The sequence below is a fragment of the Falsibacillus albus genome, assembly GCF_003668575.1.
GTDB lineage: Bacteria > Bacillota > Bacilli > Bacillales > DSM-25281 > Falsibacillus > Falsibacillus albus.
Genome location: NZ_RCVZ01000010.1, coordinates 1 through 57,671, shown reverse-complemented (window position 1 = coordinate 57,671; position 57,671 = coordinate 1). Strand labels below are relative to the sequence as shown.

At 41.5% G+C, this 57,671-nt stretch carries 58 protein-coding genes and 1 pseudogene (1 of these 59 running past the window's edge); 46 read left to right on the top strand and 13 right to left on the bottom strand.

The genetic code is table 11. The features are described from left to right. The 3 genes in view from D9X91_RS14345 to D9X91_RS14335 are tightly spaced (at most 50 nt apart) and all read left to right on the top strand, a layout consistent with a single transcriptional unit that may run on beyond the window. A protein-coding gene (locus D9X91_RS14345; RefSeq protein WP_121681334.1) for a hypothetical protein crosses the window boundary here: on the top strand, nucleotides 1–372 show its 3' portion. The gene continues 987 nt to the left of window position 1, outside the view; 372 of the gene's 1,359 nt are visible here — the last part of the coding sequence; its start codon lies off the left edge, out of view; it ends in the stop codon at nucleotides 370–372. A gap of 50 nt (nucleotides 373–422) precedes the next feature. Next, on the top strand, nucleotides 423–719 hold the full coding sequence (locus D9X91_RS14340) for a hypothetical protein (protein WP_121681333.1): 297 nt from the start codon (nucleotides 423–425) through the stop codon (nucleotides 717–719). Nucleotides 720–759: 40 nt separating this feature from the next. Next, nucleotides 760–1,314, top strand: coding sequence for a hypothetical protein (locus tag D9X91_RS14335; protein WP_121681332.1), 555 nt, complete (start codon nucleotides 760–762; stop codon nucleotides 1,312–1,314). A gap of 86 nt (nucleotides 1,315–1,400) precedes the next feature. Here D9X91_RS14335 and D9X91_RS14330 read toward each other — a convergent pair whose 3' ends face one another. Continuing rightward, nucleotides 1,401–1,547 (bottom strand): lmo0937 family membrane protein, encoded by a 147-nt coding sequence (locus tag D9X91_RS14330; protein ID WP_121681331.1) that lies wholly within the window; start codon nucleotides 1,545–1,547, stop codon nucleotides 1,401–1,403. Between the two features lie 117 nt (nucleotides 1,548–1,664). Between D9X91_RS14330 and D9X91_RS14325 the strand changes: the two genes are divergently transcribed. The 4 genes from D9X91_RS14325 (at nucleotide 1,665) to D9X91_RS23050 (ending at nucleotide 3,632) form a co-directional block, all read left to right on the top strand. After that, nucleotides 1,665–2,384, top strand: a complete 720-nt coding sequence (locus D9X91_RS14325; RefSeq protein WP_121681330.1) for a DUF2161 domain-containing phosphodiesterase — start codon at nucleotides 1,665–1,667, stop codon at nucleotides 2,382–2,384. Between the two features lie 78 nt (nucleotides 2,385–2,462). Then, the gene (locus D9X91_RS14320; RefSeq protein WP_121681329.1) at nucleotides 2,463–3,218 is read left to right on the top strand and encodes a type II toxin-antitoxin system SpoIISA family toxin; all 756 of its coding nucleotides are present in this window, start codon (nucleotides 2,463–2,465) and stop codon (nucleotides 3,216–3,218) included. Nucleotides 3,219–3,267: 49 nt separating this feature from the next. Beyond that, entirely contained in the window at nucleotides 3,268–3,405 is a 138-nt protein-coding gene (locus D9X91_RS22540) for a hypothetical protein (RefSeq protein WP_158598328.1), read from the top strand. Between the two features lie 98 nt (nucleotides 3,406–3,503). Further along, nucleotides 3,504–3,632 carry a hypothetical protein gene (locus D9X91_RS23050; RefSeq protein ID WP_267900817.1) on the top strand — a complete coding sequence of 43 codons (129 nt, stop codon included), beginning with the start codon at nucleotides 3,504–3,506 and terminating at the stop codon, nucleotides 3,630–3,632. Between the two features lie 47 nt (nucleotides 3,633–3,679). On the opposite strand, the gene D9X91_RS14315 is transcribed toward D9X91_RS23050, so the two are convergent. After that, complete coding sequence (locus D9X91_RS14315) at nucleotides 3,680–4,444, bottom strand: MerR family transcriptional regulator (RefSeq protein WP_121681328.1); 765 nt, start codon at nucleotides 4,442–4,444, stop codon at nucleotides 3,680–3,682. 164 nt (nucleotides 4,445–4,608) lie between these two features. On the opposite strand from D9X91_RS14315, the gene D9X91_RS14310 reads away from it, so the two are divergent. The 6 genes from D9X91_RS14310 to D9X91_RS14285 all read left to right on the top strand — a co-directional run bounded on the left by D9X91_RS14310 (nucleotide 4,609) and on the right by D9X91_RS14285 (nucleotide 11,104). Then, nucleotides 4,609–5,076 carry a hypothetical protein gene (locus tag D9X91_RS14310; RefSeq protein ID WP_148709080.1) on the top strand — a complete coding sequence of 156 codons (468 nt, stop codon included), beginning with the start codon at nucleotides 4,609–4,611 and terminating at the stop codon, nucleotides 5,074–5,076. A 133-nt stretch (nucleotides 5,077–5,209) separates the two neighbouring features. Beyond that, nucleotides 5,210–5,986, top strand: a complete 777-nt coding sequence (yunB, locus tag D9X91_RS14305; RefSeq protein ID WP_121681326.1) for a sporulation protein YunB — start codon at nucleotides 5,210–5,212, stop codon at nucleotides 5,984–5,986. A 125-nt stretch (nucleotides 5,987–6,111) separates the two neighbouring features. Next, complete coding sequence (locus D9X91_RS14300; RefSeq protein ID WP_158598327.1) at nucleotides 6,112–7,998, top strand: DUF2339 domain-containing protein; 1,887 nt, start codon at nucleotides 6,112–6,114, stop codon at nucleotides 7,996–7,998. Between the two features lie 235 nt (nucleotides 7,999–8,233). Beyond that, nucleotides 8,234–8,968, top strand: coding sequence for a (Fe-S)-binding protein (locus D9X91_RS14295; protein ID WP_121681324.1), 735 nt, complete (start codon nucleotides 8,234–8,236; stop codon nucleotides 8,966–8,968). After that, nucleotides 8,959–10,410, top strand: a complete 1,452-nt coding sequence (locus D9X91_RS14290; protein ID WP_121681323.1) for a LutB/LldF family L-lactate oxidation iron-sulfur protein — start codon at nucleotides 8,959–8,961, stop codon at nucleotides 10,408–10,410. Before D9X91_RS14295 ends, D9X91_RS14290 begins: the two co-directional genes overlap by 10 nt. After that, on the top strand, nucleotides 10,388–11,104 hold the full coding sequence (locus tag D9X91_RS14285; RefSeq protein WP_121681322.1) for a LutC/YkgG family protein: 717 nt from the start codon (nucleotides 10,388–10,390) through the stop codon (nucleotides 11,102–11,104). Before D9X91_RS14290 ends, D9X91_RS14285 begins: the two co-directional genes overlap by 23 nt. A 234-nt stretch (nucleotides 11,105–11,338) precedes the next feature. On the opposite strand, the gene D9X91_RS14280 is transcribed toward D9X91_RS14285, so the two are convergent. Continuing rightward, entirely contained in the window at nucleotides 11,339–12,064 is a 726-nt protein-coding gene (locus D9X91_RS14280; RefSeq protein WP_121681321.1) for a DUF4396 domain-containing protein, read from the bottom strand. A 276-nt stretch (nucleotides 12,065–12,340) separates the two neighbouring features. Between D9X91_RS14280 and D9X91_RS14275 the strand changes: the two genes are divergently transcribed. From D9X91_RS14275 to D9X91_RS14255, 5 genes are all read left to right on the top strand, one after another. After that, nucleotides 12,341–12,649 carry a metal-sensing transcriptional repressor gene (locus D9X91_RS14275; protein ID WP_121681320.1) on the top strand — a complete coding sequence of 103 codons (309 nt, stop codon included), beginning with the start codon at nucleotides 12,341–12,343 and terminating at the stop codon, nucleotides 12,647–12,649. 19 nt (nucleotides 12,650–12,668) lie between these two features. Next, nucleotides 12,669–15,062: a heavy metal translocating P-type ATPase gene (locus D9X91_RS14270; protein WP_121681319.1), complete on the top strand. Its 2,394-nt coding sequence runs from the start codon at nucleotides 12,669–12,671 to the stop codon at nucleotides 15,060–15,062. A gap of 132 nt (nucleotides 15,063–15,194) precedes the next feature. After that, nucleotides 15,195–15,401: a copper chaperone CopZ gene (copZ, locus tag D9X91_RS14265; protein ID WP_121681318.1), complete on the top strand. Its 207-nt coding sequence runs from the start codon at nucleotides 15,195–15,197 to the stop codon at nucleotides 15,399–15,401. Between the two features lie 122 nt (nucleotides 15,402–15,523). Continuing rightward, nucleotides 15,524–15,823 carry a rhodanese-like domain-containing protein gene (locus tag D9X91_RS14260; protein ID WP_121681317.1) on the top strand — a complete coding sequence of 100 codons (300 nt, stop codon included), beginning with the start codon at nucleotides 15,524–15,526 and terminating at the stop codon, nucleotides 15,821–15,823. Between the two features lie 21 nt (nucleotides 15,824–15,844). Continuing rightward, entirely contained in the window at nucleotides 15,845–16,231 is a 387-nt protein-coding gene (locus tag D9X91_RS14255; RefSeq protein WP_121681316.1) for a DUF302 domain-containing protein, read from the top strand. Nucleotides 16,232–16,288: 57 nt separating this feature from the next. Here the strand turns inward: D9X91_RS14255 and D9X91_RS14250 are convergent, their stop codons facing one another. Further along, nucleotides 16,289–17,236 carry an LCP family protein gene (locus tag D9X91_RS14250; protein ID WP_121681315.1) on the bottom strand — a complete coding sequence of 316 codons (948 nt, stop codon included), beginning with the start codon at nucleotides 17,234–17,236 and terminating at the stop codon, nucleotides 16,289–16,291. 176 nt (nucleotides 17,237–17,412) lie between these two features. On the opposite strand from D9X91_RS14250, the gene D9X91_RS14245 reads away from it, so the two are divergent. The 4 genes from D9X91_RS14245 to D9X91_RS14230 all read left to right on the top strand — a co-directional run bounded on the left by D9X91_RS14245 (nucleotide 17,413) and on the right by D9X91_RS14230 (nucleotide 22,639). Continuing rightward, the gene (locus D9X91_RS14245; RefSeq protein ID WP_121681314.1) at nucleotides 17,413–17,874 is read left to right on the top strand and encodes an NUDIX hydrolase; all 462 of its coding nucleotides are present in this window, start codon (nucleotides 17,413–17,415) and stop codon (nucleotides 17,872–17,874) included. Between the two features lie 201 nt (nucleotides 17,875–18,075). Beyond that, entirely contained in the window at nucleotides 18,076–18,921 is an 846-nt protein-coding gene (locus D9X91_RS14240; RefSeq protein ID WP_121681313.1) for a GNAT family N-acetyltransferase, read from the top strand. A gap of 38 nt (nucleotides 18,922–18,959) precedes the next feature. Further along, nucleotides 18,960–19,385 (top strand): hypothetical protein, encoded by a 426-nt coding sequence (locus D9X91_RS14235; protein WP_121681312.1) that lies wholly within the window; start codon nucleotides 18,960–18,962, stop codon nucleotides 19,383–19,385. A 98-nt stretch (nucleotides 19,386–19,483) separates the two neighbouring features. Continuing rightward, nucleotides 19,484–22,639 carry a bifunctional cytochrome P450/NADPH--P450 reductase gene (locus D9X91_RS14230; protein WP_121681311.1) on the top strand — a complete coding sequence of 1,052 codons (3,156 nt, stop codon included), beginning with the start codon at nucleotides 19,484–19,486 and terminating at the stop codon, nucleotides 22,637–22,639. 27 nt (nucleotides 22,640–22,666) lie between these two features. Here the strand turns inward: D9X91_RS14230 and D9X91_RS14225 are convergent, their stop codons facing one another. Continuing rightward, nucleotides 22,667–24,139, bottom strand: a complete 1,473-nt coding sequence (locus D9X91_RS14225; protein WP_121681310.1) for a flavin monoamine oxidase family protein — start codon at nucleotides 24,137–24,139, stop codon at nucleotides 22,667–22,669. A gap of 236 nt (nucleotides 24,140–24,375) precedes the next feature. Between D9X91_RS14225 and D9X91_RS14220 the strand changes: the two genes are divergently transcribed. After that, the gene (locus tag D9X91_RS14220) at nucleotides 24,376–25,083 is read left to right on the top strand and encodes a YukJ family protein (protein WP_121681309.1); all 708 of its coding nucleotides are present in this window, start codon (nucleotides 24,376–24,378) and stop codon (nucleotides 25,081–25,083) included. Nucleotides 25,084–25,126: 43 nt separating this feature from the next. Here D9X91_RS14220 and D9X91_RS22535 read toward each other — a convergent pair whose 3' ends face one another. Beyond that, nucleotides 25,127–25,279, bottom strand: coding sequence for a hypothetical protein (locus D9X91_RS22535; protein ID WP_158598326.1), 153 nt, complete (start codon nucleotides 25,277–25,279; stop codon nucleotides 25,127–25,129). Between the two features lie 321 nt (nucleotides 25,280–25,600). Between D9X91_RS22535 and D9X91_RS14215 the strand changes: the two genes are divergently transcribed. From D9X91_RS14215 to D9X91_RS14175, 9 genes are all read left to right on the top strand, one after another. Beyond that, nucleotides 25,601–26,377: an SDR family oxidoreductase gene (locus tag D9X91_RS14215; RefSeq protein ID WP_121681308.1), complete on the top strand. Its 777-nt coding sequence runs from the start codon at nucleotides 25,601–25,603 to the stop codon at nucleotides 26,375–26,377. A 181-nt stretch (nucleotides 26,378–26,558) separates the two neighbouring features. Further along, on the top strand, nucleotides 26,559–27,251 hold the full coding sequence (locus D9X91_RS14210) for an ABC transporter ATP-binding protein (RefSeq protein WP_121681307.1): 693 nt from the start codon (nucleotides 26,559–26,561) through the stop codon (nucleotides 27,249–27,251). Next, complete coding sequence (locus D9X91_RS14205; RefSeq protein ID WP_121681306.1) at nucleotides 27,248–30,490, top strand: ABC transporter permease; 3,243 nt, start codon at nucleotides 27,248–27,250, stop codon at nucleotides 30,488–30,490. The genes D9X91_RS14210 and D9X91_RS14205 overlap by 4 nt, the downstream gene beginning before the upstream one ends. A 111-nt stretch (nucleotides 30,491–30,601) precedes the next feature. After that, nucleotides 30,602–30,988, top strand: a complete 387-nt coding sequence (locus D9X91_RS14200; protein ID WP_407644194.1) for a VOC family protein — start codon at nucleotides 30,602–30,604, stop codon at nucleotides 30,986–30,988. Between the two features lie 76 nt (nucleotides 30,989–31,064). Beyond that, nucleotides 31,065–31,715 (top strand): phosphatase PAP2 family protein, encoded by a 651-nt coding sequence (locus tag D9X91_RS14195; protein ID WP_158598325.1) that lies wholly within the window; start codon nucleotides 31,065–31,067, stop codon nucleotides 31,713–31,715. Between the two features lie 84 nt (nucleotides 31,716–31,799). After that, the gene (locus D9X91_RS14190; protein ID WP_121681304.1) at nucleotides 31,800–32,501 is read left to right on the top strand and encodes a Type 1 glutamine amidotransferase-like domain-containing protein; all 702 of its coding nucleotides are present in this window, start codon (nucleotides 31,800–31,802) and stop codon (nucleotides 32,499–32,501) included. 309 nt (nucleotides 32,502–32,810) lie between these two features. Beyond that, nucleotides 32,811–33,500 (top strand): ABC transporter ATP-binding protein, encoded by a 690-nt coding sequence (locus tag D9X91_RS14185; RefSeq protein ID WP_121681303.1) that lies wholly within the window; start codon nucleotides 32,811–32,813, stop codon nucleotides 33,498–33,500. Next, complete coding sequence (locus D9X91_RS14180; RefSeq protein WP_121681302.1) at nucleotides 33,500–36,736, top strand: ABC transporter permease; 3,237 nt, start codon at nucleotides 33,500–33,502, stop codon at nucleotides 36,734–36,736. Before D9X91_RS14185 ends, D9X91_RS14180 begins: the two co-directional genes overlap by 1 nt. A gap of 209 nt (nucleotides 36,737–36,945) precedes the next feature. Beyond that, nucleotides 36,946–38,271, top strand: coding sequence for a C40 family peptidase (locus D9X91_RS14175; RefSeq protein WP_121681301.1), 1,326 nt, complete (start codon nucleotides 36,946–36,948; stop codon nucleotides 38,269–38,271). 100 nt (nucleotides 38,272–38,371) lie between these two features. Here the strand turns inward: D9X91_RS14175 and D9X91_RS14170 are convergent, their stop codons facing one another. Further along, nucleotides 38,372–39,214 carry an alpha/beta hydrolase gene (locus D9X91_RS14170; RefSeq protein ID WP_158598324.1) on the bottom strand — a complete coding sequence of 281 codons (843 nt, stop codon included), beginning with the start codon at nucleotides 39,212–39,214 and terminating at the stop codon, nucleotides 38,372–38,374. Nucleotides 39,215–39,471: 257 nt separating this feature from the next. On the opposite strand from D9X91_RS14170, the gene D9X91_RS14165 reads away from it, so the two are divergent. After that, nucleotides 39,472–41,703 carry a sensor domain-containing protein gene (locus D9X91_RS14165; protein WP_121681299.1) on the top strand — a complete coding sequence of 744 codons (2,232 nt, stop codon included), beginning with the start codon at nucleotides 39,472–39,474 and terminating at the stop codon, nucleotides 41,701–41,703. A gap of 69 nt (nucleotides 41,704–41,772) precedes the next feature. Here the strand turns inward: D9X91_RS14165 and D9X91_RS14160 are convergent. The 3 genes and pseudogenes from D9X91_RS14160 to D9X91_RS14150 all read right to left on the bottom strand — a co-directional run bounded on the left by D9X91_RS14160 (nucleotide 41,773) and on the right by D9X91_RS14150 (nucleotide 43,732). Further along, nucleotides 41,773–42,395, bottom strand: a pseudogene (locus D9X91_RS14160) (cupin domain-containing protein). A 144-nt stretch (nucleotides 42,396–42,539) separates the two neighbouring features. Further along, nucleotides 42,540–43,064 (bottom strand): NAD(P)H-dependent oxidoreductase, encoded by a 525-nt coding sequence (locus D9X91_RS14155; protein ID WP_121681298.1) that lies wholly within the window; start codon nucleotides 43,062–43,064, stop codon nucleotides 42,540–42,542. Next, nucleotides 43,061–43,732 (bottom strand): SDR family NAD(P)-dependent oxidoreductase, encoded by a 672-nt coding sequence (locus D9X91_RS14150; protein WP_121681297.1) that lies wholly within the window; start codon nucleotides 43,730–43,732, stop codon nucleotides 43,061–43,063. Before D9X91_RS14150 ends, D9X91_RS14155 begins: the two co-directional genes overlap by 4 nt. Before the next feature lie 305 nt (nucleotides 43,733–44,037). On the opposite strand from D9X91_RS14150, the gene D9X91_RS14145 reads away from it, so the two are divergent. The 7 genes from D9X91_RS14145 to rlmN all read left to right on the top strand — a co-directional run bounded on the left by D9X91_RS14145 (nucleotide 44,038) and on the right by rlmN (nucleotide 49,015). After that, nucleotides 44,038–44,493: an NUDIX hydrolase gene (locus D9X91_RS14145; RefSeq protein ID WP_121681296.1), complete on the top strand. Its 456-nt coding sequence runs from the start codon at nucleotides 44,038–44,040 to the stop codon at nucleotides 44,491–44,493. A 225-nt stretch (nucleotides 44,494–44,718) separates the two neighbouring features. Continuing rightward, a complete protein-coding gene (locus D9X91_RS22745; RefSeq protein ID WP_199738117.1) occupies nucleotides 44,719–44,889 on the top strand; it encodes a hypothetical protein in 171 nt (56 codons plus the stop codon). A gap of 338 nt (nucleotides 44,890–45,227) precedes the next feature. After that, a complete protein-coding gene (locus D9X91_RS14140; protein ID WP_199738116.1) occupies nucleotides 45,228–45,737 on the top strand; it encodes a 2'-5' RNA ligase family protein in 510 nt (169 codons plus the stop codon). Between the two features lie 21 nt (nucleotides 45,738–45,758). Further along, the gene (locus D9X91_RS23100) at nucleotides 45,759–46,829 is read left to right on the top strand and encodes a GNAT family N-acetyltransferase (RefSeq protein WP_325050525.1); all 1,071 of its coding nucleotides are present in this window, start codon (nucleotides 45,759–45,761) and stop codon (nucleotides 46,827–46,829) included. A gap of 40 nt (nucleotides 46,830–46,869) precedes the next feature. Then, nucleotides 46,870–47,262: a VOC family protein gene (locus tag D9X91_RS14125; protein WP_121681295.1), complete on the top strand. Its 393-nt coding sequence runs from the start codon at nucleotides 46,870–46,872 to the stop codon at nucleotides 47,260–47,262. An 11-nt stretch (nucleotides 47,263–47,273) separates the two neighbouring features. Continuing rightward, nucleotides 47,274–47,771 carry a GNAT family N-acetyltransferase gene (locus tag D9X91_RS14120; protein ID WP_121681294.1) on the top strand — a complete coding sequence of 166 codons (498 nt, stop codon included), beginning with the start codon at nucleotides 47,274–47,276 and terminating at the stop codon, nucleotides 47,769–47,771. A gap of 170 nt (nucleotides 47,772–47,941) precedes the next feature. Then, on the top strand, nucleotides 47,942–49,015 hold the full coding sequence (rlmN, locus tag D9X91_RS14115; protein ID WP_121681293.1) for a 23S rRNA (adenine(2503)-C(2))-methyltransferase RlmN: 1,074 nt from the start codon (nucleotides 47,942–47,944) through the stop codon (nucleotides 49,013–49,015). Nucleotides 49,016–49,109: 94 nt separating this feature from the next. Here rlmN and D9X91_RS14110 read toward each other — a convergent pair whose 3' ends face one another. Genes D9X91_RS14110 through D9X91_RS14100 form a run of 3 tightly spaced genes read right to left on the bottom strand, consistent with a single transcriptional unit; the run spans nucleotide 49,110 to nucleotide 52,840 of the window. Next, complete coding sequence (locus D9X91_RS14110; protein WP_121681292.1) at nucleotides 49,110–50,246, bottom strand: Ger(x)C family spore germination protein; 1,137 nt, start codon at nucleotides 50,244–50,246, stop codon at nucleotides 49,110–49,112. Next, nucleotides 50,239–51,336: a GerAB/ArcD/ProY family transporter gene (locus D9X91_RS14105; protein WP_121681291.1), complete on the bottom strand. Its 1,098-nt coding sequence runs from the start codon at nucleotides 51,334–51,336 to the stop codon at nucleotides 50,239–50,241. The genes D9X91_RS14110 and D9X91_RS14105 overlap by 8 nt, the downstream gene beginning before the upstream one ends. Next, the gene (locus tag D9X91_RS14100) at nucleotides 51,320–52,840 is read right to left on the bottom strand and encodes a spore germination protein (protein WP_148709079.1); all 1,521 of its coding nucleotides are present in this window, start codon (nucleotides 52,838–52,840) and stop codon (nucleotides 51,320–51,322) included. Before D9X91_RS14100 ends, D9X91_RS14105 begins: the two co-directional genes overlap by 17 nt. 241 nt (nucleotides 52,841–53,081) lie before the next feature. Here D9X91_RS14100 and D9X91_RS14095 point away from each other — a divergent pair, with 241 nt between their 5' ends. The 6 genes from D9X91_RS14095 (at nucleotide 53,082) to D9X91_RS14070 (ending at nucleotide 57,525) form a co-directional block, all read left to right on the top strand. Then, nucleotides 53,082–53,939 carry an AraC family transcriptional regulator gene (locus D9X91_RS14095; RefSeq protein WP_121681454.1) on the top strand — a complete coding sequence of 286 codons (858 nt, stop codon included), beginning with the start codon at nucleotides 53,082–53,084 and terminating at the stop codon, nucleotides 53,937–53,939. Nucleotides 53,940–54,245: 306 nt separating this feature from the next. Then, the gene (locus D9X91_RS14090) at nucleotides 54,246–55,100 is read left to right on the top strand and encodes a GRP family sugar transporter (RefSeq protein ID WP_121681289.1); all 855 of its coding nucleotides are present in this window, start codon (nucleotides 54,246–54,248) and stop codon (nucleotides 55,098–55,100) included. A gap of 13 nt (nucleotides 55,101–55,113) precedes the next feature. Then, nucleotides 55,114–55,899 carry an SDR family oxidoreductase gene (locus D9X91_RS14085; protein WP_121681288.1) on the top strand — a complete coding sequence of 262 codons (786 nt, stop codon included), beginning with the start codon at nucleotides 55,114–55,116 and terminating at the stop codon, nucleotides 55,897–55,899. Between the two features lie 146 nt (nucleotides 55,900–56,045). Continuing rightward, nucleotides 56,046–56,549: a GNAT family N-acetyltransferase gene (locus tag D9X91_RS14080; protein ID WP_121681287.1), complete on the top strand. Its 504-nt coding sequence runs from the start codon at nucleotides 56,046–56,048 to the stop codon at nucleotides 56,547–56,549. Between the two features lie 87 nt (nucleotides 56,550–56,636). Beyond that, nucleotides 56,637–56,966 carry a four-helix bundle copper-binding protein gene (locus D9X91_RS14075; protein WP_121681286.1) on the top strand — a complete coding sequence of 110 codons (330 nt, stop codon included), beginning with the start codon at nucleotides 56,637–56,639 and terminating at the stop codon, nucleotides 56,964–56,966. A 220-nt stretch (nucleotides 56,967–57,186) separates the two neighbouring features. Then, nucleotides 57,187–57,525 (top strand): hypothetical protein, encoded by a 339-nt coding sequence (locus tag D9X91_RS14070; protein ID WP_121681285.1) that lies wholly within the window; start codon nucleotides 57,187–57,189, stop codon nucleotides 57,523–57,525. Nucleotides 57,526–57,671 lie beyond the last annotated feature (146 nt).

The following is a 57,671-nucleotide window of genomic DNA, read 5'->3' as shown; positions in this document are numbered from 1 at the left end:
CGTTTCCCAAAAAACCTTCAAAAAGGTAAAGCCAAGCTTTGGATCTTTCATTATTCCAAAGGGACTGGCTGGGAAAAATATGCCGAATCTGAGATTCCGATTGCAGTATACAGCGAACAAGCCTATCCATTTTTTCAAAAGGATAATTTTACAATGTCTTTTTCAGACTTGGAACATGGCTGGTTGGCCAGTGGAAATGAATTTTTCCGTACCGATAATGGAGGAAAGGAATGGATGGAAATGCCTGCCTCCTTTCCAGAGGCTGATTTTCAATTTGTATCGAGTACAGAGGGGTATGGGTTTTCGGAAACAGGCTTGTTCAAAACGGTGGATGGAGGCGCCCATTGGAGGTCCGTGGGGATCGTCCAATAATGAAGCTTCACCCATCTTAAAGTTTTATAGAAAGGAAAGGTTATTGCAGCATGACAAGAGCATTTTTGGAACTGCTTCGAATCATCGCCATCATAATAATCTTTGGTGGGGGATCGTTGATATTGATCAGTAAATTATACGAATTTTTAGGGGTGTCGCTCGCTGCCCCTGAAGGCGGTTGGTTGTTAGAGTCTGCAATCCTGATCTGCATTTTTGTGCTTTATCGCAACCGGCTACAATTTTCAGGGTTTTACCGCAGGAAGGAACATAAAAAACTATCGGGAAAGTTAAGTCTAGCATTACTGCTTATAACATTACTATTATTTGTTGCGGCACCAATAGTTTAATCATGACATTTTGATTCAATCGCGAAGAGGTGGAAAAATGATGAAACAACAATCCATAAAAATTTCGATCATTTTGCTGATCGTATTTTCTGCATACTTTTTATGTTCGGCATTCGTAAAGGAAAGATCAGTTTCATTTACTGAGCCGGAAAAAGCATTGAAAAATGTCGATGAAGATATTTTGGCTTCAATTTCTGCTGAGGAAAAAGGCGATCAAGCACTATACTTTTTTATCGACAGCAAACACAATTTAGGCGCTGCCAAGCTTCATAAAGGGCTTTTAGGATGGAAGGTCATTCAGTCGAGGATTTCACCGGTGAGAACAAATCTGCCGAATGATATCCTCAGCAACATAGCGACAGAAGGAGATTTAGTGTATGGTTTGCTACCAAATGAAGAAAATCAGTCGATCAAGGTGAATGGGATAGACGCAAAATGGATCGATTTACAATCGAAGCTTGGTGTCAAGGCAGTCCAATATCATGTGGATCAGCTGGCATTATGGTATTTTCAAGGAAAGGATTCAACTCAAAAGAATGTAATATTATTTAACGAAGAAACGAAGAAAAAATTGGACGAAAGATCGGTGTATTAAATCCTTGCACATGATCTTTACTATGATAATTAGGAAAGCTGGTCCATTTACAAAGGACCAGCTTTTATCGTTTGATTAATGTATAGTCAACGATTCTTCATTCGTGCCATTAGTTTATAGATGATTAATATGGCGGCAGCCACCAGCAATAGGTGGATGATGGCCCCTGCAAGTTTCAGGGCAATGACGATAAGCCATATGAGTATGATGATTCCGATTATGGTCCAAAGCATGAACAATTCCTCCTTAAAAGGGATATTCCCTTTTTTACCTATGTATAATCGAATGATATCATGAAATTAGGTGGATTTTTAGAAGATTAGTAGAATTAAAGGATGGTAATAATAAAAATGAAGGAAAATGAAAGGATTTTTGAAGTTGATCTATATCCTCCGATTCAAAAGCACTTCGTCAAGCTTGGTTATGAAGTGTATGGTGAAGTAAGGGATTGTGATATTGCTGCGGTGAAGGACGATGAACTGATCATCGTCGAAATGAAGCTGAGACTGAATATGGATTTGTTGGTGCAAGCCACAAAGCGCCAAAAAATGACGAATCTAGTATATATAGCTATACCTAGACCGACGCATAGCCTTCGCTCCAAGAAGTGGAGGGATTTATGCCATCTCGTGAGGCGTTTGGAATTAGGACTGATTTTGGTTTCGTTCAGACGGGGCATAAAAAGAGTGGATATTCAAATCGATCCTGTTCCTTTCGATCGAAAAAGAAGCAAACAGTCGAACAAGAAAAAACGTGAGCTATTGATCAGGGAAGTCGCCGGCCGGCACGGTGATTATAACATAGGCGGCAGCACAGGCACGAAAATCTTGACCGCTTATAAAGAGAGCTGCATAAAAATTGGCTGTTATCTGGACAAATTCGGCCCGCTTTCACCGAAGGCACTCAGGGAAATGGGAACCGGTGAAAAAACTTTGTCCATCCTGAACAAAAACTACTATGGGTGGTTCGAGCGGGTACAAAGAGGAATCTACTCCATTAATGACACCGGCAAAAAAGACTTAAATAATTACAGCAAACAAATCGAGCATTACTTGAAGGAACTAGGATGAGGTGGGTGACAGGCACCATCCATATTCTGGATGGTGCCTGTCACCAAAAAAAATAATATAGAATTGGAGCTTTAGCCGATGTATGTTCAAATGTTATTGGCAGTATTGTTGATTTATATCGTTGGGATATGGTTATTTTCAGTTTTCCGACAAATGGAGTATTACTTGGTGCTGCGGATGTTGAGAAAGACGTTTTATGTAATATTTGTGGTCGGTTTGGGTATTGGGGTGATTGTGGGCGATTTGGAACCGGCTGATTGGAAGCTGATATTGCAATTAGCTGCTGTCATTGTGTTCATTGACATATCAGTTTTGCTGACACCCAGTATTATGAAGATATGGAATACAGAGTTTCAATATGGGGACTTCTTTAAGGATACGATACAAAAAAATGATGCCATCCAACGTAATATGGTAAAGAAAACGAATTATATGTCCTACATGCTTCAGCAAACCACTTTGCCATTCGAGGGTGAACCGGTGACATTGCATCAGTACTTGAATATATACGCAGAACAATTCGGTCTTTCAGTATTCGTTTATGAACTGGGTAATTCCATAGAAGAAGGGGAGCTTAGAGCTTCCATAAGAAGTACACTCTCCACAATCACGAATACGTATAATATTGAAGAACTGGATACAGATGATATAGCTGTTATGTTGTTTGAATCAGAAATCGTGTCCTTGGATGGAGAAGATTTAATGATCATTCCGGCATATCCATCATCGGCTAACATGGTTCTGGCAGTCCTACATAATCAAAATGGAATATTGCTTGAAGTCGATGCAATCCATATTGCAAATTTAGTGTATCTCTATGATTCATTCAATTAAAATCGTGGTATAATAATAGAGAGGCCACTTCTCACAGGGAGGGTTAAAGATGAAAAACAAGGAAAAGAAAATAAACGATAAAGATAAGTTGAAAATCACCAAAATCACCAAACAGTCGACAAGCAAAACATCCCGGGATATCCGAAAAATGAATAAAAGAGCACTTGAGCTTATCGCAAATAGATAGAGAGCAATCCATTCAGAGATTGCTCTTTTTTCTATTTCGTCATAAAAAACGCTTCTTCTGGATATGTTGATAAAAAAGACAGCTGGAGGAAGAGCATAATGGAAGAAAAGAAAATGACTAACAAGAACGGGAAAAACCTCACCGTATATAAAGGGAAGCACAAAATGAATGTTCAAAACCGAATAGCCATGAAATTATTTAAATCACTGAAAGGAATGTTGGGATGAGAAAAGGGTGACAGGCACCATCCAAAAAATGGATGGTGCCCCTTTTTTTACTGCTTTACACCGGTATAAATATGGATGGCATCCCGTAAAAATTCTGCTGTACCAGGTTGATTTTTGTCGTAATTTGCTTTGAAGCGTTCATCATCCACATACATTTGAGCAAGACCTGCATGCGCTTCTTTGCTGTAATGACTCCAATAATGCATCAGCCATTGTTTGTGTAGGTCAGCCGTTTTTTGAGCGAGGGGTCCAGCCGGATTTCCGGACTTGAATGCTGCTGCCAACGTATCCGCCAATTCCTCAGAGATTCGAGTGACTTCTTTATGCTGTTCCTCGGTCATGTTCATGACTTTTGCGTTTGATTGTTCGACCGCTTCGTTTCCGTATTTGCTCCGTATTTCTTCACCATATTTCTTTTCATTATCTTCAACCATTTCCTTTTTAAAGCCTTCAAATTTATCTTGATTCGTCATCTTCATTCTCCCTTCTTTTTCTGCAATGGTCTTTTCAACATTTCTAATGAGAAGATCCAATTGCCTGCGCTTGTCGAGGAGCAGTTCATGGTGTTCTTGAAGCGCTCTTGCTCCATCAAAGGATGGTGATGTCATGATTTCTTTTATTTTTTCCAAACTAACACCTAGTTCCCTGTAAAAAAGGATTTGCTGCAGCCGATCTACTTCTTTTTGACCGTATATCCGGTAGCCAGACGAATTGATTCTTGCCGGCTTAAGAAGATCAATTTCGTCATAATATCGTAAAGTCCTAGTGCTGACTCCAGCCAATCGGCCCAGCTTCTTGACTGTATATTCCACGTGCTCACCTCCTGACAATTTAACTGTACACCTTCACGCTGCGTCAAAGTCAAACCTATTTATCAGAAATTCATTTTTTTATTACACAATGATTTAAGTCAAAATTTCAATAATCTGAAAATATGGTATAATTTGGAGGAATGAAATGACGCTAGAAGGTGGAAATGATGAAGTTTTACTCAAAGAGAAGAAAATGGCCGCTATATTTCATCCTCGTTTTATCATTTATTGGCAGTACCATCACGGTAGATGGCATCGATCGTCATTGGAGAATTATTTTTCCAATTGCCGCACTTTTTATTATTGGTCTCCTCAAGATCGAAATTGAAATTGAAATGAATGATGATCAGGTTGTTTATCGTGTTACTTTTTTGAACAGGGTCCTATATCAACGAGCCATTCATGTATCTGAAATCAAAAGAATAAAATGTATGCGTGTCGGATGGGCTACCAGGCGAGCGGTTATCTATATGATGGATGATTCACGAATTAAGTTAACGCGGTTTGAGCCATCTTCCTTATATGAAAAACTTATAAATATGGCTGGTCGCAATCATATAGAAGTTTTAGAAACCAAGGATTTTCAGATATTGATGAGAGGGTATGCAAAAAATTCAAGAAGTTTATCATGAATAGGAGTATTGAAGACCCCACGAAAAGGGTGACAGGCACCATCCAGAAAATGGATGGTGCCTGTCACCCTTTTTTATTTTTGGATATTGTTTGATTGGTCCATGCATATAATTTAAAGCGAGGAGGGGTGTTGTGCTTAGGAAGAATAAGAGCAAGTTCAAACGGAAATATGGTCCCTTGCCTTTTCGCTACGTGTTTTTGATTACTTTTATCTTTTTCTGCTTCTCGACTGCAATCAGTTTAGTTGTAATAAATAAGAACATCGAACCCATCCTGATGAGCATAGCCGAAACGAAGGCGACGCAATTCGGCTCACAAGCAATCAATGATGCCATTTCAAAGAAAATCTCGGAAAATATCGATATCGATAAATTGATTGTCACTCGTGGGTCTGGTGATGATTTATCCTATAGCTTCAACCCTCAAATTTATAATAGGGTCATCTCAGAAGCGACTACAAGGGTACAAAAATACCTGGATTTAATGGAAAATGGCGAGATTGATGATTTAGAAGATTTGTACCGGGATATAAACATTGATTATGAAGAATCGAAACAGCAGCACGGAATCGTATATTATGTACCGCTTGGAATGGCCACGAAGCAAACGCTCTTCTCTAATTTAGGACCGAAAATCCCTGTTAAATTGGAAATTCTCGGCGCTGTCACATCCAATGTCGAAACCAAAATCGTTGAAACCGGAATTAACAATACGTACCTGGAAGTTTATATCAATGTAAAAATACAAATGAATGTCATTATCCCGCTGCGCTCGAAGCCGATTGAGATCTCCAATTCGGTCAAGATAGGCGATCTCTTCCACCCGGGAAAAGTCCCGCTCTACTACAACGGAGGCGGGGGAAAAGACAACTTCAACCCTGTCGTCATTCCTCCTGGATCTGGGAATTAATTCAAGGTGACAGGCACCATCCAATAAATGGATGGTGCCTGTCACCTTTTTCAACTATAATGTAAAAATAGGATATTAATGGAATTTGAGATTGGTTTATTAGTGGAGTTCAAGGGGGAGATCGTGTGGATCAGCAAAGCTTCGAGCATTTGGAAGAGCGTGTCCATCAGCTGGAAAATGAAGTTCGGCTGCTTAAGAAGCGGCTGGATGTTAGGGAAGAAGAAGGCGGGAAAGAAATCAGACTTGCTCATGAATTGAAGGGTGCGGAAACAAAGAGAAGTGGACTGCCTACAGAGCCTATTTTTAAAGAAAAAGCTTCGAATAATAATCAATCGGCCACCTCCATAACCAAAACGGAAACAGAACCGATCGACTGGGAATACGCGATCGGAAGGGTCTGGCTTCCGAGGATCTTCATATTCGTTCTGCTCTTAGGTGTTGTATGGGGATTCAAGGTCGCTGTGGAGTACAGCATCCTGACGGAAACCGCGCGGGTGATATTGGGATTCGTGTCAGCGGGCATCATCATGTTCATCGGAGAAAAGCAATTCAAGCACGATCGTTCAGCCTTGGGGAAAGTACTATTGACGGGCTCTGTGTCGATTCTCATATTAACTACGTTTGCCATGAACAGCTTGTATGGGATGATTCCGGCTGCTCCAGCATTTATCATGAATATCCTATGGATTGGATTGGGGATCTATTTATCAAAACGCCATCGTTCAGAAGTGATGGCAATCCTTTTCGCGGTTATGGGTTATTTGATCCCATTCCTGCTTGCCGGGCAGGAGGGGCCGCCTTTTGTTGGGGTTATCTATGAAATATTTTTCTATGGCGTTTTACTATATTTTGCGATTCACACTGGATATAAGCTTTTATTTTTTATAGCGACGGGGCTTTTGCATTTTGTTTTGGCACTTTTCTTTATTGTAACACCGGATCAATATCAGCAGGATATCCTGCTCGTGATTGCGATTGGAGCGTTAATGCAGCACTTTCTTATTTTCTATTCCGTGTTTTTCAAAAAGCTGGATACTCTTTTGCCGATCCCGATCTTATTTACCAGCTTTGTCCTCACTACTGCATGGGCAAAGGCAGGGTTGCTTCCTGAAACGATATTTAACGGATACTTATTGATGATGGTCCTTGTTTATTGCACGATTGCTTTCATTGCTAATAAAACTTCCAGAAATGAATTCATGTCCGTGTCGTTATCCATTGCTACGTTCGGACTAGGACTGCTTTGGTTTCAGCTATTTGAAAATGATCAAGCTGCAACAATGGCAGCACTTCTGCTTGAGGGGATTGCTGCAGTGTATCTTGGTGAAAAATTCAAGCTTGAACTTCAAAAGATTTCAGGATATATCATATACATCATCGGTGGATTGATGGTCATGGTCCAACCGATCGACAAGCTTTGGAGTGGTGAAACCTTCGTTTGGATTGGGTTCATTGCTTCAATGTATGGTTTGATTGAAATGAACAATCGTTTCCATCAAGAGAAAAAGGAAATGATGATCGGCTTAAGCATCATCGCTGTCCTGATGCATGTTGTATTCCTCGTCGAGCTTCCTGTAATCAAGCTGGGCTGGGAAACTATTCTCTGGTTCACAGGATTGATTTCCCTTTCAGGACTATATCTATGGACAAAAAGATATTATCAGGATCAGGCGATAATCCATTACTTTATCATTGCTGTAAATACATTGGTGCAGCTTGCGTTTATCACGTTGATGGTCAGCAGCCTGACAAAAGGCTACACTTTTAATATCGAAATGATGTCCATCTCATTCAGTTGGGCCATCTATGCTTCCGTTTGCCTCATTGCGGGGGTGCTATATAACAATAAAGCCTTGAGACTGCTTGGGATGGGGCTGCTTTTATTGACACTGGGAAAACTGATTTTATTTGATCTTCAGTATGTGACCATTGTTATTCGTGCGATCCTTTTTATCGGATTAGGAATGATTGGGATCGTTCTTTCCAGGTTGTACTACGTGAAAAAAGCATAAAGCTATCCATTTGGATGGCTTTTTTTATCTATCAAATGACCCGGAAGTGTTATTCATTCTGCTTCGATCCAAGGGGAAATCAATAGGATAGTAAATATTCAGTTTCAAAATGTTGTAAAATAGAAATATCCATAACATCGCTGTTTTTCAATCTTTAAACAATTCGTCCATAAAATAGCGAGAAAGCTATACTCAATGAAGATCGGAAATCATTCTAAAAAAGGAGTTCCTCACCATGAAAGTTTCTTTATTCATTACTTGTCTATGTGACTTATTTTATGTTCGTGCAGGGAAGGCAGCGGTTGAGCTGCTGGAACGATTGGGATGCGAGGTTGATTTCCCTGAGGCTCAGACATGCTGCGGCCAGCCCGCATTTAACAGTGGGTATCAAAAAGCGGCCAAACATATAGCCAAGCATATGATTCAAGTATTCTCAGAATCAGAATACGTTGTCACCCCATCCGGTTCTTGCGCTTACATGTTGAAGGAGTACGAGTCTCTGTTCGTAAATGAGCCCGAATGGCAGGAAAGGGCACAAAAATTGAAAGCAAAAACGTACGAATTGACACAATTCTTGGTGGAAGTCTTGAAATTGGAAGATACGGGGGCTGTCTTTGCTGGCAGGGCCACTTATCATACATCCTGTCATATGACCAGGCTGCTCGGTGTACAGGATGCACCTATTAAACTATTGAAAAATGTAAAAGGTTTAGAGCTTATCAATCTGCCAAATTCGCAGGATTGCTGCGGTTTCGGAGGAACGTTCTCCGTAAAGATGAGCAGCATCTCGGAGGAAATGGTTGACGAAAAGATTTCCAATATCGATGAAACAGAAGCGGAAATCCTGATTGGTGCAGATGGAGGCTGTCTGATGAATATCGGCGGCCGAATCGAACGAAAGGGAAAGCCGATAAAAGTGATGCATATAGCCGAAATCTTGAACAGCCGGGAGGGACAAGCATGTCGATAAAAATCGGGGAGGGCGCGTTTTCAAAACGCGTGGATACAGGACTTGGGAATCAATTCATGAGGGGGGCAGTGCGCTCTGCGCAGGAACGGCTCCAAGGAAATCGATTGAATGCGGCGGAAGAACTTGGCGATTGGGAATCATGGCGCAGCTTGGCAAAAGAAATTCGGCAGCATACGATGGAGTATCTCGATTTTTACTTAGGAGAATTAAGTGAAAACATTGCCCAACGGGGTGGCCATGTTTTTTTTGCCCAAACCGCAGAAGAAGCGAATCAATATATCCGGAATGTAGTGAAAAAGAGTAGTGGAAGAAAAATCGTCAAATCGAAATCGATGGTGACCGAGGAAATAGGTCTGAATCAGGCGTTGGAAGACATTGGATGCGAAGTGATTGAAAGTGATCTCGGCGAATATATCTTACAAATAGACGAACAGGATCCACCTTCTCATATCGTGGCGCCGGCATTGCACAAAAATAAGGAACAGATTCGAGATGTATTTAAAGACCGTCTCGGGTATGCGAAATCAGAGGATCCGGATGAGCTGACGCTTTTTGCCCGGGAGCAGCTGCGCAAGGAATTTTTGGCGGCGGACGTCGGGATTACCGGCTGTAATTTCGCAGTAGCTGAATCAGGCTCGATCGCGTTGGTAACGAATGAAGGGAATGCCAGGATGGTGACAGCCTTGCCTAAGGCACAAATAACAGTCATGGGAATGGAACGCATCGTCCCAACTTGGGAAGAACTTGATGTAATGGTGAGTCTTCTCACAAGAAGTGCTGTTGGACAAAAACTGACGAGCTATGTCACAGCATTGACTGGTCCAAAAGACGAAGGGGATGTTGATGGACCGGAAGAATTCCATTTGGTCATAGTCGACAATGGACGTTCCAACATATTAGGCACTGAATTCCAGGAAGCTCTTCATTGCATCAGATGTGCCGCCTGCATCAATGTTTGTCCAGTTTATCGCCACATCGGCGGCCATGCATACGGATCGATTTATCCAGGACCGATTGGCGCAGTTTTGACACCGCTTCTTGCCGGATATGATGACTATAAAGAATTGCCTTTTGCATCATCTCTTTGTGCAGCCTGCACAGATGCCTGCCCGGTGAAAATTCCGCTTCATGAGTTATTGATCAGGCACAGGCAAAAAATCATAGAGGTGGATAAAAGAAATGATTTAGCGGAGTGGCTAGCCATGAAGGGGTTCGAATTGGGCATGGGATCATCAAATCTTTATAAAATGGGAACGAAACTTGCCCCATCCGTTGTAAAGCCTTTCACGAAAGATGGTAAGATTTCTTCTGGTCCAGGTCTGTTAAAGGCATGGACGGATAATCGTGAATTTCCAGCACCGGAGAAAGAACGTTTCAGGGATTGGTTCAAAAATCGCAGCATGGAAGGGGGAATCAACGATGAAAGGGCTCATTCAAAATAAAGAGATTTTTTTAAAAAACGTTTCCCAGGCTCTTGGAAGAACACGCCTTGAAAGGGCTGTGCAGAAGCCAAGCTGGAACCTTCAGCCTCAATGGGATGTGCTGAATGGGCTGAATGCGGATGAACTTATGATGGTGTTAAAAGATCAATGCGAACTAATACATACTGACTTCCTATGCGTTTCATTATCAGAATTACCCGAAGCATTGGAACAAACTATAGATAAATATGATGGAAAGACCATTGTGACAAGTGACGATGACCGTTTTGAAAAAATGGGTCTTAATGAAAAATTTAATCAACTCCGCAAAGAAGAAGTAGAGATTCATGAATGGGATGCAACTCTCGGACAAGAAAACATTGACATTGCTGAAAGGGCCGATATTGGAATCACTATCAGCGATATGGCACTGGCTGAATCGGGAACAGTTGTATTATTCAGCAGCGCAGGAAAGGCGAGGACGGTCAGCCTGCTCCCGGCAAGCTACATCGCCATCATTCCCAAAAGCACCATTGTCCCAAGATTGACACAGTCTGCAAAGGATATTCATCAAAAAGTTGAAGCAGGAGAGCACGTTCCATCCTGCATAAATTTCATCTCAGGTCCAAGCAACAGCGCTGACATCGAAATGAACCTCGTCGTAGGCGTCCACGGGCCTATCCGGACGACGTATATTGTTGTTGATAATCTATAGAAATCAGATCGGAGCTTTAATTCACTCTTTGATAATGAGCAAAATTTTCAAAAACATACCTTTAAACATATAAAAATCAGGAGAAAGAGAAATGATTGATGCAAATGGAAGTGATCGAATTGTACACCGGTGTTCCAACAATGGGTATCTGCGGTTTGTTGAATTTTTACTTTGTTTTATACTCACTTTCCGAAAAAAATGCGCTCCCTTTATAAGGAAGAGCGCATTTTTCTTTTACATTCCATGCTTTACGCCTTTTTTGACCAACAGCCAATTCGCTGGATAGCTGGTGATAGCACCAAGAATCATTGCGATTTGCATCATGAACCAATAGACCATTGTGTTAGGTTCAGGCGGTTTCGTAAATAGCACATAATGGACAATGGCCATCCAGCCGAACATCCCAATCTCAAATGCAACTAAAGACAGTGTATCGGCTTTAATAGCATTCCAGAACCCTTTTCCCCAGCTCATCTCATTCCCCATTTTTCGACTCATCGGAACGATGGAAAAAACTTGGAAAAAGACGCCGAATATATAGGCGCATACGAATTCAACGGTATAATGGGCAAAAAGTGTTGACCCTGCGATGGTCAGCCCTGATAAGAAAACAATGGGCACCCCGACTGCATCCCCGAACGTACAACCGCTTGAACAATGGCTTGTCGAAACGAAAACACTTTGCCAAAATGGCTTGTCGCCATGCATACTTTCATGATCATGGCCTTCCCTAGAATCATCTTCGTGGTTTTCATGGTGATGCGAGTGGTCATTCTTGGATCTTCCCATTACCCAATAAGCCCATATTCCGAATGGTCCTAAGTAAAGTCCATTTATTGGCCAAACAATGTTCATGATCTTCATTGGCTGCGGGTGTTTAATAATGTCCAATAAGATAGTGATCGCCGATAATATTCCTAAAAAAACTGAAATATAAGCAATCGTAGTCAGTAATGTCATCGAATCCCTCCCGGAAAATATTATCTATTATTCGATACCCCGGTATAATTTGTTCAAACATAGATGAAATTATCAATGATTTTCTAATATTTTATTCTTGTAAACATGGGCAGAAAATATACGTGTAGCCTGCAGGGTATTAAGATATAAAGATTAACTTTGAGACGGTCGCTTATTAGATTGATATTTGGTTGGAAAGGGTATGATATAAGCGAAGCATCAAATTTGACACTTATACTATACGGGGGTATAGTAAAGAGGAAGAGGTGATGGTTGATGGATCATGAAATGAAACAACCTGATAAAAAGACACATCGTTCAAATGAAGATAAAGAAAAATTGATCAATCGATTGAAACGGATTGAAGGGCAAGTTAGGGGCATCCAGAAAATGGTGAACGAAGACCGCTACTGCGTTGATATTCTAGTCCAACTATCCGCCATTAATGCTGCCATGAAGAAGGTCGGTTTGAATTTGTTGGAAAAACACACGCATCACTGCGTCCGCGGTGCGATTGAAGCAGGCAATGGGGATGAATCGATTGAAGAACTAATGAAGGTATTCGAGCAGTTTTCAAAATCATGACGAGTTGGGTGATGATCATATGACAGACAAAAAAATAAAACTCGGCATAACAGGCATGACGTGTGCATCTTGCTCGGCCCGCATCGAAAAAGTTTTGAACAAGATCGATGGGGTGGAAGCGAACGTAAACCTTGCGATGGAATCCGCATCTATTTCGTATGATTCAAACAACGTAATCCCGGAAAAAATTGTTCAAAAGATAGAAAAATTAGGCTACGGTGTTCAGAATGAAAAACTTGAACTTGATATCTATGGCATGACGTGCGCTTCTTGTTCAACCAGAATTGAAAAAGTACTCAATAAAATGGAAGGTGTCAGTAATGCAGCAGTCAACCTGGCTGACGAGTCGGCCGTCATTGAGTACCAGCCGGGCATACTTGCAACGGAAGACATATTAAATAAAATAAAAAAACTCGGCTATGAAGGGAAATTGAAGGAGCAGCGAGAATCCAAGGCATCCTATAAGGAGCAGGAAATCCAGCGGAAAAAAGTGAAGCTTCTTGCATCCATCATACTTGCATTGCCGCTGCTATATACAATGCTTGGCCATATGCCATGGGATTTGGGGCTGAAAGTGCCCGACTTAATGATGAATCCATGGTTCCAATTCGCTTTGGCTACCCCTGTCCAGTTCATTATTGGCTGGCAGTTCTACACTGGTGCATACAAATCATTAAGAAACAAAAGCGCCAACATGGATGTTCTTGTAGCGCTTGGAACATCGGCTGCCTACTTTTACAGCACTGTTGAGGCAATACGCCACACGTTGAATGTGGACTATATGCCACACGTATATTTTGAAACCAGTGCGGTTCTGATCACATTGATATTAGTCGGGAAACTTTTTGAAGCGCTGGCTAAGGGAAGGACGACAGAAGCGATTTCTTCTTTATTGAATCTTCAGGCAAAGGAAGCTACCGTCATTCGAAATGGCGCAGAGGCTAAGGTGCCCATTGATCAAGTAGTCGTTGACGACATCCTGATAGTTAAGCCTGGGGAAAAGATTCCCGTGGATGGTGAGGTCACTTCGGGAAGTTCATCTGTGGATGAGTCGATGATCACAGGTGAATCGATTCCGGTCGATAAAAGCGAAGGTGATCAACTCATAGGCTCTACAATCAATAAAAATGGACGGCTCCAAATGAAAGCAACAAAAGTCGGGAATGATACAGCGTTGGCAGGCATCATCAAAGTAGTTGAAGAGGCACAGGGCTCTAAAGCTCCAATACAGCGCATGGCAGATATCATTTCAGGATACTTCGTCCCGATTGTAGTCGGTATTTCAGTTCTTACATTTTTGATTTGGTTCTATTTTGTCACACCAAATGATCTTCCTCAAGCCCTTGAGGTGGCAATAGCCGTGTTGGTCATTGCTTGCCCTTGTGCATTGGGATTGGCAACACCCACATCCATCATGGTTGGAACCGGAAAAGGCGCTGAAATTGGAATCCTGTTTAAAGGCGGGGAACATTTGGAAGGAACCCAAAAAATTGATGCAATTGTATTGGATAAAACGGGTACGATAACGAATGGAAAGCCTGTAGTGACAGATTTCGAAACATTGGACGAGAGAGTATTGCCGTATTTACTTGCGGCAGAGAAATCCTCCGAGCATCCGCTCGCTGAAGCAATTGTCCAATATTCCGAATCTCTTGGGGCTCAAAAAATGAAAACCGATCATTTTGAGGCGATTCCAGGCCATGGTATCATTGCTTCAATAGAAGGAAACCGTTTTTTAGCAGGAACGAGGAAACTGATGCAAGACCATCAAATATCGTTCGATTCATTTGACGAAAAGCTTTCTAACTATGAACAGGAAGGCAAGACAGCCATGATTCTGGCCATCGAAAGCAAAGCTCTAGGTGTCATAGCAGTTGCAGATACCGTTAAAGATACTGCAAAAGAAGCTGTGCATCGGTTAAGGAAGATGGGGATTTCTGTTTACATGCTGACAGGGGATAATGAACGTACAGCTCATGCCATCGCTGAGAACGTGGGGATTAAACATGTGATGGCAGAAGTACTTCCCGAAGAAAAAGCAGACGAGGTAAGAAAACTGCAAAACCAAGGTAAAAAGGTGGCAATGGTAGGAGACGGAATCAATGATGCTCCAGCATTGGCAACAGCTGATATTGGAATAGCCATCGGCACAGGCACCGATGTTGCGATTGAGGCTGCTGATGTGACCATTATGGGTGGCGACCTTTTGCTCCTGTCTAAAGCGATTGAATTGAGTGGAAAAACGATGAAAAATATTCGTCAAAATCTATTCTGGGCTCTGGCTTATAATGCTGCAGGGATTCCCATTGCCGCACTGGGCCTTCTCGCTCCTTGGGTCGCTGGTGCAGCCATGGCCTTTAGTTCGGTCTCAGTCGTTACAAACTCGCTTCGTTTGAAAAGAATAAAACTTTAAAACGGTATGAACAGAATAAGCGAGACTTCTGAGGGCACACCATTCATCTGTCGGTTAGCAGTAAACTGAATTTGAAACAACCTTCGATTAAGATCAAAGGAAATTTAAATCAAATAAGAAAGGTGATGCAACATGGAACAAGCTACTTTAAATGTAAAAGGTATGACATGTGGACATTGTGAGAAAGCTGTCAAATCAGCGTTAGGTGAATTAGAAGGAGTAAGAGATGTAGAGGTTTCTTTGAAGGATGGCAAAGTGGAAGTAAAATACGATGCAGAAAAAGTCGGCCTGGGAAACATGAAGGAAGCAGTGGAAGACCAAGGATATGATGTGAAATAAATTTTAAAAGAGTTCTCATTTGAGGGCTCTTTTTTAATTTGGAGATATATTACGTTTATTGCATACTGTACTGGGTATATGTATTACTGCGGAACACAAAACAAATTCGTTGGAGGGATAAAATGCAAGCCTTTGTTAAACCTAGTGAAGTAGAGAAGTTAAAAAAAGAAAAAGGTGTACACGTCATTGATGTCCGTTCACCTGATGAAGTAAAAGAAGGGAAGATCCCCGGAGCTGAAAATATTCCATTGGATCAACTCGAGGGAAAAGTAGAGACACTCAATAAAAAAGAAAAGTATATCACGGTTTGCAGAAGTGGGATGAGGAGTGAAAAAGCTGCGGCACTACTTAGGGAATACGGCTTGGATGCCAAGTCTATGCAAGGCGGGATGGAAGAATGGGACGGAGAAGTTGTCAATTAATCAAAATAAGGAGAGATCGTAATGCAATTTGATTATACAGTGGAAACCACCAAAGGAATCGAAGAGGCGATTGCTGCCCTTGAAGATCAATTAAAGGAGGAAAAATTCGGGGTGCTTTGGGACTTCGACCTTGCAGGGAAGCTTCAGGAAAAAGGCAAGGATTTTTCCAGTGCATACCGTGTATTGGAGGTCTGTAATCCGGACGAAGCTGTCAGAGTGTTAAGCAAAGACAAAAAAGTCGGTTATTTTCTCCCATGTAAAATTGTTGTCTATGAAGATGGGGGAAAAACCAAAATCGGAATGCCAAACCCAAGTTCACTAATTCACCTAGCCGATGACCCTGACTTGGATGAAATAGCAAAGGATGTAGAAGCAAGACTAAAAAAATGTATCGATGGATGTAAATAGTTCAAAGGAAAAGGTGACAGGCACCATCCAGATTATGGATGGTGCCTGTCACCTTTATTAATTCAAAAACTGATTGATCGCATCACGGTTTTTTTGGTCGTCGATGCGTAGAATGTCATGAAATACTTCATCATAATCATTTACATATCCATCTTCAACAGGCAATGACATAGTATCCGTCACAGACGGACGATGAAGGAGGAAGTCTTTTACGAATTTCAATTCAGCGACTGAGCTCATGTTTGTATAGATGTAGGGCTGGATTTCCCCTAATAGTTTAGGAGCCTTCAGGATGCCATTGGCACTCATGACCTCATCAGATACAAGTTTGATGACTTTTTGCTGGCGCTTGACGCGTCCGAAGTCACTGTCAATGTCATGCCTGAAGCGGGCATATCCCAATAGTTCCTTTCCGTTCAACTTTTGCAAACCTGGCTGAAGGTTGACGCCAATGTGATAACTCATCGCCTTTTCCACATTGACTTCGATTCCATCAGGGGCAAGTGTATCGATCGCTTGTTCGAAGCCTTTAAAGTTGACCATGATATAATATTGGATATCGATTCCGAAGTTCTCTTTAATCGTTTGTCTTGTCAATTCCGGCCCGCCCAAAAGGAAGGAAGAGTTCATTTTTTTTCTTCCATCATATCCAGGTACGCGGACGAACATATCGCGCATGAGCGAGACCATTTTGACACTGTTCTTATCAGGATCGTATTGGGCGATAATCATCGTATCGGAATTGGAATCTTCGATTGCCCCGCGGCCGTCAACACCTAGGAGCAGGATGTTCGTCTTGCCGACTTTGCTTTCCTGGCCGTGGAATTCAGCTTTTGCCTGCGGTTCGATGATGTCCTTGTCATTTGCGGTCACCTGTTTTCCAGCATAATATTGAAACAGGACATATCCCGCAATGGAAAGAAAGAATAATGTAACGATAGTGAAAAATATACGTAAACGCCTCTTTTTTCTCTTTTTTCTACGATGCTCAAATCTTTGCTTCATAAAACCCCTCTTTTATCTATAGTTCCTAGATGTAAATCATGGAAAGTTTATGTATATTATTAACTATAATTCTAGTTTTGTAAATATTGTGAATTAGAAAGTGTTATGATAGGGTGACAGGCACCATCCAAATAATGGATGGTGCCTGTCACCCTGTGAAGAAAGGAGTGTATTAATTGGGTTATATAGAAGATATCAGGAATCTCGTTGGCCATCGGCCGTTGATTTTAGTTGGTGCTGTCGCAGTGATTGTGGATGATGAAGGAAGGGTTCTGCTCCAGGAGAGAACGTACCCTCAGGGGGTTTGGGGGCTTCCTGGAGGACTAATGGAACTTGGTGAATCGACGGAGGATGTGGCAAAACGCGAGGTGTTAGAAGAAACGGGACTGACAATCGATGAATTGAAATTGATTAATGTTTATTCAGGGCCAGATCATTTTACCGTTGCAGCGAATGGGGACGAATTTTATGTGGTGACTGCAGCTTACTGGACAAAAAATGTAAAGGGAACAATGGAAATGGATCTATCAGAATCGACGAAGCTGCAATATTTTCATGAAGATGAATTCCCGGGAGAAATGGTCGGCAGCCATCGAACGATATTAAAGGAATACTTTACTTCTAATGATCGCAAGTAAAGCTGCTTGTTGCATGTCCAAATATCCGTGTATTTGTAAAAGTAAAAGTTAATTGTTACTGATTATACATAACTTTCAGTATTAAGATCGACAATAATGAACTATATTTCTGTATAATGGAAAATAATCCCTGATAGGGTGACAGGCACCATCCAGAAAATGGATGGTGCCTGTCACCACAAATGAAATGGAGGGGTTCAATTGCAGGTTTCAACGCATCGGTTGACGGATCGTTTAAAGAGGGTGTTAACGTTTGCAGAAGAAGAGGGGCAAGGAAAGGTTTTGCAGCCGGTCCATCTTTTGATTGGCAGTTTGCGGGAAAAGTCTGGTGTGCTTGGTGAAATCCTGCTAAAAGGGGATTTTGATTTTTTAAGTTTAAGAGAGTTTGCAGGGCAACCCATCGGTCAAACTTCAACCAGTAACGATTTTTTCCAAAGCCGTGTGTCCCCGAAAGTAAATGCCATCATGGAACAGGCGATCGAATACATGAACCGCTACAATCAAATCCATCTTAATGAGGGGCATGTTTTGAAGGCTTTGATATTATCAAAACAGCTCGATTCCATTTTGACCAGTAAGCAAAATGAGATAATTTTATCCCATGGAACAACCTCCAGAGACTTAATTACTCATTTGCCTTCGTATACACCTCCAGAAAAAACATCTTTCATAGATATTAAAAGAGCAGAAGCAACAGACAAACAACCCCTGATTGATTTTATCAAAAAGAATTTCTCCAATGAATGGGCGGAAACCATCGAAAAGGGTTTTAATGTCAATACTCAAGTCCCTATTTTTATTGCATTGAATGACCAGCAAGATATCATCGGATTTGCCTGCTATGATACTTACAAAAAGAAAAAGGGATATTATGGGCCAATGGGTGTCATTCAAACCGAACGCGCTAATGGGATCGGCTCCAATCTCGTCTGCACCTGTTTAATGGAAATGAAGGAAATTGGCTATGAATACGTCGTATTTGGCGGAGCAGGACCAATCGAATTTTATGAAAAAATCTGCAATGCTGTGGTCATCCCAAAATATTAAGAACTTTAGAATTATAGAATTGTCAGGAGGTTGCAAACATGTTTAATCATTTAAGCAGCAGCGAATGGATCATCCTTGGCTATATTTTCTTGACCTTTATCATGAATGCCCAAGCCATTGTGGAAAGGATGAATCATCAAGAAAAAGAAGCACCGGATCCTCCAACCGGAATGAAAATGGGAGCCTCTTTCATTATTGTTTCATTCATCACCATCATGTTTGTCCGAGGATTTGTCCTTGTCATGGCATTTGTAATATTAAAAAATATCATTTTGAAGACTGTAAGTGCCGTTCTATTCATCAGCGATTATTATTTCATTTACAGTGGCTCTGTTGGAAAAAAGGGAGAAGCTCTTCCTGTGAAAAAAACAAGATTTAAAGTCATGACCTTCCATCTAATGATTATCACTGCATTCATTCTATTCTTTTTCTTCAAATATTTGCTGCTGAGCCTGTCTGCTTGATTAGATATTAGAATATTTAATAAGATTAATAAAACGATAAATAAAAAGTTTAATACAGCGTTGCAGGCTAAAACACAAATAAGAAAGAAGGATTGATCATGGAAGCAAAGCAAATGCCCCAGCCGAAAACATATGGTCCCCTTAGGAACCTGCCAGTCATCGACAAGGAAAAACCGATGCAATCTTTGATGAAAATGGCAGAAGAACATGGTGAAATCTTCAGGTTTGAAGTGCCGAATAGGGTCATTCGCTATCTTTCGGGGCACCGTCTTGTCAAGGAGGCTTGTGATGAATCCAAATTCGATAAAAATGTAAGCCAACCATTAAAGAATGTCCGGGCTTTTACTGGAGACGGTTTATTTACGAGCTGGACGCATGAAGAGAACTGGCATAAGGCACACAATATCCTTCTTCCGAGCTTCAGCCAGCAGGCTATGAAGGGATATCATTCGATGATGGTTGACATTGCCGTACAACTTATCCAAAAATGGGAGCGATTGAATCCGGATGACCATATCGAAGTGCCGGAGGATATGACGAGGCTGACACTGGATACGATTGGACTGTGCGGCTTCAACTACCGCTTCAACAGTTTCTATCAGGAGAACCCCCATCCATTCATCCAAAGCATGGTCCGTGCATTGGAGGAAGCAATGAAACAACTGCAGCGCCTCGGAATTCAAGATAAGCTGATGGTCAATAAAAAACGCCAATTTGAAAAAGATAAGAAATACATGTTCGAGCTTGTCGATAAAATCATTTCAGAACGGAAGGAGAGCGGGTTTCAGAAAAATGACCTGCTCACCCATATGCTGAATGGTGTAGATCCGGAAACTGGAGAAGCACTCGACGATGAAAACATTCGCTATCAGATTATCACCTTTTTAATAGCCGGCCATGAAACCACAAGCGGTCTACTCTCATTTGCACTTTACTATTTAGTGAAGAATCCAGAGAAATTGAAAAAAGCTGCTGAAGAGGCAGAAGCGGTTCTCATCGATCCCGTTCCTGGATACAAGCAGGTAAAACAATTGAAATACATAGGCATGGTGCTCAATGAAGCCTTGCGATTATGGCCGACGGCTCCGGCCTTTTCGCTATATGCAAAAGATGATGTTGTTCTTGGAGGCGATTATCCTTTGAACCGCGGGGATCAACTGATGGTCTTGATCCCTCAGCTTCATCGCGATCGTACGGTATGGGGTGATGATGTAGAGGATTTCAAACCTGAGCGTTTTGAAAATCTAAGCAACATCCCTCAGCACGCCTTTAAACCTTTTGGAAATGGACAGCGAGCATGCATTGGGCAGCAGTTCGCCCTCCATGAAGCAAAGTTGATCCTGGGAATGATGTTGAAGCACTTTGATTTTATCGACCATTTAAATTATCAGCTAGACGTCAAAGAAACTTTAACGCTGAAGCCTGATGGGTTTACATTGAAGGTCCGTTCGAAACATCGTTCAATTGGGCCAGACGAATCCGTGAATGACCATGAAAAACTGAAGTTGATTAAGCCAAAAAAAGCGCAAACACATGGGACTCCATTACTTTTTTTATACGGTTCCAATATGGGAACGGCAGAAGGGACAGCCCGGGATCTAGCAGATATCGGCATGAATCTGGGTTTTGAAACAAATGTAGCACAGCTGGATGCATACATGGGGAACTTGCCATCAAAAGGGGCAGTGGTGATTGTCACATCATCCTATAATGGAACCCCACCTGATAATGCCAAACAGTTCGTGAAGTGGCTGGAAGAGGCAAAAGGCAAAGAGGTGGAGGGGATAAAATATGCCGTATTCGGCTGTGGAGATTCCAATTGGGCGACAACATATCAGAGAATCCCGCAATTCATTGATTCCAAATTGTCCAGTAATGGGGCGTATCGCATCTGCGAGCGGGGAGAAGCGGATGCTAGCGATGATTTTGAAGCAACGTATGAAGCCTGGAGAGACGATTTGTGGGAGAGCCTTGCGATGGAATTTAACCTCCAGCTAGAGGTGAATAGCGATGCAGCGGCTGCATTTTCTCTCGAGTATGTCAACGAAACCGCTGAAACGCCAATTGCCAAGTCACATCGCGCCTTCACAGCAAGGGTCATTGAAAACCGGGAACTGCAAGCAAAAGGCAGCAACCGTAGCACAAGACATATTGAGGTCTCCCTGCCAAGCAGTAATATGTATAAAGAAGGCGATCACCTCGGGATCATACCTCAAAATGACCGTGAATTAGTGGAGCGGGTTATGAATCGTTTCCACCTTGAAGCAAATCAACACATCCGTATTCATCATGGAAACTTGAAGCAGATGCATCTGCCTTTGGGACGGACGATTTCCATTTTCGATTTGTTGACCAATTTTGTGGAATTGCAGGAGCCTGCCACGCGCAGCCAGCTTCGGGAATTGGCTGCTGCTACGGAGTGCCCGCCGCATAAAAAGGAATTGGAAGCACTGACACAAAAAGGTGTATATAAAGAAATGGTTTTATCCAAGCGAATATCCATGCTCGATCTATTGGAAAAGTATCCGGCTGTCAGTATGGATTTCGCTGGATTTTTAGCCTTACTTCCTGGTATGAAACCAAGGTATTATTCCATTTCTTCATCTCCAAAAGTTAATGAGGACACGGGCAGCATCACAGTCAGTGTAGTACGGGGAAATTCTTGGAGCGGAAATGGGGAATACAAGGGGGTTGCATCCAATTATTTAGCACAGCTTGATCAAGGGGACACTGTAACATGCTTCCTTTCATCGCCGGAATCAGGATTTGAACTTCCTGAAAGTCCTGAAACACCGATTATAATGGTCGGACCGGGTACGGGCATAGCACCATTCAGAGGATTTATCCAAGCTAGGTCAGCGTGGAAAAGGGAAGGAAAAGCACTCGGCAAAGCACACCTTTACTTTGGATGCCGTCATAGCGAGTTTGATTTTCTTTATCGTGACGAACTGGAGATGGCTGTTGAAGATGGGATCATCATCTTGCACACAGCATATTCAAGAATGGGAGACTGTCCGAAAACATATGTTCAGCATCTGATTGAGAAGGATGGGGACCATCTGATACAACTGCTGGATCATGGCGGCCATTTATACATTTGTGGAGATGGAAGCAAAATGGCCCCAGATGTAGAAAATACACTTATCGCAGTATATGGAAGGGTTCATTCCGCTACAGAGGAAGAATCCAGGAAATGGCTTGCAGGGCTGGAAAGAAGCGGGCGATATGCAAAGGATGTCTGGGCGGGACAATAATTAAAAAAAGGGATGAATCAAATCGATTCATCCTTTTTGTCGATTATTTACTTCAATGGCAGTTCGGATCCCGGATTCGATTGCACCTTGGATCCAGCCATGTGGGAGGGAGGTGTGCTCACCTGCAAAATGGACCCTGCCTTCAGCAGCGGATATTACGGGATAAAGATTCAGTTCCTGGTCAGGTTTGAAAAGGGTATAGGCGCCGGTTGCATAAGGATCCAAGGACCAGCTGTGTGACGCCCCTGTGACAAAATGAGACCGGATTTCTTCCCCATGGATAAAAGCAAGCTCTTTTAATGTTTCTTGGATGCGCTCTTCCTCGGATTTACACATCCAAATGAGGGCATCGTCTTCCCAGGTGTAGCTGCCAAGGACCACTCCGCTTTTTTCTCCAAAACCATGGCTGGGGTAATAAGCCAGTCGAATCGGAAGGTCTGTCATGGTCTTGCCTCCGAATAAACCTTGTTTTTCCCAAAAACGGCTGTTGAATTGAATGCCTGTTTTCGTTGACGGGACGCTGTGCAATTCACGGATTGCCTTCCACTTGTCATGGGAGAATGAACTTCTTGGTTCAATTTCTACAAATTGCAGGATCGTGAAGGGCAAGGTGACAATAGCGTAATCTGCGGAAAGTTGAGATGTTGAATCAGAGTGGGTGTCAATAAATGAAAAAGTCACTTGATCCTTACCTTGTTCTATTCTTGTAAGTTTTTGATGGAAGATGATATCATCCTTCAAGTCTGGTAGAAATGCCTTTGGAAGCTGATCCATCCCACCTGGAATTTCGTAAAATTGAACTTCCTTATTGAATAGAATCATAAACTCACGCAGCAATTCTAAAAAAGAAAATTCAGGAACTCCTTCAACATCCGACAAGACTTTTACCATTTCCATGGCACCGGGTGAAAGGGACTCCCCATTTTGGTTATTGCGAAAGTAAGTGGTAAATGAATACTTCTGGAGGTTTTTCACCACTTTGGGCCAATTTTTAAGTGGGTTTTGATTAATATAATCGATGATGCCTTGAACCCTGAATTTTATGAGCTCATAATCCGTTTTTCCTTTTTCGATGGGAGAAACGGGATATTTTAATATGTCAGGATTTTGCTGATACAAATAGGATCTTGTCATGATCCCATTCACATAAATGAGATCATTTGGAGATGAATTGACAAACGGATTTACCTGAAGGCCGAATTTATTTATATATTCAAACACCAAATAATGCATATTTGGGATCCGCATCGCCCCAGCATCGAAGTAGTTTTCATCTGTGAACGGGGAACGAATCGTATATACTCTTCCTCCAACCCGGCTTCTCGCTTCGATGATCTTGACTCGGTGCCCAGCTTGTTTAAGGATCGAGGCGGCTACCAGACCGGCCATTCCTGCTCCTGCTATAAGTATATCTTTAGGAGAATCCGTTTTCGGCAATCCGTTCCGAATGATGTGAGTCAGTTGAGATGGTGTGTAATAAGGGGGTAAATAATTGGTCATTAAATGTTTACTCCTTTCACCATCAAAATTCACGTTTCTTTTCAAAATATTCGTGTAGAGGCATTGATATGATTCCACAACGGTTTATTGGGGAAAAAGTATCATCCTGCAAAATATTAATTTTTTTGTAAAAGAAAAGGATTTATGGGGCTTTTAACCGAATTTGATCAAAATAGGGATTTGTTTTGAGGTCAACGGGTATACATCACATATCCGCAAATTGAGGAGGGAGCCAAATGCCAATCAAACATTATGGCGTACTGAAAGGAACACCGGTGAAAGCTCTAATAGGCAGTGAAAAAAGCCCACATTTCCAAATTCTTGTCCATGATGAAAACGGAGAGGAATACAGGATTGCCATCAACATCAAATCACAAGGCTATCCTTCCGAAGTCCTTTACCTGGTCAGCCATCAACTGAAAAATGAAGAGACGGATCATCTACTCCAGCTAAAATCAGGTTTTACTCAGATCAAACAAAACAATCCGCCTATCGGAATCGACTTTATTAAAGCTCAATGGTTCGACCCAGCAGATATGGTTGCACTCCCGCCAGAGGTGGAAGGGCCGGATAATGATCTAAACGACAAAATTCAGCATTACGTAAATGAAGCAATCAAAAATAAGTCGACTATTTATGCTTTTGGAGCAAAATGGGGCCCTGAAAAAAACAAAAGCGATCAATACTTTCACTTTACGCCGGGACAGGGAATCCATGATATTCATATGAATCAAGGAAATGAAGGCAGGTGGGAAAAAGATAACGGTTCCTTTCAAGACGGGGCTCTATTCATACAATTGGAGGACCGGTGGGTGGGTATTTTCCTGGCGTTCCAATCACAATCCTGGTGTACGGATGAAGATGGAAACCCAATAAAACCGGCCGAAGAATGTGATCACCTGAAAGAAAAGAACCAAGTAGATAGACATAGTCATACTTCCTAAAAAAAAAACGGCGCCGACCATTTAAATTGGAGGCGCCATTTTATTATTTCATGCTGAACATTCTTTTCATCGTAACCAATCCCAGTCCAAGCACCGCTCCTGCAGCTGTTATCGCACTTACTTGATGTTCAGCTGTCCCAAGAACGACTAGGATAATAAGTAACAAGCCAATGATTAATGCTAGTGGTTTTTTCATTTTATGTACCTCCCCGAATTTGACTATATCATGTAATACGTGTTAATTGTCAAAAAGTTTCAAATTAATGCATTATATTCCTTTTTCGTGTTGAAAGTGTTTGCTAAAATGAAGTTGGAGATGAATGAAAGGGGAATTATGAAGTATGTGTGGATGTCCTTGCAATGGTTAATGGCTTTTTATAAACTGTCTCGCAGATTTAATGCGGGATAGGTATGTCATTTAGCGGTACAAGGGGAAAGATAAATCATCCACAGGTTTTGGGAATTCGCATCTCCGAAACGATTATCCTGTCCCTTATTTTGGGGAGGAACGAAAAAAATGAAGAATTTCATTCAAAAGGTAGCACTCGTAACCGGGACCAGCAGACCCAATGGCATAGGTGCCGCAATTTGCCGGAAGCTTGCACAAAACGGAACCGACGTCTTTTTCACGCATTGGTCGAGCTATGATGCGGCAACAGGATATGAGGATGCAGACACCACATGGCCAGAAGCATTTAATGAAGAATTGAAATCCCATGGAATACGCTCTTCACATCTGGAAATCAATTTAGCTGAAGAAGATGCTGCTGCCAGACTCTTAAATGAAGTAGAAAATGTATTTGGCCAGCCTACAATCTTGATTAATAATGCGACATACTGTGTCGAGGTCGATTTCCTGCAAATGACATCGGGCATATTGGATGCCCACTATGCCGTGAATGTGAGAGGGACCTGCATGCTGTCCGTTGAATTTGCCAAACGCCTGCAAGGAAAAGGCGGTGGGCGGATCGTCAACCTTGTATCTGGACAGGACAAAAGCCCGCAGCCCGGGAACCTTGCCTATGTGACAACGAAAGGAGCCATCTCCACCTTTACGAAAACATTGGCTGCTGAGCTGGCTCAACATCATATTACGGTAAATGCCATCGATCCTGGTCCGACAGATTCAGGGTGGATGAACAATGAAATTCAAGAATTCTTAAAGCCAAAATTCCCAATGGGTCGGATTGGCGTTCCAGAGGATGCAGCCCGGCTCATAGCTTTTCTGGTAAGTGACGAAGCCCGGTGGATCACCGGTCAAATCATTCACTCGGACGGTGGTTTCTGGGATTGATCATGAGTAAAGGAATGGCGCTGCCATTCCTTTTTTGTTTGTAGTTTTGTAAAGATTGATAACCTCTCAAAAAAAGAAGAAAACTAACAAAATGAAAAAATAGTATAAAGTGTTCCGGAAAAAGACATCGTTTGTTATATTAAAAACATACACAAATATCCAAAAATAGAAAGGGGTTCCAATGACACATTCAATCCGTTGTATTTCAATAGACAAGCAGTTCAAAGGAGATGGAATAAAGACGAATGCGCTTCATGATGTGAATTTGTGTTTGGAAAAGGGAGAGTTTGTAGCCGTCGTAGGCCCATCCGGGTCTGGAAAATCGACACTTCTTAGTTTACTTGGAACGTTGGACAGGCCGACTGGTGGCCAAATAATCTATGGAGACAAAAATGCAAATGAAATGAAGGGAAAAGAAGTTGCCGATTTCCGATTTGAAAATATTGGATTTATTTTTCAACAATTTCACTTGCTGCCAACCTTGACTTCGCTTGAAAATGTGATGGTCCCGCTATTTTCCAGGAGAGTCGCTTATAATAAAAAGGAGCGGGCAGAAAAGTTATTAGAGCTGGTCGGTCTACAGGATAAGTTGAATTCATTGCCTTCCCAGTTATCTGGCGGCCAACAGCAGAGGGTGGCAATCGCCCGGGCGATGGTACATGAACCCCATTGGCTGCTGGCAGATGAACCTACAGGAAACCTTGATTCAGATACAGGAGAAGTGATCTTTGAGTTGATATCCCAGTTAAATAATGAAAAAGGATGCGGCGTTGTTTTCGTCACGCATGATCCTGTTCTTGCTTCACGGGCATCACGCATCATACGGATGAAGGATGGGGGAATCATTTCTGATACTGCAGGTGAAGGGAAATGATCAGATTCATTTGGCAGAATTGGTGGAGGAACAAGGAGCGCTTCATACTTTTATTGGTTGGAGCCCTGATCGTCAGTACGGGTTTAAGCTACTTAGTCGGAGTTTCCCAATCCAATAATGGCACAATTGTCGATGAATTACAGAAAAGGTGGAAATCATCCTATCATATCGTAGTTAGAGCTTCTGGGAGCAGGAGTGTGACAGAAGATAAACACCTGCTTGAACCTAACTACCTGTCCGGTTTGGCAGGCGGAATAACGATGGATCAATATCATACAATCAAGTCCATGAATGAAATTGATGTTGCTGCTCCGATTGCTATGCTGGGGTACGTAAACAACGATGTGATTTTAAGAAAGTTGAATTTAAGCAAGCCTGGTGTGTATCGATTGAAATTGACCGAAACCACCAATGATGGCGTGTCCACCGATAAATATACAGGGGCAACCTACTTTACCATCGGCGGATGGCAGCCTGTCGGACTTGGTAAAGAGTATGGGGCTTACCGCTTCAGCGGTGAACTTTCTTTTGGATCAAATGTCATGCTGGCGGGAATCGATCCTGAAGCAGAAGAAAAATTGGTAGGATTAGGTGATGCAATCAATAAGGGAAGCAATAGCCGATATTTTAATGAGTCCGATCATGTCCAACAAAATAAATTGGATGAAGAGCATGTGGATCACCAAATCCCGATTATTTTAAGCGATAAGGAATTCGTCAACGGCACTTACACATATGACATTGAACGGCTGGATCTGCCTTTTGGTCCTGAGCAGCAATCGTCGACGATGGAAAACGTTAAAGCTCATGGGGGAAGGGACTTTTTAGAAAAACAAAAAGCAATTGATCATCAATCCTACACCTTTACCACGGAACAAGCACATCAAAAGTTGCTCACCTCAATATTTGAAACAGGGAAAGTTGACAAGGGGATAGGCAATTTAAGCTCATGGCTTATTTACAAACCTTCTCCTGTAAAGTATGAACCTGTGACAAGTCCATTTTCTAAAAGGTGGCCATTCTCATATGAAATAAAACCATACTCCGTTCCGAAAGGCTATCCATTACAAGATAAACAAACCTATCGACCGGTTTCATTATATGGCAAGAACAGTAAGGATTGGGCGCGTTTGCAATTTCAATATATAGGGTTATTCGATCCTCAAAAGTTGGACATTTCCAAGGATCCTTTGACTGAGCTGCCAATGGAAACATACTTCCCGTCCAAAGCACAATTAGTCCTTGATGATAAGGGAAAACCGGTGAATCCCCCCGTAGACATGAAGCCTTTGAATAACTCGTATGGCTTTTTGACCAAGCCCCCGCTCATGCTGACCACAATTGAAGCGGCTGCAGATGTTATAGGGGACAAACCCATTTCGGCCATACGAATTAAGGTGAAAGGGGTAGATAGATTAACAAAGGATAGTCAATCGAAACTGGAAATGGTTGCAAAAAAAATTGAAGATCAAACCGGATTGATCACCGATATTACACTGGGCTCTTCTCCACAGCCGGCGCTGACTCATATACCAGGAATAGATGAAAAGAAATCGATTGGTTGGGTGCAGCAGCCCTGGATTAAAATTGGGTCTTCCTTCTCCATCTTTCAAGAATCGAAAATGGGCCTTTCAGGTGTGATTGGCAGTGTCATTTTAGTTGCCATTGTTTATGTATTTTCATCAAACTTGATCATGATGTATGCCAGGAAAAAAGAATTTGCGGTCCTCCTTTCCCTTGGATGGCGGCCATCGCAGCTGACGAAGTTGATATTCATGGAATCGACCATCATTGGAATGTTTGTCTCCATCATCAGCTGGCTGATTCTTGGATTCATCTTTTTATCCCACCATATCGCGACCTCGGGGACCAGAATTTTTATGATTGGTGTATTTGGCATAGCGATTTATTGGCTCGGCTCAATCATCCCGGGACTGCTGGTTATGAAAATAAAGCCATATGAAGCGATGAGGACCGGAGAAATCACAACAAAATCAAGACGTATTGTTAAAACTGAGTCCTTTTTATCAATGGGTGTCAATTACTTATTAACCAAATGGAAAAGAAGCATTTTATCTATCTTTGCGATTGCACTGCCTGCAAGCTTGCTCATATTCTTCCTATTTATCACCTTCAGGTTAAAAGGAATTATGTTTACAACTTGGCTGGGGCAATATGTCGCCATGGAAGTCGGCCCGATGCATTATATTGCCATGGGGGTTGCAGTATTAATCGCCGTGCTCACAACAGCAGAAATCATTTGGCAAAATGTCTCGGAAAGACAGCCAGAAATAGCTTTATTGAAAGCAGTGGGATGGCATAATCGTCATATCCGTGGACTTGTTCTACTTGAAGGAGCGATCAGCGGTTTCATAGCAGGGATTGTTGGCTTTATTATTTCAATGGTCTTAATATGGAGGATGTATGATCAAATTCCATATGAACACCTGCTATTTTTCTTGGTCACATTATTGATCCCGATTACAACAGGCATTTTAGGGGCTGTCATTCCTGCCGAAAAAGCGGTGAAAATTATGCCTTACCAAGGAATCCAAGGGGTCTATGACAATTCCAAACGTACGGAACAATACTTCAAATATGTATTCAGTGCATTAGGGCTGCTGCTATTCATTGGTAGTGCAGTGTTGCTTGCCAAAGCTGTACCTGAGGTGAAAAAATCCGATACGGCTATCAAATCTCCTACAAAGGAGGAAGGGACGAAAGGCGTGGTGCATGAAAGCATTCCTGCGGATGCACCGCTGATAACTGAAACGGATGGAAAGGATCATGCAAAAGGGGATGTAGTAACTAAGGCCGACGGTTTAAAATCCATTCTGGACAATGCGTGGAAAATCATAGAATTAGGGGAATCTGTAAATGATGAAACTGAGACATATACTTTCGGAAAGATCTCGGACAATCCAAAAGATCTTCCCTCTCCTAAAAAAGGGATGGGCTACATTTCAATTCCAGTAGGGATGGAACGAAATGAACAACCTGTAAATAAACTGGATTTCAAGCCGTTTTCATATGAACTGATAGATGGCGAAGGAAATCATTACTACGTTGAAACCTTTAAAATCCTGGAAAACAAAAACTGGAATGGCAACGTATACTTAACAGCCTCAGGAAAAGCGAAAGCACTGATAACCTATCAGGTCCCTAACGAAACGAAAAAACTATATTTATTGGCCCACTTCGAAAACCTTCGGGGCGACATTCTTGTCAAGGTTAAATAGAAGGGATAGAGTTGCAGATGGATTGAGATTCTTTGATTTCTTTGATTCGAACGGGAACGTATTCGGTGCAGTTACTTTTTAATACTTTGATGAGTAAGGGGTTGTAAAAAAATGATTCGAACCAACATAAACAGGGTAGGCACTACTTATATACCAGTCAAAGATCCAAGGAGATCTTCTAGCTGGTACCAGGAAAAGCTGGGAGCCGTTGAAAATTATCTTGATGAAGACAAAGCAATTGTGGATTTTGCCGGGCAAAGCTTTTTCCTTGTGAAAGCGATGGGCGGTCAACAGGCGAATTTTATCGATGCCAAAGGGCAGGAGCATTTTTCGCTTACTTTTGAAGTGAACGGATTTGATGAATTGAAAAATCTTCACAACGAACTGCTTAAGGCAGGCGTTGATGTAAGGAAAATCGAAGACAGGGGCCACCCAGGCAATAACTTCGTCTTCTCCGACCTCGACGGCAACCTCTTCGATGTTTGGAGTGTGCATTAGACACCATTTTAGGGTGACAGGCACCATCCATATTCTGGATGGTGCCTGTCACCCATTCACAGAAAGGAGGTTCAAAATGTCGATTGCTAAAAAGCGGGCAACTTCTGCTGGAGGTGCAATATTACTCCTGCTGTTGTTTTTCCTCCTTGCCTGGAATTATCACAACCCTTATGTATTATCAGTCAGCAACGGGATTCAAGGGTATTTGTATGATTCGTTGAATCAGTTTGGAAGCAGCATTTTCATTGGGATCACAAGGCTTGGTTCTGGATATGTTTCCTTTCCTTTAACAGGGATTTTGGCGATATATTTAATAATAAAAAGAAAACCATGGATCGCTTTACTTCTTATATATAATTTAATGGTTGTACGACTTTTCAACAGGTTTTTGAAGACGGTCTACGCATTTCCAAGGCCGACGCTCAAACACATGGTTGATGCTGGCTACTACAGCTTTCCAAGCGGGCACTCCATGAATTCCATCGCCTTTTACGGTTTTCTGGGGTACCTTGCTGCGAACCATTTCAAGCAAAAGGGAAAAAGTACAAGGCTTATCTGGACCGTTACATCTATACTCATTTTTCTGATAGGCATGAGCCGCATCTACTTGGGAGTGCATTTCCCAACGGATGTTATCGGCGGATTCCTCGCAGGTGGAGCTACGCTGCTAGTAACCATTCTCATATCGACTCTCAGGCCGCTTGAGCAGCGTCAGCATGCCAATTAAGGTTCATCAAGGTGACAGGCACCATCCATTTTCTGGATGGTGCCTGTCACCCATTCATTACCCACTTATGAAAGAGGTTTGCGCATGAAGCAGATCATTGCACTTGGCGGGGGAGGTTTTTCAATGGAGCCGGACAATCCGCTACTGGATAAATACATATTAAAGCAAGCTGGGAAAGAGAAGCCGAAAATCTGTTTTGTGCCAACGGCCAGCGGGGATGCAGACAGTTATATTCAGAGATTCTACGATTTTTTTAGCCAACACCAATGCAGCCCATCCCATTTGTCATTATTCAAGCCGCCAACCCGTGATTTGGAAAGCTTCGTACTGGAAAAGGACATTATGTATGTAGGTGGCGGAAATACCAAAAATCTCTTGGTCCTTTGGAAGGAATGGGGGCTAGATGGAATCATGAAGAAAGCATGGGAACAAGGAATCATTCTCGCTGGGATCAGTGCTGGCTCATTGTGCTGGTTTGAGGAGGGCGTAACGGATTCTTTCGGCAATGGACTTGAGCCGATCACAGGCTTAGGCTTATTGAAGGGGAGCAACTGCCCACATTTCGATGGCGAAACGGAGAGAAGACCCGCCTATCATGATTTAATCCAATCGGAGAAGCTCAGACCGGGCTATGCCGCAGATGATGGTGCGGCGCTGCATTTTATTGAAGAAAACTTATTCAAGGTCGTCAGCTCACGTCCCAATGCACTTGCTTACCGGATGTCCACTGAAAATGCCAATGTCATAGAGGAACCTATTAAACCGATTTATTTAGGAGATTCCTAGCTTGAAAAAAGTCAAACCTTTTTGGTTCGGCTTTTTTGGCAAGTGCTACATGCTCCTCCTCGCATATATGAGATTATTCTTGTTTCACCTCGATTTTTACTTTTTATCATCCCTGATTTGAATCCGCACTATCTTCCAAAATTTTCTTTTGTTATATTATTAATATACAAAATTTTCTAAATAATAAACTCTGTTAACTAGTATATCACTGTCCTGAGAGGAGACAGTCTCATAACTCCTCATGATGGAGAGTGGAGCAGCCAGTTTCCAACCGACACCTTTGACAGGGGGAATCTTAAGGGGGATCCAATGGAACATTCGATTCAATGCATGGAAGTTGAAAAACAATTCACGGGGGATGGAATTACAACGAATGCACTGCATCAAGTAAACCTAAAGTTGAAAAAAGGGGAATTTGTTGCTGTTGTGGGTCCTTCCGGATCAGGAAAGTCGACATTGCTCAGTTTATTGGGAACGCTGGATCGACCGACCAATGGCGAAATCTTGTATGGCGAACAAAGCGTCTCCAAGATGAAAGTGAATGAAATTGCTGACTTTCGCTTTGAAAATATAGGATTTATTTTTCAGCAATTTCACTTGCTTCCGACCTTGACTGCACTTGAAAATGTGATGGTGCCGCTATTTTCGAGACGTGTTCCCTACAATAAAAAAGAGCGTGCATTGCAATTGCTTGAGCAGGTAGGATTGAAAGATAAGCTGAATTCCCTCCCATCCCAGCTATCCGGCGGACAGCAGCAGCGGGTGGCAATAGCCAGGGCGTTGATTCATGAACCGCACTGGCTATTGGCGGATGAACCAACCGGGAACCTGGATTCAGAAACAGGGGAAGTCATTTTTCAATTAGTCTCACAGCTTAATAAAGAGAAAGGCTGCGGTGTCATATTTGTTACACATGACCCACTTCTTGCTGGACGTGCAGATCGCATCATCGAAATGAAGGATGGCGAAATCATTTCGGATGCTGCAGGTGAACGATAATGCTCCGCTTTATTTGGCAAAATTGGTGGAGGAACAAGGAACGTTTTATCCTTCTTTTGGTCGGAGCGTTGATTGTCAGCACCGGACTGAGCTATTTGGTCGGGGTGACACAATCGAATAACGGCACAATCGTCGATGAACTTCAAAAAAGATGGAAATCATCATACCACATCGTCGTCAGGCCGCCTGGAAGCAGGAGTGTGACCGAGGATAAAAACCTTTTTGAGCCGAATTACTTATCGGGTCTGGCTGGCGGAATCACGATGGATCAATATGAAACGATCAAATCCATGGGAGATATCGATGTCGCAGCACCGATCGCCATGCTTGGGTATGTCAATAATAATATCGTTTTGAAAAAATTGAATATCAAAGAGCCGGGCGTCTACCGATTGAAAATGACCGACAAAACGAACAATGGTGCTTCCATCACTAAAGATACAGGGGAAACCTACTTCACGGTCGGAGGATGGCGGCCGGTGGGGCTTGGAAAAGAATACGGCACCGCTCAATTTGATGGAGAACTGTCTTATGGATCGGATGTCATGCTGGCAGGAATTGATCCGGAAGCAGAAGAAAAGCTTGTTGGATTGAGCAGTGCCATCAAAAAAGGAAATAACAGCCGTTATTTCAATGATGAAGATCAGGTCCAGCAATCAGATATAGGTGATGGTCTGATCGACCATAGTATCCCGATCATCATGAGTGATAAGGAATTTGTAGACGGATCCTATACGTTTGAAATTGAACGCTTGGACCTCCCATTTACAGCAGATCAACAGGCACAGACAATGGAAATGGTCAAAAACAATGGCGGAGAATCGTTTTTACAGAAACAAAAAGGTCTTGATCATCAATCCTATACATTCACAACGGAACAGGCGCATGAAAAAATGATTCAAACCATTTGGGATAATGGTTTTGTTGACAATGGATCAGGCAATTTGAGTTCATGGCTCATGTTCAAGCCTTCTCCAGTAAAATATCAGCCTGTGACGAGCCCATTTTCAAAAAGATGGCCATTCGCATATGAAATCCAGCCCTATACCGTTCCCGAAAACTCACTATTGGGCGATAAACAATCGTACCGTCCGGTTTCATTATATGGCCCGAACAGCAACGATTGGGCGCGCCTGCAATATCATTACGTCGGGTTATTCGACCCACAAAAATTACAGATCTCAAAGGATCCGTTGACAGAGCTGCCGATGGAAACCTATTTCCCATCCAAAGCCCAGCTCGTGCTGGATGAAAATAATAAGCCGGTCAACCCGCCAATTGACTTGAAGCCGCTGAACAGCCCATATGGATTTTTGACGAAGCCGCCCCTTATGCTGACTACGATCGAAGCGGCCGCTGATATATTAGGCGACAAACCGATTTCTGCCATCCGCATCAAAGTCAAAGGGGTGGATGCACTAACGAAAGGGACCCAAGCAAAGCTGGAAAAAGTGGCAAAAAATACTGAGGATCAAACGGGTTTGATAACCGATATTACATTAGGGTCCTCACCGCAGCCTGCTTTGACGCATATCCCCGGAATCGATGGAAAGAAATCGATCGGCTGGGTACAGCAGCCTTGGATAAAAACCGGCTCATCTATTTCCATATTCAAAGAATCAAAGCTGGGGCTATCAGGTGTTATCGGAAGTGTGATTTTGGTCGCGATTGTTTATGTATTTTCTTCTAACTTGATCATGATGTATGCACGGCAAAAGGAATTCGCCGTGTTGCTTTCCCTTGGGTGGCGTCCATCTCAGCTGTCGTATTTGATTTTCCTGGAGTCGACCATCATTGGTCTGTTCGTCTCTATCATCAGCTGGCTCATCCTCGGATTCATTTTCCTATCCCATCATGTTGAGACTTCGCATTTAAGGGTTTTTATGATCGGTGTGTTCGGACTTGCGATTTATTGGCTTGGTTCGATTATTCCTGGTTTACTGGTTCGAAGAATTAAGCCATATGAGGCGATGAGGACAGGTGAAGCTGCCAACGTTTCAAGGCGTTTTATCATTACCGAATCCTTTTTCACTATGGGTGTGAACTTTCTTTTTTCAAAGTGGAAAAGAAGCAGTCTCTCCATCATTGCCATTGCGCTGCCGACAAGCTTGCTCATTTTCTTCCTGTTTATCACCTTCAGACTGAAAGGAATTATGTTTACGACTTGGCTTGGGCAATATGTCGCCATGGAAATTGGTCCGATGCATTATATTGCCATGGGCGTGGCGATTTTGATTGCTATATTGACCACTGCAGAAATCATCTGGCAGAACATTTCAGAGCGGCAACCTGAGATTGCATTGTTAAAGGCTGTGGGGTGGCACAACCGTCATATCCGGGGACTTGTTTTGCTCGAAGGCGCCATCAGCGGCATCCTTGCAGGCATCCTAGGGTTTCTGCTTTCCATGATGATCATTTGGAAAATGTATACGCAAATTCCGTATGAACATATGCCATTTTTCTTTGTCACCTTAATGATCCCGATCGTAATAGGGATTCTCGGTGCCCTCATACCTGCTGAAAAAGCGGTGAAAATAATGCCTTACCAAGGAATGCAAGGGGGCTTTGAAAACTCGAAGCAAACGGAAAAACGATTCAAATATGTGTTCGGTGCAGTCGGGCTGCTCCTGTTTATGGGCATTGTTGCATTGATGGCCACCGCCGTACCACAGGTAAAAAAAGCAAACAATGCCGTTCATGCCCCTGCTGAAGAGGAAGGAACAATAGGGAAGGTCCATAGAAGCGTCCCGGCGGATGCAAAGATCCAGAACAAATCTAAAGGAAAGGATAATGAGCAGACTGGTGGAAATCCATCTGAGTTAAACAAGTTGATCGATAGTGCATGGAGAACAATAAAATTAGGTGAAGTCATCCACAATTATGGGGACAATTACTCCTTCGAGGGTATAAGCGGAACCCCTAAAGCCCTGCCTCATCCAAAACAAGGTATGACTTATATTTCGATTCCGGTCGGAATGGACCGGGATCCAGGTGCTGTTGGCAAAATGGTATTTAAACCATCTTCCTATGAATTAATAGATGGGAATGGAAATCATTATTACGTTGAGGATTTGAAAGTTCTCGAAGATCAAAATTGGTACGGACACAATCTATTGCCTGGCGGAGGAAAGGCAAAAGTCCTGATCACTTATCAAATACCGAAAAATACCGAACGACTATACCTCTTGGTCCACTATGGCTACCTCGCTGGAAACATCCTTGTAGAGGTGAAATAGGATGACAGGCACCATCCATATTCTGGATGGTGCCTGTCACCCTTTCTGTATCCTTGTCATATTTCTGCAATATAAATGTAAAGATATTTAACCGTTGCTGTCGAATGGTGGATGGTATAATGTGCTTGGGCAGGAAGTTTTAAATGTTATCCTATCCAAATAGAATCGTTTCAATATAAACGAAATAAACAGCAATTAAGGGGAAAATGATGGTAAAACATAAGAAAAATATCGCATACAATGTATTATCTGTCATTGGTATTAGTAGTTTACTATTTTCATATACTAATCCGGCATTTGCAGAAGATTTACATAGCAAAAAGCAAGAAATACATAGCCAGCAAACCAAAGTCCAATCACAAATGAGCGACAAACAGAATGAGCTTTCCGAACTGCAGGCAGATGCTGCTAGCATGAAGGAGGCTATGGACTCAATTACCTCGAAGGTAAATCAAACAAATCAAAAAATGGACGATTTGACACAAAAGATTTCGGACACAAATAAAGAAATGGATGAATTGAAACAGAAAATCTCCGATACAAAAAAACGGATCGCAGAACGAAATGACATCTTGAAGAAAAGGGCGCGGTCGATGCAAGTCAACGGCAGTTCTGTCGGCTATTTGGATGTTCTGATGGGGTCTGAAAGCTTCGGTGATTTCATCGATCGTGCATTGGCTGTTTCGACTGTCGTAAATGCCGATCATAATTTGCTCGAGGAACAGAAAAAGGATAAAGAACAGCTGCAAGAGTCTGAACAAAAGCTTGTCGATAAAATGAATCAATTGCAGGAAGACAAGAAGAAAATTGAAGATATGAAAATTCAGTTGAAATATGAAATGGCCGAAAAGGAAGCCATTATGAAGAAGATAAAAGAACAGCAGGATCAAACTTCTACAGACTTGGCAGATTTACAGAATCAGTCGGCCAATTTGTCCAAGCAGGAAAAAGAGGTTTTAGCAGAAGAAAAGAGACAGGCTGAATTGGCGAGAAAAAGAGCGGAGGCAGCACGGATTGCCAAAACAAGCCATTCCAATGATTCCAGCTCGAATTCGAGCTCGAATTCCAGCCATGAAAGCATTTCCCATTACACGGCTCCAATTCCAGCAGGCAATACAATCAAAAAGGGTTCGGGTGCAATTGAAACAGCTATAAGCGCAGGCTCTGCGCTTGTAGGACATTCTCCTTACAACTGGGGAGGCGGAAGAAACAGTACGGATATTGCCAACCGTTCATTTGACTGCTCTTCTTTTGTTCGCTGGGCATACGATCAAGCAGGTGTCGATTTAGGCGGAATCACATCCACATCGACAAACACACTTGTCAGACTGGGGAAACCAGTAAGTGCTTCATCCATGAAAAGAGGGGACTTGGTCTTCTTCGATACGTATAAAACAAATGGACATGTCGGCATTTACTTAGGAAACGGAAAATTCCTTGATGATAACAGTTCGGATGGCGTTTCCATCGATTCCATGAGCAACCCGTACTGGCAGGCAACCTTTAACGGTATAGTACGAAGGATTGTAGAATAGAAATTTTGATACAAAGGGACTTGTCTTGTGGACAAGTCCCTCCTTTATTCAGGCAGGCCAAAAAACGACCAGCAAGAAATTTTTTAATAAAAACTTCCTTTTAAAACGAAGCACTCCCTCCTATAAATCCCGTTATATATTCAATTGCCCGATCATCTGAAACGTGGGCGTAGTGTTCACCATTCAATTCCCGGACCAATACATTCTCACTTTTTAGTTTTTCTGTTTTTCTATGTATTCTCTTTTGATATTTAGGATGCTTACCGTTTCGGTTGCCGTAAAGTAAGAGGCAGGGCATCTTCAAATTCTTTACGATGAGCGGCAAGTTGCTTCGATATGCTGCCAGGAGCAGGCTGATCCCTTCCAAAGAGGTGGATTGTTGATTTCGAATGGCCGTACGCATAAAAGGACTATCCTCCAGTCCGTACGAGTGGAGGGCAGAAACGATTTTCTCTTCTGTAGCCTCAGGTTTAATCTTGTCATCATTCGTAGTATCTGTCCCTAAAACTTTTTGTCCAAACCATTTATGTAGAACACTTATTATAGGGAGAAGATAGGCGGATGGCCCCATCATGCTCACGGGAAAACGATCAATTTTTGCAAAGCCGATATCCAACAAGACAATACTATTGACTTTTTCTGGATAATATTGAGCATAGGCCATGCCAATGATGCCTCCGAGCGAGTGGCCAATAATGTTAACTTTTCTGATGCTATTATCATTTATATAGGCATGGAGCCAATTCGCAGCATCCTCCAGTGTAACAATGCCTTCCAGTCCTTCACTGCGGCCAATTCCTGGAAGGTCGATCATATGTGTGGAAAACCTCTCATTAAATGATTCAGCAATAGGCCGGCCAAAGTCGCCTGCCCAGCCAGTACCTGGCAAAAAAATGTTCGTTTCTTTGCCAGATCCTGTTATCACTGAGTAATGCTTTTTCACAATTAAAATTCCTCCTTAACATTAAGAATGGTCATAAATTATCTCCGCTAAATTTTTTAGATGATAATTAATTGTTACATGACTTTTTGGAAAATTCAAGAAAATAAACAGTGATCCGTCCCATAGAATGACATAAAAAAATAGATTTAATCGACAAAATTCTGTTTTTCTATCAAATACCTGACAAATTCGCCGATAATATAAGAAATCTATGTTTTTTTAAATATACATAATCCACTTAACAGGAGAAGAGTACTATGAATTTTAACCAGCACTCTCAACGGCGTAAGATCATCATAATTTTTTCGATCGTTGTATTCATTGAATGCATGAATCTTATTTTAGAAGAATTCTACACATCTGTTCATATATATACTGTCTTTCTTCAAATGATTCTATTAGGGGCAACGGTTGCACTTTTCCGGTTTATGATAAAAGGGACAACTGAAGCATCAAAGGAGCTCAGCAATTCCAATCAAAATCTAAACAGTATTTTTGATTCCCTTGACGTGGCGATTTGGTCCCATGATTTAAAGTCAAATATCCTACTGATTACACCAGGTATTAATAAGTTGTATGGTCATACTCTTGAGGAGTTCTATCAAGATAATCAGCTATGGAGAAAAGTTATTCACCCTGAGGATTTATATGTCCTTGAGGAAAGGGAGGACACGTTAAATAGTGGGGAGCCGTGTACGAGTTTTTATCGCATCATCCGGCCAGATGGAAGGGTGCGATGGATTCAAGACAGGGGGATTCCCACAATCGATGAGAATGGGATTCTAGTATACTTTACAAGTGTCTTATTTGATATTACCGATCGCAAGGAAAGCGAAGACCGCTATCGCAGTTTGGTTGAAATGTCCCCGGATATCATTGCGGTGCTCACGGATAGGAAATTTGATTATATAAATGAGGCGGGAAGTAAACTATTCGGTGCAGCCAGTCCAAGTGAAATCATTGGCAAAGATATTTCAAGTTTTGCAAGGAAAGAAGATATTAAATATGTAAGCAAAAAAATCAGTGAGGACTGGAAAGATGATTTGGATAAGTTCCGGATCGAAGTCAGTGTTTTCAGACTGGATGGTAAGTCTATCGATGTGGAAATATCGATCATGCCGATCTTATATGGAGGCAATCCTGCCATACAGTTGGTTGGAAGAGACATCACCACCAGGAAAAAAGCTCAGAAAACCATACATCAAATGGCCTATTATGATTCATTGACAGGTCTCCCGAACAGGAATAAGTTCATGCAATATTTAAATGAAACGATAAAAGACACATCTGAAGAGCCCTTTGCCGTTCTCTTCCTTGATCTGGACCGTTTTAAAGTGATTAATGATACAAAGGGCCATTCGACTGGGGATATGCTGCTGAAAAAAGTAGCGATTTTGTTAAAGGGTATTATTAGAAATCAAGGTATCGTCTTTCGGCAAGGCGGAGATGAATTCATCATCATTTTGAAGGATGTAGATCATGGACAAGTCGATCAATTTGCAAGAGAAATCCTTCATCGATTTTCTCAGCCAATCATGATCGAAGAACAGGAATTTTTTGTGACCCCTAGCATCGGGATAAGTTTGTACCCAATGGATGGAAGAGAGCAGGAAAGTCTATTGAAGCATGCGGATACCGCTATGTATGTAGCAAAAGAAAGAGGGAAAAATAATTATCATTTTTATGATTCAGCACTAGATCAAATAACCTCCAGGAAAATGGAACTTGAAAATGGATTGAGGCGTGCCTTGGAACTTGATGAATTACGGATCTTTTATCAGCCCAAGGTTCAAATGGACACAGGCGACATTTTAGGTGTAGAGGCTCTTCTTAGATGGGAGCACCCGATTCTCGGCTTGATCTCTCCAGCTGAATTCATTCCGATTGCTGAAGAAACGGGTTTAATCATCCCTATAGGAAAATGGGTATTGAGAAATGCAATAGAGCAAAGTATTTATTGGGAAAATACAGGCATAGGAACCATTCCTGTCGCGGTAAATATTTCGGTCAGACAGATCAAGGATGAAGACTTCGTAGTCGATGTAAAAGAAATACTGGAGGCAACATCATTTGTCCCTTCATGTCTTGAATTGGAGATCACGGAAAGCATCATGCAGGACTTCAATCGTTCCACTCATGTGTTAAAGCAGCTTAAGCAATTGGGGCTTAATATATCCATGGATGATTTCGGCACTGGCTATTCTTCGTTGAATAATTTGAGGCACTTGCCGATTAATAGCATCAAGATCGACAAATCATTTGTGGATGACATCATTAATTTTAACGGCTCCATCGTAAGAGCGATAATCGATATGGCAGAAAACATGGATTTTAACATCATTGCAGAAGGGGTGGAGACGAAAGAACAAGTGAAATTCCTACTTGATAATTCATGCTTCACAGGTCAAGGATATTATTTCAGCAAGCCTCTTCCTGCCGGAGATTTGGAGAAATATATTATTCAATGTTCATCTATAACTGCAGGCTAAACAATAAAGGCCGCTTCCACTTTGGGAAGCGGCCTTTATTGCAGTCTTGATGTACTTAATGAATGAAGTTTAAAAAAGAATAGGTTTATGATTGATATAAATGGAAACATCCTCATTTTTTAATTTGGCATGATTAATACGATTTTGTTCTGGTGGACCGATGACGACAGACTCTGTTATCGGGGAAAGAGCTTGTGCTATTTTTTCTGCATTAACGTTATATGATGCTTGAAATACTTCTGGCGGGGTCAGACGCAGCATATCCGAGCCTTCAGCGGTTTCAAATTGATCATTATTAAAAAAAAGATGAAGATGAAGGTCTTCTGATGTAGGACGGATCCAATGCCACCAAGCCATGGGGATAAAAACAACTTGGCCCGGTTTGGCATGATAGTTATGAAGTTTGTTCCTATCTGGATCAACGATGGAAACGAGTGCTTCCACGGATATGACTACATCAAGTTCCCAAGCATTTGGATGCCAGTGGGGCTCACGAATATGAGCTTTTGTCATGAACAAATCGACAAAAGCTCCACTGACCATGGCAGGAAGCTGTATGGACGTAACTTCATTTGCTATATTTTCAGGATCTCTTTTAAAAAACAGGTTATTTCTTGAGTCGAAGAATAAATTTGGAGTGCCAGTTGTTTTTTTATATTTGTATTATCAGGGATATATCCAGACTTAGCCATCTTGTTCCTCCAATAGGAATGAGTTTACTATTTTTATATGAATGCAAAGAAAAATTTGTGTATGAATAAATCCCAGAATAAATACAGAAAAAATCTGTCCCGTCTTCAAGGTGATGATCACCGCAGGGACAGCTTTCATATATTTTAATGCTTCATTTTTAGGTGACGAACCAGCTCTTCGGCACTTTCATTTATTTGTTCTTGTGACATCATCCTGACGCCTTGAAGGGTGAAAGACGGAAGGAAGCGCATACCAGTTAAATTGGCAGTTGCTTGGAATGGCTTGGTCAGCTCACTCATACTGTATTGATTATAACCTCCCGCTTGGTAGGCGGCTGCAGGACCACCGGTCGAAATGACCAATGCAAATTCTTTGCCATGAAGCTTTGTCCCTTCGCTTCCATAAGCCCAGCCATATGAAAGGACAACATCCTGCCATTCTTTCAATAAAGAAGGGCTGCTGTACCAATAAAAGGGGAATTGAAAGACAATTCGGTCATGTTCAAGCAAAAGCTTTTGTTCCTTGTCCGTATTGATTTTTCCGTCAGGATATACTTCATACAAATCATGAACGGTCAAATCGTTTTCTTGTTCCAGACGTTCTTTCCACGTTTTATTGATTGTTGACATCGACAAGTTGGGATGTGCGACAATAATTAATGTTTTCATGAGTTGAATCCTTCCTCCATAGTAGACTTTTTATTTTCCTCAAACAAAACTTCAATATCCTTTCGATTTTTAAACATGCTGAAAAATTCATCCGCAATATTTTCAGCACTGTAAAAGGTGTCTTTTTGTACAAATCCATTGATGGTCAAGGTACCGACATAGATGCCTTTTTCTTTTAATTCCTGATGAAGGCTGTAGGCTAAATTTCGAATCCCAGCTTTTCCGATGGCCAAGGAGGAATAATCAGCAAACGGATGAAGCGCGAGTCCGCCTCCTGTCAATAATATTGCCCCTTTATTCATTTTCGGGACAACTTCTTTTACAGCAGTTAGAGCACCTCCAACACTGATTTGAAAATCAGCTGCAAGGTCATCCGACGTCAAGTCAGTCGGTTTTCCAGATGCGGCATTATACAATAGTACATCAATCCTGCCATATGATTCCGCAGCTTCTTGAATAGCCAATTTTAAACTGCTGTCGGATGAAATGTCGCCGACAAATCCTTTTGCTTCCACTCCATTTGCTTGAAGTTCCTCGACGTAGTTGTTTAGCGCCACTCTTCGACGGGCAATCAGCGCAACCTTGAATCCTTCTCTCCCAAAACGTTTGGCAGCGTTTAAACTCACTCCAGGTCCTGCACCGACAATCAACATGACTTTATTTGTCATAAGGTTAACCTCCAAAATATATTTGTTAGTTGTACATGCAATTTAGAAAACAAAAAAATATCGCCTTTATTGTTTGTACATACAAATTAACACATTCAAAAATACTCGTCAATTGTTTTAATTAAACCTTTTCATAAGTTAAATTCATATGAATGGTGAGGACAAGAGGTATTGTCGTCAACATAATACGATAATTTGATAATGCCAGCTGAAATTTAAGAAGAAAGCAAAATTATTACAGGAATATTCAATATTTGTATAGAAATGGATATAGAATAAATATTGATTAATAATGGAGGAAGGTAATGGGGTATATTGATGAATTGAGAAAAGAGGTCGGACATCAGCCCATGATCTTAGTAGGCGTTGCCGTAGCAGTTATAGATGAATCAGGAAAGCTTTTATTGCAAAAACGCATAGACGGTCTTTGGGGTGTTCCTGGAGGGTTCCTGGAATTGGGGGAATCGACTGAGGATGCCGGAAGACGTGAGGTGCTGGAAGAAACAGGGATCGAAGTAGGGGAGCTTGACTTAATCGGGGTTTTCTCGGGAAAACAATATCACACTATCTTTCCAAATGGGGATGAGGTTTACCCGGTGACTATTGCATATGTGACAAAAGATATCCGGAGCGGAATTCTAAAGGCTGATGGAAATGAAACTTTGGATGCAAAATTCTTTGAGGTGAATGATCTGCCAGATGAACTCAGCCCGCAATTCTCACGTTTGATACAACAATTTGTTCCGCTCACTATGAAATGAATAAACATTTACAGCTAGTTAGTGTGGTCTTGTTATTGGGGTATATTTGTCTGGCAATGGGAGTCATGGTTGATATGTCTTGGGGAATGAGACTGTCATTAATCATCGTCGGGACGAGAATGAATTTATGGTGCTTGCTTAAATTGCTGAAAGACCCAGCTTTTAAAAAAGCAGACTAGCATCCTGGTGAGCCTCAAGCAGGGAGGGTTATTTATAGGTAGTGGAATGGTCCAATTTTATATTGGCGATATCATCTATCAAATAATTATGTTCGGAATGCTAATATTGATTCCGATCGTTTGCATAGTGCTATTCATTACTTTAAAAAATAGACGAAATCAGCTGAATGCGATCGAGGAAAAATTGGATCGCATGCTGGCTGAAAGGGATGAGTGAATCTCATTACAATATTTAGGTTTATTTACCCTGGCTCTCATGTGGCGCCGGGGTATTTAATTTGGTTGTGAACCGTCGATTGTTGTATTGATTAGTTTTTCTTAAAAAGTGCATTATGGAGGAAAATTCTGAAAAAAGTGATTCTCACTCATTTCTCTCTATGATAAAATCACAATATTATCAATTTTAGAAATTAATATCTTGTTTGTGAATCCAAAGTGAAAAGAAAGTGCCCCTTAATAAATTTTTATCAGCATATATCCGAGTATGGATGGGGAAAACGGTCTTTTGGATAAGGGGGGCGTAAGCTTACAACCTAAATGTGGGAGGTGTTGAATTTGATTTATCGATCTATATGTTTATTTCCACAGTTCAATAATATTAAATTGATAAATGCCATTAGAAAAAAATATGATTCCCTATACAAAATAGTACCTCCACATATTACTCTTATATTCCCATTCAGAAGCGAAATTTCCACGTCTGAGTTAAAAGCTCATATGGAAAACGTACTTTTGGAGGAGAACACATTCAATATAACATTGAAAGGTATAACGGGGTCTGAAGGCGGCTATCTTTTCCTTGGGGTGAAAGAGGGAAACGATTCCATCATCAGACTTCATGATAAATTATATGGGGGCATGCTTGCCCAATTCTATAACCGCAAAATAAGTTATCTTCCTCATATGACTGTTGGCCGTGTACATAATGAACATGAGTTTGAAGGTGCAATTGAGGTAACAGAGGCATACAATGAAAATTTTTGTTCAAAAATCAATAATGTTTATCTCGAATCCATCCATGACGATGGCAAATCGGAAATCGAACATATCCATCGTCTCAGCTGAAATATGTAAGAGGTGAATAAATTGAAAACGTTGATTTCAAGTAAGAAAATTGTTTTAAGAGAGTATGAGGAAAAAGATTGGGAAAGAGTCCATGAATATGCATCAATGTACATTGTCAGTCAATTTCAGGCGTGGGGGCCTAACTCTATAGATGAAACACAAAACTTTCTTAAAGATGCGATTTCAGATGCAAGCATTGTGCCCAGGAAACGATATGGGTTAGCCATTGTTCATAAAGAAGAAAATAGATTAATTGGGGCTGTTGAATTTATATTGGGAGATCCGTATAACAAAGCTGCTGAAATTGGATATGTTTTGCATCCTGATTATTGGGGGAAGGGCATTGCGACTGAGGCAGCAAATTTGCTTCTCTCCTTCGGTTTTAAAGACATCGGGGTGAATCGGATTTTTGCCACTTGCGATCCCCGAAATTTAGCATCCGCGAAGGTCCTTGAAAAAATAGGGATGACTTTGGAAGGGAGGATGCGAGAACATCTGCGAATGGCGGATGGATGGCGAGATTCCTTGATGTACAGCATTTTAGAACGTGAATGGTCCGATGATCCAAAAGAAAGTCGAGCTGGGATATGTGATCAAGCGGTTGCAATCGAAAAAATGCGCCCTGTTGATTGGGAAGCGGTAAAAAAGATTTATCTCCAAGGCATCTCAACAGGAAATGCCACTTTTCAGCAGCAAGCCCCTTCGTGGGAAGAGTGGGATCATGGACACTTGAATTCTTGCAGGCTATTGGCGCGGGTTGATGGACATGTGGCAGGTTGGGCCGCAATAAGTCCTGTTTCAAACAGGTGCGTTTATGCAGGAGTGGCTGAAGTCAGTGTATATGTATCCCAAAACTATGCTGGAAAGGGGATTGGGACCAAATTATTATCCATATTGATCGAGGAAAGTGAACAGAACCACATTTGGACGCTGCAATCAGGAATATTCCCTGAAAACATCCCAAGCCTTAAATTGCATCAAAAATTAGGCTTTCGGAAGGTGGGGAGGCGGGAGAAAATAGGTCGTATGAATGGCGTTTGGCGTGATGTCATTCTGATGGAAAGAAGAAGCATACAGATAGGATTGAACTAGCAGCAAAAAACTTGATCAATTTAAAAGGAGTTTAATCGATATGAAATTTCCAAATCAAAAAATTACGACTTTCTTAATGTTCAATGGCCAAGCGGAAGAAGCGATGAACTTTTATACTTCCATTTTTCAAGAATCTGAAATCAACCACATTCTTCACCAGGAAGGTGGCAGTGTGCTGCATGCAACCTTTACATTGAATGGACAAGTGTTCATGTGCATTGACAACAACAATGAAGATGACCATCCGTTTACTCCGGCAATTTCTTTATTCGTCTCATGCACCACAGAAGATGAAGTAGAAATGCTTTTTGAAAAATTATCGTTCGAAGGAAGAGTTTTGATGCCTCTCTGTTCATTGCCTGTCAGCAAAAAATTCGGCTGGGTCGAAGATCGGTTTGGGATATCTTGGCAATTGAATTTACCGCAGGAATGATGGAGGATCTCATGAAAATTAGGGAGATCACAGAAAATGACGCGAACAACCTCATAAATCTGATAAAAGAAGTTGAAAAACACTCTGAATACATGCTGATGAAAAAAGGAGAACGGCAAACCACACCTGACCAAATGCATAAACAAATTGCAAAGCTGCGATCCCAACCCAATTCGACTATTTTGGCAGCTGAACAAAATGGAAAGCTGATTGGCTACATTTTTGCCATTGGAGGAACTGTTACTAGAAAACTTCATTCCGCCTATCTCGTTGTCGGAGTTCAAAAAGGATTTCGCGGTATGGGTGCAGGTACGCTCCTTTTCAAAGAATTGGATAATTGGGCAGCAAGCCACGGTGTTTCCCGATTGGAACTCACGGTTGTCACTGAAAATAAATCTGCTTTGGCCCTCTATCATAACTTTGGTTTCGAAATAGAAGGGACCAAAAGAAACTCTTTAAATATGAATGGCACTTATCATGATGAGTATTACATGGCAAAACTATACTAAAGTACAACACGACTTGAAATCGGGTCGTGTGTTTTTTTTTGACTCTCCCGGTATTCAATTGATTTTCATCTTATTGGCATTGCCACATTGACAAGCCTTCTGTAGTATAGGAGAATAGGTAAGATGTAGTGAGGAATAATTAAAGGAACGTTTCGAAAAGAGGTTTTAACATGGAGAAAACATCCATTTATGGATTAACTTTAGAACAACTGACAGACTGGCTCATAGAACAAGGCCAAAAGAAATTTCGTGCTTCCCAAATTTGGGATTGGCTTTATAAAAAAAGAGTGACTGAATTCTCTCAAATGAAGAATTTGAACGGTGATTGCGTCAAGCTGCTGGAGGAGCATTTCCACATCCAGACACTGAAGCAGGAAATCAAGCAGCAATCCAAGGACGGCACCATCAAGTTCTTATTTAAATTACAGGACGGAAACTTAATTGAGACGGTTTTGATGAGATTCAATTATGGTTTGTCCGTTTGTGTCACAACACAGGTAGGATGTAATATCGGATGTACATTCTGTGCAAGCGGCCTGCTGAAAAAGAATCGCGATTTATCAAGTGGGGAAATTGTCGAACAAATCATGAACGTCCAGCATCACTTGGATGAAGCCGGGAATGATGAGCGTGTAAGCCACATCGTCGTGATGGGAATCGGAGAGCCGTTTGATAATTATGGCAACATGATGGATTTCTTCCGTGTTGTCAACGATCAGAAGGGACTGTCCATCGGTGCCCGCCATATCACGGTATCTACCAGCGGGTTGGCTAACAAGATATATGACTTTGCTGATGAAAACATTCAAATCAATTTGGCCGTTTCGTTGCATGCCCCTAATAACGATCTCAGGACGAAGATCATGAAGATCAATAAGGCTTATCCATTGGAAAAGCTCATGCCTGCCATCGATTACTATTTGGAAAAAACAAACCGTCGGATCACGTTTGAGTACATTTTATTGAAAGATATCAACGACCATAAAGAAGAAGCGCTTCAGCTGGCAAAGCTCTTGAAGAACAAGCGCCACTTATCGTATGTGAACTTGATTCCATATAATCCGGTTGACGAACACAACCAGTATCAGCGGAGTACGAAGGAAGCGATCGTTGAATTTTACGGCACCTTGCTTGAGCATGGAATCAACTGCGGGGTCCGTACAGAACATGGAACAGACATCGATGCTGCCTGCGGACAGCTTCGAAGCAAACAAATCAAGAAGGATAAAAAAGTTCATTCTTAATATAAACGTAAAAAGGATAGCCGCGTGACTTTGCGGCTATCCTTTTTACGCATGCTGCTGAAATGAAAGCAGGGACACAACAGAACAATATCTCTTACTTAATGATCCCTGTATCTATTATTGTGACATTTACTTTTGCTTTGATCGGGATGTTCGGAAATTCTTTATCCCAATCCAGCTGCTTCCATACATCCGGGTGAAAAGAGATTAGATCCCTTCCAAGTGCAAGAACGTCGCTGTTGGCGTCTTGAATTTGCTTGATTACATGATTGGTGCACTCGGTCAATGATTTGGATAGTTTTTTATTGAGTTTTGTTATTTCCTTTGGATCATAAAGCTTGTCTTTTGGATATTCAATGGCAATGACTTCAAAATCCAAGTTGAAATCGACGGACACTTCATGTCCGTTGTGGATATGGATATTACGATCAACCTTACTTTTCTTAACCTGGATCGTAATATATCTTTCACCTACCGGGTCTTTTGGATTCACTTTTATTGAAAAACGGGCAAATTTTCTTTGTTTATCGTTCAAAAGAAGCAATAAAGTAGGATCATCGCCCTTCAGGACATGTCCAGTGAATTTTTGTTTATGAAACAGGGCGTCCCCGACGATATCAATATCAAATTCATCGCCTTTAGCGATTTTTTTTATATAAGGCAGCATCAAGTCCTGACCTGGGTCAAAAATCTTGGTACATATAGATTGGACGGTTTCAACAGGAACCAGTGAGTTCTCTTCAGCACTATGGATAAGTTTGAAAATCTCTTCCCCAACTAATACTTGCCCTACCATATTCATCTTGACAATATCATCTGCTCGACCTTGTCCGATAATGACCTTTGCACCCAATGAACTTCGTGGATCACGGTATAAAATATCGAACAATGGATACAGGTCCCGTCTGAGAGCCAGGTCCTCACCTATGACAAGAATCCGATTTTTATTGGGAGAAAACTCTCCGGATAGTTTTCTATCCATTGCAATCCGTGTGTCCCTAAGGGTATTGCCTTTTGCCGTGACAAATACATTTGCAGCCTCTATATTCTGTGTCCCGCGTGAACCACCCCTCAAACTTCTGACCACTGCAGTCGTCAAAATTTTATTATCATCCGTCAAATCAAAGCTCGCAGCGAATACTAAACGTGCATTTTTCAACGGCTGCTGATCCCAGCAACCTGTAAGGGCCAAGACGCTAGAGAGTAATACATAAAAAATCTTTTTATTCATTAGTATTCATCTCTTTCTTTTTAAAGATGATGGATGCAAACAATAGCAAGCTGGGGATGATGAAAATAAAAATATAGCTCGCCTTCGAAAGTAAATCACTGAATACTGTGATCGTACTTTCTCTTTGAATGGTAAAGCTTATGATAAAAAGCAGGGCTGCAACATAATTAATGGTTTTTTTATGATCGCCTTTATGAAGGAATTTACCTACGGACTTGCTTGTTAAATATAAATAAATCACAAAGGAAGATATCATGGCTATGAGCCAGAAGGAAAGGAAAAGCAAATCCAAACGTTCAATGCTTTGATAGGTCAATGATTTCAATAAGTACAGGATCGGTTCAGGTATTACTAAGATTTCTGCAGGACTGAAATACATGGTCGTGATGACGACAAAAAAAACATAAAGAATTGTCGTAGTTCCTGCTGCAAGCAATGTAGTCTTTACAATTTTCTTGGATTCCCCATTAATATAAGGAAAAATAAAAAGCAGGGACTCAAATCCAATCATGGACACTAATGAAGCATGGGCGCCTTTTAACAAATTAAGATAATTGGTATGAAACATTGGAAATAGAAATCGGTAATTAATATCCGTTAAACCGCCGCTAAAGATCACTACGAATAAAATGATGAATGCAGATACAAACGTATTAAACCGAGCGATTATCCGAATGTTTTCCCTTCCTAAGTAGTATCCGGTCAAAATAATCAAAAAATATAAAATCCAATTCGGGGTATAAGCCAGAATCCAATCCTTGAGCACTCCTACCGAAAGCAGGGTAATGAGGTAGCAAATTGCAAAAAAATATACAATATATAAAAGGTTGATCACCCCCCCAAGAAATTTGCCGGCAATGAGCGGAGCGAATTGAGAGAAGGTTTTAGTCGGAAACCTTTTAGACAACAGGAAATTGATGACGATAAATAATTGAACGGTAAGGCCGGAAATAATGACGGAAATCCACGAATCCTGTTTTGCATATGCATGAACAGCAAAGGGAAGGGATAAAAGTCCAACCCCAATCTGAGCCTGCATGATTGTGAAATAAAGCTGGAATGGGGAAATGGTCTTATTTTCCGTTTTCATTTTTCCACCCTCTAGGATTTAATTGCCGCTCCATTCTTTGTGGCTTAGGTGTCGATGGACGACGATTCATTAACCATAAAGGTACCCTTGTAAAGGTATCCTTAAAATCCTTTGCACGAAATGGAGCAAATGGAGCGAAATAAGGAGATCCGAACGATTCCAATTTGCATAAATGAATCAATATGATTAAAAACGTGAATGTCATTCCGATGAATCCAAGGAAGGCGGCACTCAGCATCAGCGGGAATCCCAGAATCCTGACCGAGGTTCCCATCTCACTATTCGGAACCACAAAGGATGCTATAGCGGTTAAAGCCACGACCACGATCATCGTATTGGAAACAAGGTTAGCCTGTACGACGGCGGTTCCGATGACCAAACCGCCTACGACGCCAATCGTTTGGGCAATCGGAGCAGGAAGACGAATGGCAGATTCACGAATCAGCTCCAAGATGACCTGCATGAACATAGCTTCAACCAATGGAGGGATCGGGACATATTCCAAAGACCCTTTAATGGTAAAAACTAAGTCCATAGGGATAACTTCATAATGGAACGATACAACAGCGATATAAGTCGCAGGCAAACCGATGGCTACAAAAAAGCTCATAAGGCGTACAAAGCGATAAAAAGATCCAAGGTACCAACGGCTGTTATAATCATCCGGAGATTGATAAAAAGCAAAAAACGTTACCGGAAGGATCAAAGCAGAAGGGCTCCCATTACAAAGAAGTGCAATCCTGCCTTCCATTAACTGTGCAGTCACCCTGTCAGGTCTTTCGGTATTCATCAGTTGTGGAAATGGTGAAAACGGCGAGTCTTCAATAAATTCCTCCAACTGCCCAGGTGAATCGACATAATCGACTTGGATATAGGAAAGGCGACGATCTATTTCTTGGATCAGCTCTTGATTAGCCAATTTATCTATATAGACTATGGCAAGCTTCAGCTGTGATTGTGAGCCTAATACATAATAAGTAACTTTCAAATTGATAATATTCAATCGTTTCCGCAACATATTTATATTGGAGCGCAAATCCTCGACGAATCCTTCATGAGAACCGCGGATGACCTGTTCATTTACAGGTTCGGTGACGCTTCTTTTTTCTGATTGGCTTACACCGAAGCTGAATGCCGTCATTTCTCCATCGATCAATAAGATTGCAGCACCGATTATGAGTGATATCGGCAGGTCCTCCAATTGATCCAATTCTTTCACTTCGTTTACATATACAGTTTGAGTAACGTCCCCCTCTTTTTTTTCGAGGAGGGGCTTTATGATTTGATTTTCGATGGTTTCACTGCTTGTAATCGTGCTCAAAAAAATCAAATAACATTTTTTGTTGTTGAAAAAAATTTCTCTTTTTGCCAGTTCACTTGTATTGGCGATCGCATTACTGACATACTCGAAGTTCTCATCTATAGTCATTTTAAAATTAGGGACTTTCTTTACTTCGTTGGATTCGCTTGTTTTCTGTCTTATTTTCTTTGTTTTCCTTCTCATCAAAATGACTCACCTCCATTTGTATGCAGTATCATTAGTTTGAGGAATTTTAGGGAGATTATTCTATTCCATTCTAAAATTAAAAAGATTGGCTGGATTTTACAAAAACATAGAGACAAGAATGAATCCTTTTTTTATGATAAAAGGGAGGGAGTCCGCTTGGACCGGTCAAAATAAAGCACAAAAAATCAGGATAAATGAAATGAAAGCTTTTAGGATGTACATAAGGAGTGAACGGGATATGGGCTGGGTTGAATCGCTGCAGAGTGCAATTGATTTTATGGAAGAAAACTTGATGGAGGACATCTCGGTTGAAGAAATAGCAAAGGCGGGGAATTCATCGGTGTATCATTTTCATCGGATATTTTCGATTTTGACCGATACTTCCATTGCAGAGTATTTAAGGAGGAGGCGATTGACGCTGGCAGCAAAAGAACTCATTTCCTCGCCAAATTGCAGAGTTATCGATGTGGCACTCAAATACGGCTACGACACTCCAGAAGCATTTTCAAAGGCATTCCGGAGGCAACATGGTGTTGCCCCCAGCGAAGCCAGGAAGTATAAGGGGAAATTGAAATCTTATAATCGCCTGTCCATCCAGGTGAATCTGAAAGGAGTGGAACCAATGCAATACTCAATCGTGGAAAAAGAAAGTTTTCCGGTTGTAGGACTTAAACGTGAATTCTCAATGTTAAATGACGAAAACTTGAACGGAATTCCAAAAATGTGGGAGGATGCCAATCGAAACGGAACAAGTGAAGAACTGATCAAACTAAATAATGGGCCGTTAAAAGGGTTATTAGGTGTCTGTCGTCCAATTGAAAACAATAACAAAATGGAGTATTGGATAGCGTCTGCCAGTCAAGGAATTCAGGCTGATGGATATGACAAGCTGAAAATCCCAACATCTAAATGGGCCATATTCGAAGTGCATGGGGCAATGCCAAATGCCATGCAGGAAACTTGGAAGCAAATTTATTCAGAGTGGTTTCCATCAAGCGGCTATGAACCGGCAGGAACTCCTGAGCTTGAGGTATATTTTACCGGAGATCCTCACAGCAAGGACTATTATTCAGAGATATGGATTGCGTTAAAATAAGAGGTATAAAACAGGATACTAGACTGGAGTGTCCTGTTTTTTTGTCCAATTGGAATCAATTGAATGATCCAATTTCCGAAACAACCATAATAATATTATGTAAACAAAAAGATTTTGAATTTTACCAATATTGGATCTATAACGGAAAAACGAAAAATATTTGCCGAAAGCGCCTTCAAGAGGTGTAAAGAGTAAAACTTTAGGGAATCTCGTATGTAGAGCAAAAGATGGGGGAATATATTTGCAAAGGGTATGATGTTATGTACATAACTTCAGTAATTATTGTCATTTGAAGGAGAGGGTTTTATGGATATTTTGTTAGCTCTGATCCCATCACTGTGTTGGGGGAGCATCGTACTTTTCAACGTTAAGCTTGGAGGTGGCCCTTACAGTCAGACGCTTGGGACGACCTTTGGAGCATTAATATTCTCCATTGTCATATTCTTGTTTGTACACCCTGCCATGTCCCCATTCATCTTTTTAATAGGAGCTATATCCGGTGCATTCTGGGCTGTCGGTCAAAGCAATCAGCTGAGGAGCATCGCGTTGATGGGCGTCTCCAAGACGATGCCGATATCAACAGGGATGCAGTTGGTGGCCACAGCACTATTCGGGGTGATTGTGTTCCATGAATGGTCTACAAAGATGACAATCATTTTGGGTTCAGCTGCGATTATTTCCATTATTATCGGTACTATTTTAACGAGTTTGGATGATGATGAAAATAAAGCTGACCCAGGAGAACTGAAAAAAGGGATCGTTATTTTGCTTATTTCAACGGCAGGTTATTTGGTATATGTCGTTGTCATCCGCTATTTCGACATCAACAGCTGGTCGGCATTGCTGCCTCAGGCTGTCGGTATGGTCGTCGGAGGGGTTATTTTAACCTACAGACATAAGCCTTTTAATAAATATGCGATCAAAAATATCATTCCTGGTTTGATCTGGGCGACAGGAAATCTGTTTCTATTCATTTCCCAGCCTAAAGTAGGCGTAGCGACGAGCTTTACGCTTTCGCAGATGGGAATCATCATTGCGACATTTGGCGGCATCATCATCTTGGGAGAAAAGAAAACGAAGAAACAATTAATCGGCATTATTATCGGAAGTATATTTATAGTTCTTGGTGCAGTATTACTGGGAATTGCGAAAAGCAGATAAGGAGGAAAATTTCATGTATGAAGAATTAAAAGGAAAAGTAGTTGTGATTACAGGAGCCGCTACGGGACTAGGTGCTTCAATGGCAGAACGGTTTGGAAAAGAAGGTGCGAAAGTCGTCATCAATTACTATAATCAGCCGGAAAAAGCGGATGAAGTGAAAGCAAGCGTTGAAAATGCAGGGGGAGAGGCAATCGTCTGTCAAGCAGATGTGACGAAGGAAGATGATGTAATAAATTTAATTCAAACGGCAATCAAGGAATTCGGAAAGCTGGATATTTTAATCAATAACGCCGGCATCGAAAATCCGGTCGATTCCCATGAGATGCCTTTAAAGGATTGGAATAAGGTCTTGGATACGAACTTGACAGGAGCATTCCTTGGGAGCCGTGAGGCACTGAAATATTTTGTAGAAAATGAAGTGAAAGGGAACATCATCAACATGTCGAGTGTTCACGAAGTCATTCCATGGCCTAAATTTGTCCACTACGCTGCCAGTAAAGGCGGAATCAAACTGATGACAGAAACACTGGCACTCGAATACGCTCCGAAGGGCATCCGAGTCAACAATATCGGGCCAGGGGCCATGAATACGCCAATAAATGCAGAAAAGTTTGCCGATCCGGAATTGCGCAAAGAAGTAGAGAGTATGATTCCGATGGGGTATATCGGAAAACCGGAAGAAGTGGCGAATGTTGCTGCATGGCTTGCCTCTGACCAAGCCAGCTATGTAACTGGGATCACCCTCTTCGTCGACGGTGGAATGACTAAATTTCCTGCATTCATGGGCGGAAAAGGTTAAAAGGTTTTATATAGCTTACAGCCAAAAGCTGCTCCAACCCGGGGCAGCTTTTTTTGATAGACCTTCGTGAATAAAGGACTTTGAAGTGAAAAGAGAGAATAAAGATTTTATGAAAAAATTGGCTTTGGAAAAAAGGAGGAATTTTCATGACAGGTCAAATAGTTAAAACAGATATCATCACATTGGAATTTTATCATCCTTCCTTTCATGAACTATTGAAAAATTATCATCTTTCAAATGAGCAGAAAAACTTTACGGGAATGCCGTTCGATGCAATTGCCAAATGTGAAAGAGACGAAAGCCGCCATCCTATTTTGATACTGGCTGGACAAGTTCCAGTGGGGTTTTTTGTCCTTCATGGATGGAATGGGGTGAAAGCCTATCATGAGAATGAAAGAGCCATCCTTCTTCGTGCCTACTCGGTGGAGCAATCCTATCAAGGAAGAGGGATAGCGAAAAAGTCTTTAATGCTCCTCCCGGATTTTGTAAAAAAGCATTTCCCTGATAAAAATGAAATTATATTAGCAGTGAACCATGGCAATAAACCTGCCCAAAATCTCTATAAAAAAGCTGGATTTACCGATACAGGGAAGAGGGTCATGGGGAGAAAAGGTGAGCAGTGGGTATTGAATTTCAATTTATCATCCTGATATGACATAGTTTTTCTGTCAAAAGTTTAGCTGTAACTTTCTTGGGATACAATAATAAAGAAATTTATCTCAGGGGAGGAATTTTTTATGTCGCATAAAGTATATCAATCGCTTATCGAAACATTACATGATTGTATGATGGCTTGCAATCATTGTTATGATTCCTGTTTGAAAGAAGATGATATCGCGATGATGGCCAATTGCATCAGGTTGGATCGTGAATGTGCCGATATGTGTGGCTTTCTGGAGCAATCATTAGTTCGGGGGACTCCATTCGCAGAAGAATTGGCATCCATTTGTGCAATGATTTGCGAAGCATGTGGAAACGAATGTAAAAATCATCAGCATGAACATTGCCAAAAATGCGCCGATGCTTGTTTTACATGTGCGGAAGCATGCAGGAAATTGTCTCAATGAAATCAACCCCAATTTAACAGTATGTTTGTTAAATTGGGGTTTTTGGATTGTATCGAAGTTGGTTACATAGAAGAAACATATTTAGGCTCGATAAAGTTCAGACACCTCAGCAATTGTAAATGTTAACAGTGACATAAATAAAAATGTTATAATGTGGTAGTGTATTAGGCGGAATATCACATTGAACTTTTTATTTTCATATACAAGCGGGGTCATATAGTTGAGCAAAAGTGAAGTAAAGAGCATGAAAAAATGGGAAAAACTTAGAAAGAACGGGAAATGGAATTACATCTTCTATAGTGGTCTAATTGGGTGGGGACTGCCCACAGGACTATTGGTTTTCATTTTGAATCATATTTTCCAGCATGGAATAGATATTCCTCAATATTTTACTGCAGGTTGGCTTAAAGAATTGGCCGTGGATGTATTGATCTTTTTATTGGGAGGGTTCTTTTTGGGACTTTCGATGTGGAAGGTGAATGAATCATTTTATCAAGAAGAATTCGCCAAGGCAAAGGCAGAGGATGACTATCCTTATAAGGAAAAATACTTAAGTTAGGCATGTCCCCATTTCAGTGTCGGAGTCATGAAATAAGCAAGGAACATAAGGGATCAGGAGGTTATTCTCCTGATCCCTTTTCTAATGTGTGCCCGGCATGGGTGATAACTCGGTGGTGAAAGTCCACTACAGACTTGGCAGTAGGA

Bases quoted from the DNA above. Each gene is read 5' to 3' on its own strand.
- D9X91_RS14340 (WP_121681333.1), top strand. From the start codon at position 423: ATGACAAGAGCATTTTTGGAACTGCTTCGAATCATCGCCATCATAATA.
- D9X91_RS14335 (WP_121681332.1), top strand. From the start codon at position 760: ATGAAACAACAATCCATAAAAATTTCGATCATTTTGCTGATCGTATTT.
- D9X91_RS14330 (WP_121681331.1), bottom strand. From the start codon at position 1,547: ATGCTTTGGACCATAATCGGAATCATCATACTCATATGGCTTATCGTC.
- D9X91_RS14325 (WP_121681330.1), top strand. From the start codon at position 1,665: ATGAAGGAAAATGAAAGGATTTTTGAAGTTGATCTATATCCTCCGATT.
- D9X91_RS14320 (WP_121681329.1), top strand. From the start codon at position 2,463: ATGTATGTTCAAATGTTATTGGCAGTATTGTTGATTTATATCGTTGGG.
- D9X91_RS22540 (WP_158598328.1), top strand. From the start codon at position 3,268: ATGAAAAACAAGGAAAAGAAAATAAACGATAAAGATAAGTTGAAAATC.
- D9X91_RS23050 (WP_267900817.1), top strand. From the start codon at position 3,504: ATGGAAGAAAAGAAAATGACTAACAAGAACGGGAAAAACCTCACCGTA.
- D9X91_RS14310 (WP_148709080.1), top strand. From the start codon at position 4,609: ATGATGAAGTTTTACTCAAAGAGAAGAAAATGGCCGCTATATTTCATC.
- D9X91_RS14295 (WP_121681324.1), top strand. From the start codon at position 8,234: ATGAAAGTTTCTTTATTCATTACTTGTCTATGTGACTTATTTTATGTT.
- D9X91_RS14290 (WP_121681323.1), top strand. From the start codon at position 8,959: ATGTCGATAAAAATCGGGGAGGGCGCGTTTTCAAAACGCGTGGATACA.
- D9X91_RS14285 (WP_121681322.1), top strand. From the start codon at position 10,388: ATGAAAGGGCTCATTCAAAATAAAGAGATTTTTTTAAAAAACGTTTCC.
- D9X91_RS14280 (WP_121681321.1), bottom strand. From the start codon at position 12,064: ATGACATTACTGACTACGATTGCTTATATTTCAGTTTTTTTAGGAATA.
- D9X91_RS14275 (WP_121681320.1), top strand. From the start codon at position 12,341: ATGGATCATGAAATGAAACAACCTGATAAAAAGACACATCGTTCAAAT.
- D9X91_RS14270 (WP_121681319.1), top strand. From the start codon at position 12,669: ATGACAGACAAAAAAATAAAACTCGGCATAACAGGCATGACGTGTGCA.
- copZ (WP_121681318.1), top strand. From the start codon at position 15,195: ATGGAACAAGCTACTTTAAATGTAAAAGGTATGACATGTGGACATTGT.
- D9X91_RS14260 (WP_121681317.1), top strand. From the start codon at position 15,524: ATGCAAGCCTTTGTTAAACCTAGTGAAGTAGAGAAGTTAAAAAAAGAA.
- D9X91_RS14255 (WP_121681316.1), top strand. From the start codon at position 15,845: ATGCAATTTGATTATACAGTGGAAACCACCAAAGGAATCGAAGAGGCG.
- D9X91_RS14250 (WP_121681315.1), bottom strand. From the start codon at position 17,236: ATGAAGCAAAGATTTGAGCATCGTAGAAAAAAGAGAAAAAAGAGGCGT.
- D9X91_RS14235 (WP_121681312.1), top strand. From the start codon at position 18,960: ATGTTTAATCATTTAAGCAGCAGCGAATGGATCATCCTTGGCTATATT.
- D9X91_RS14230 (WP_121681311.1), top strand. From the start codon at position 19,484: ATGGAAGCAAAGCAAATGCCCCAGCCGAAAACATATGGTCCCCTTAGG.
- D9X91_RS14225 (WP_121681310.1), bottom strand. From the start codon at position 24,139: ATGACCAATTATTTACCCCCTTATTACACACCATCTCAACTGACTCAC.
- D9X91_RS14220 (WP_121681309.1), top strand. From the start codon at position 24,376: ATGCCAATCAAACATTATGGCGTACTGAAAGGAACACCGGTGAAAGCT.
- D9X91_RS22535 (WP_158598326.1), bottom strand. From the start codon at position 25,279: ATGAAAAAACCACTAGCATTAATCATTGGCTTGTTACTTATTATCCTA.
- D9X91_RS14215 (WP_121681308.1), top strand. From the start codon at position 25,601: ATGAAGAATTTCATTCAAAAGGTAGCACTCGTAACCGGGACCAGCAGA.
- D9X91_RS14210 (WP_121681307.1), top strand. From the start codon at position 26,559: ATGACACATTCAATCCGTTGTATTTCAATAGACAAGCAGTTCAAAGGA.
- D9X91_RS14205 (WP_121681306.1), top strand. From the start codon at position 27,248: ATGATCAGATTCATTTGGCAGAATTGGTGGAGGAACAAGGAGCGCTTC.
- D9X91_RS14200 (WP_407644194.1), top strand. From the start codon at position 30,602: ATGATTCGAACCAACATAAACAGGGTAGGCACTACTTATATACCAGTC.
- D9X91_RS14195 (WP_158598325.1), top strand. From the start codon at position 31,065: ATGTCGATTGCTAAAAAGCGGGCAACTTCTGCTGGAGGTGCAATATTA.
- D9X91_RS14190 (WP_121681304.1), top strand. From the start codon at position 31,800: ATGAAGCAGATCATTGCACTTGGCGGGGGAGGTTTTTCAATGGAGCCG.
- D9X91_RS14185 (WP_121681303.1), top strand. From the start codon at position 32,811: ATGGAACATTCGATTCAATGCATGGAAGTTGAAAAACAATTCACGGGG.
- D9X91_RS14180 (WP_121681302.1), top strand. From the start codon at position 33,500: ATGCTCCGCTTTATTTGGCAAAATTGGTGGAGGAACAAGGAACGTTTT.
- D9X91_RS14175 (WP_121681301.1), top strand. From the start codon at position 36,946: ATGGTAAAACATAAGAAAAATATCGCATACAATGTATTATCTGTCATT.
- D9X91_RS14165 (WP_121681299.1), top strand. From the start codon at position 39,472: ATGAATTTTAACCAGCACTCTCAACGGCGTAAGATCATCATAATTTTT.
- D9X91_RS14155 (WP_121681298.1), bottom strand. From the start codon at position 43,064: ATGAAAACATTAATTATTGTCGCACATCCCAACTTGTCGATGTCAACA.
- D9X91_RS14150 (WP_121681297.1), bottom strand. From the start codon at position 43,732: ATGACAAATAAAGTCATGTTGATTGTCGGTGCAGGACCTGGAGTGAGT.
- D9X91_RS14145 (WP_121681296.1), top strand. From the start codon at position 44,038: ATGGGGTATATTGATGAATTGAGAAAAGAGGTCGGACATCAGCCCATG.
- D9X91_RS22745 (WP_199738117.1), top strand. From the start codon at position 44,719: ATGGTCCAATTTTATATTGGCGATATCATCTATCAAATAATTATGTTC.
- D9X91_RS14125 (WP_121681295.1), top strand. From the start codon at position 46,870: ATGAAATTTCCAAATCAAAAAATTACGACTTTCTTAATGTTCAATGGC.
- D9X91_RS14120 (WP_121681294.1), top strand. From the start codon at position 47,274: ATGAAAATTAGGGAGATCACAGAAAATGACGCGAACAACCTCATAAAT.
- rlmN (WP_121681293.1), top strand. From the start codon at position 47,942: ATGGAGAAAACATCCATTTATGGATTAACTTTAGAACAACTGACAGAC.
- D9X91_RS14110 (WP_121681292.1), bottom strand. From the start codon at position 50,246: ATGAATAAAAAGATTTTTTATGTATTACTCTCTAGCGTCTTGGCCCTT.
- D9X91_RS14105 (WP_121681291.1), bottom strand. From the start codon at position 51,336: ATGAAAACGGAAAATAAGACCATTTCCCCATTCCAGCTTTATTTCACA.
- D9X91_RS14100 (WP_148709079.1), bottom strand. From the start codon at position 52,840: ATGAGAAGGAAAACAAAGAAAATAAGACAGAAAACAAGCGAATCCAAC.
- D9X91_RS14095 (WP_121681454.1), top strand. From the start codon at position 53,082: ATGGGCTGGGTTGAATCGCTGCAGAGTGCAATTGATTTTATGGAAGAA.
- D9X91_RS14090 (WP_121681289.1), top strand. From the start codon at position 54,246: ATGGATATTTTGTTAGCTCTGATCCCATCACTGTGTTGGGGGAGCATC.
- D9X91_RS14085 (WP_121681288.1), top strand. From the start codon at position 55,114: ATGTATGAAGAATTAAAAGGAAAAGTAGTTGTGATTACAGGAGCCGCT.
- D9X91_RS14080 (WP_121681287.1), top strand. From the start codon at position 56,046: ATGACAGGTCAAATAGTTAAAACAGATATCATCACATTGGAATTTTAT.
- D9X91_RS14075 (WP_121681286.1), top strand. From the start codon at position 56,637: ATGTCGCATAAAGTATATCAATCGCTTATCGAAACATTACATGATTGT.